The following is a 57,671-nucleotide window of genomic DNA, read 5'->3' on the forward strand; positions in this document are numbered from 1 at the left end:
CACCCACAAGAATTGCGAGTAGCGATCGCGGTATGCGCACTGTGCGAATAATCAGATGTTCGGTTGAACCATCAAAAACAGCGATCGCCTCATAAATTGTTCTGAGTGAAATGTCGGCTGCACCCAAAGCAATACTGACAAACAGACAAATCATTAATACTCCGATGCTGGCAATTAAGCCGAACAGCGGCGATCTGCTTTTCCAGTTTGATACTTCTGTCATACCTTAGTTTTGCTGCAATATTGCTGCTGAGTCACTGCGATCGCGCCTTAGCTGTGAGTTCCTATTGGCAAGCATCATCGAAACTTGCAACTTATTGGTAAATTCTATCAAGAATCTGATTAAGTTTATTCCTTTTGTCGCACAAATCCTTAACATGCTTAGCAAAAAGGCTCTCCCCAACATCATAAATTAGCAGTTAAGGAGAACTTGAATATGATAGTTTGTTCAAATAGCTGTAGCAATTAAGTGAAATTTAGAACAGAACAAAAACCCAGAGACATTACCTTATGTAGCTTCCATTGAGTACTAAATCAACCAAAAACCTTTTTTTTGCCAGTATTGTTTTTCTAAAATCCGATCTAAGCATTGCTGCGAGATCGCGCATTTCTCAACCAATAATTTGCCCAAAGGTTTCTTGTTGTACTGCTGCTCCTGCAAAAATCGCTCTAGGTCATTGAGAGAAATCAATTTTTCTTGAATGAGTAATTGACCAAGCTTAATCTGTTGCTCTGCTAAAACTCGCTCAAGCGTTTCTTGCGACACTAATTTTTTTTCTAATAATATTTGTCCAAGTTGTTTTTGGCTACGCTGTTGTTCAACTAAGAGAGATTTTAGTTTCTCTTGAGAAATTAAGCCTTTACGGACTAGCATCTCGCCGAGAGCAGCTTTTTCTACTTTTCGCTCAAAAGTTTTAGTAAACATTACTAATTCCCAAACTAACTATGCTAATTAAGCTTCTTAAATAGTTGCGGTTCAGTAGTTAATATAAATACGCTCAATAAGCCAAGCTAGCCTTAAGTTTATCCTTGCTAATCAGTGAAAAACTGACATCAAGATACTTACATTTTTATGATTCCCTTTTTTGAGTAGTTCGTGGTATAGAAATTGTAAATTAAAAATTAAGACTTTGTAAGAAAAGTCTTACTAATAGAAACTAAGAATTTTTTATAAAATGCTACTGTCTAGCTCTAATACTAAGAAAGATAAACTTTATGGTAGTATTCTTGATACTGGTCAGACAGTAAAGGTTTCCACCAATCGCGGTGGGTAAGATACCATTCGACTGTAAGACGCAATCCTTCAACAACAGTTACTGCAGGTGTCCAACCAAGTTGAGTTTTAATTTTAGTTGCATCAATTGCATAACGGCGATCGTGTCCTGGTCGATCTTTGACAAAAGTGATGAGTTCGCGCGCCGGACGGACTGGCAAATCAACGGCTAGTTCATCCATAAGGTCGCATAACATTTGCACTAAGTCAATATTTTTAACTTCATTATTGCCACCAATGTTATAAGTTTCTCCTGGTAAACCTTGATGAATAACAATGCTTAAAGCCGTACAGTGATCGCCTACATACAGCCAATCACGGATATTTTGCCCATCGCCATAGACAGGTAGTTGTTTACCAAGCAAACAATTGATGCACATTAAAGGAATAAGCTTCTCAGGAAACTGATAGGGACCGTAGTTATTCGAGCAATTAGTGATGATTGTTGGTAGCTGATAAGTATGATAGTAGGCACGTACTAAGTGATCGCTACCAGCTTTAGAAGCCGAATAAGGGCTATTAGGTGCATAAGGAGTTTTTTCGGTAAATGCAGGATCGTTAGGATGCAAACTCCCATAAACCTCATCAGTAGAAACGTGAAGAAAGCGGTAATGATCTGGTTGTTTCTGAGTTCGCCAGTGTTGTAAAAATGCTTCGAGCAGCGTGAAAGTCCCAACGACGTTAGTTTGGACAAACGCAGCAGGTCCTAAAATAGAACGGTCTACATGCGATTCAGCAGCAAAATGTGCAATGGTATCAATCGCTTCAGTTTGTAAAAGTTGGTCTACAAGCGCGCGATCGCAAATATCTCCTCGGACAAAGCGAAAATTTTCATTTCCCTCCCAACTTGCTAAATTACTGCGATTGCCTGCATAAGTTAAGGCATCTAGAACAACTACGCGATCGCGAGGATAAGTATGACACCAGTGATGCACAAAATTGGCGCCAATAAAGCCTGCACCCCCAGTCACCAATAACCGCCTTGGTTGGGGAGAGTTTAATTGCTGATTCGCCGCCCTACTCACAAAATCTTCCCTTACTCGATCGAAGATCCCAAATAGTATCACTCCTTGTGCAACACTTGTAAAGCAGATTCGCTTCGATTGCCGTCGAGGCTACCGAACAAATTTGACTGTTCGCAGCGAACAAGATTTATTTCGCCAACTGTCTTTTGCGTCTCGTAGAAATGAGCCAACGTCGATCCCGATCTACTCTAGCCAGGATCGAGTCAGCAACGATTACGCGTCGGACTGTTGTGGTGGTTCTGGCGTGTTTGGTGCTTCTGAAGGTTGAGCGCAGTTAGCTGTGTCGTACTGATATTGCAGATGAAACTGTTGATTCACCGCACTTTCACTTTTAGGAAACTCGTATGCTTGAACATATTCTTTTGCAGCTTGCTCGACACCCGCAGCCCCTTGGCGCGAGAGAAAATCAGGTCCAGAAACGATTCTCCCTTCGGGATTAACCACGACTCCCAAAACGGCGACGCCTTCTAGTCTGCGATCGCAAGACTTAATCGTTTTGTAAATAGGTGCTTTTGTCACTACATTCGAGTAGTTTTGCTGAATAGTATTTTGACGGTTTTCCCATGCTTGTAATTGTGCATCTCGATCGCTCGTGGCAGATGAGTTAGAACTCGAACCACTAGCCGTAGTTTGCTGGCTGCGTAGTGCGGCAACAAGTTGTTGTCGTCGTGTTTGTTCTTGCTCTGCCGTAGTGTCTGGTTGAGCAGGAGTGCTTGAATCACTAGCCGTAGTTTGCTGGCTGCGCAGTGCGGCAACAAGTTGTTGTCGTGTTGGTTCTGCTGTGTGTGGCTCTACAGGTTGTGGGTTAACCGCCGTTTGAGGTGCAACATTCACCGCAGGATTGGTAGCAGCAGCGCGTTCCTCGCGAATTTTTTGCTGTAGTGCTAATAGCTCTTGCTTACCGCGTTCTGGTAGTTGTTGAGGTCGAGGACCTGACTCTACAGGTTGCGTCGGGTTAGCTGCGGCAACTTGTTGTTGAGGTTGACTTTGCGGTTGTGGTTGTTGTGGTTCATTCTGGGGCTGTTGCGGTTGAACCAAATTGGGAGATGTTGGCAGCGTTTGTGCTACTTGAGGTGTTGGAACTTCGTTAGGTGAAAATGGCTCGGCTGGATTCAAGCGCATTTCTGGTAACCCTGTATTCCTTGGCTGTTGCCATTGCGGTACAGGCGGTAATAATTCGCTTGAATTGAATGTTCGATTTTGACTTTGATTCGGTGCTGCCGCTACGGGGGGTTGGAGATTACCGAGTGGTGGTGGCGGTGGCAGCGTATTGAGAACCGGTGGTGGTGGTGGGGTATTGGTTGTAGAACCTGTAGCAAACGCCTGCTGAGTGCTTTGACTGGGATTGACTTTTGGTACGCCGCTGGTGGTTCGGTTACTGCGTTCTGGCGATACAGGCAGAATAAACGTTTGATTGGGTTGTAGTGCTTGTAAAGAGTTATTACCTGCTGGCGGTAGACCAATTGACGGTGGCAGCGTAATTGGGTCGGGTAATGGTGGCAGCGCCCCTACAGGAAATGATGGTGGTGGGGGTAACGGCGGTAAGGGGCTTGGTTGTGTGGCAAACGATGGTAATGCCGCAGGTACTGAGGATGCTCCTGGCAGGCGGCTTTGTTCTTCAGGAGTTAGCTCCACGATGCCTACGGTTCGCTGCTGAACATTTGCTGCTAATTGCGAATCGTAGGGCAAAAATGGCAAAACGATCAACAGCAATCCGTGAATGCCTAAGGATGCTACGGCAGCCATGCCATTGGTAGAGCGAAAGCTTTCTGGTAGAGTTCTCATTAGGGAGGCGTAGGACATGATAGCTAAAGGTACACTCGTCTCCGTATTACAAGCTAAGGACTGCGAGTAACGCGATACTCATTGGGGGTGTAACATACGGCTTCTATCGAAAGAAGTATGTCTATGGATCTTGATATTAACCTTTCTACTCTTAACACTAGAACAGCAAAGTTACCAGTTTTTGATTGCAGAGGTAAGTATTCATTGTTAATTTACGTACTAAAAAACAGCGAAAGTGCTTGTAAAACAAAAGTCTAATACATCTAAACACGGTGTATCTTTCTACATAAATCTTAATATGTTATATGTTAGTGTGCTTGCAACCCCTCTCTCAATAATTAATTGTTCTCTGATTGCTCCCCGACTTTAGATTGACTCTTGGTTTACGACGTTGCGCGATCGCCAAAGTTGCACGATGAGCAGTGAAAAATACGCTAACTGCAATGTCGGATGCGATCGCAAGTCGGTATAAATTTTTTGCTGTGGTAGTGTTGCGTATTCAACGATCCAGCTATTTTCTAAGAGATGGCGCTGCTGCAATACCGCCCACACTTGCTCGTAGACAGAACTGACTTTCATCAAGACAACAACATCTGCCCAATCCAATACTGTTTCCAATTCTTCCACTGTATAAAGTGCTGGTAACACAGCTAGTCGCTCTTGTCGCAAAGTCAATGGCAATCCCAACGCTGCGGTAGCCGCCATCGGCGAACAGACTCCTGGAATAACTTTAATAATTGCTGTCGGTTGGAGTGTTTGTAGCGTTTGTGATAAGTATGTAAATGTGCTGTAAAAACTAACATCCCCTTCACACGCAAAAGCCACGTCATCGCCCTGACTAAGATATTGCCAAACTTGTTCTGCTGCGGTTTTCCATGCAGCAGTTAGTACCGTCATGTCTTGTACGTACGGAAAAGTAAGTGCTAATTGCACTTGTTGCGGACTCAACCACTGTGAAATAATTTGCTGCGCTAGCCCTTGTTTACCCTGAACTCCAGCGGGAAATGCCACAACTGGGGCTTGTTGCAAACAACGCCAACCCTTTATGGTAATTAATTCAGGATCGCCTGGACCTACACTAATGCCGTAAAGAGTACCGATTGTCATTGAGAGTTCGGGGATCAGGGTTCAGGGAGATGGATATGAGTATACTGAAATTTGTGTGCTAGTCCCTAATCTTGATGCTGCCGATTGTCATTTTGCCTGGATATCTGGAAGGTGCGATCGCTTATCGCGAACTCGAACAATCTTTGCAGCAACAGGGATTTCCTACTGTGACTGTACCGCTGCGGCGTCGCGATTGGTTAGTAACTTTGGGCGGTAGACCAGTAACACCAATCTTGCAGCAACTCGATTGCACTGTGAAACAAGTCTTACAGCAATATAATGTTTCCCGCATCAATTTGATCGGACACTCGGCTGGCGGATGGATTTCGCGCATCTACTTGGGAGATAAGCCTTATATTAGTCGCGGTCAAGTTGAATTAACAACGCCTTGGCAAGCGCATCAATACGTTGCGACATTAATAACTTTAGGCACGCCGCATACAAGTTTAGAACGCTGGACGCGCTGGAGTCTCGATTTTGTAAATCATAACTATCCTGGTGCTTTTTACCCGCACGTTCGTTATGTGTGTGTTGCTGGAAAAACCATCTTTGGGCAAAGACGTCACGGTAGTTGGTTAGCTTACAGTAGTTATCAATTAACTTGCGGTCAAGGCAATTGTTGGGGTGATGGAATTACGCCAATTGTAGCTGCACATCTTGATGGTGCAGAAAACCTAATCATTGAAGGCGTCAATCACTCGCCGCGATCGCCTGGTTTGTGGTACGGGTCGCCCTCGATTTTGCCTTTTTGGAGCCCGTACTTAGCATAAGTGCGATTAATCAAAATCTCCTTTACAAAAGAACATCTTTAATAAAAGTCGCGTTAAGATCTTAATAAAAGTATACATTTTGTAAATACAAAGAAATATTAGTTATGAAATCGTATGAATTCATCCTGCGGCGACTCGCGACAATTTTATCGATAGCAATTATTACATTAAGCGTCATGGCCGCAGTGACAGGAATTTTGCTGTCTTTTTACTACGAACCGGTTGCAGGGCAAGCTTATCAATCCTTAGAGTGGATTAACACTGAAATTCCAAATGGCTTGTTAATTCACAGTATTCACAACATCGCAGGTCATGCTTTAATCGTCACCGCACTTGTTCAAATTGTTGTCATGTTCTTAGGGAGACAGTTTCGTTCGAGTTGGCTGACGGCTTGGATTAGTGGTATTTTACTAACTTTAACTGCCATTGGCTTAAGTTGGACAGCAATCATTCTCGACTGGAGTCAAGTTGGTTACTGGCGTTTTCGCATCGAGTTAAGCACGATTGAAGCCATTCCTTTAATTGGCGGAACGTTACGTAATATTCTGACAGGTGGCGGAGCCGTTAACACAACAACAGTTGCGCACCTTTACACCATACATAGCTATCTTCTCTCTGTAGGTGCGATCGCGCTTGCTATTGTTCACTTAGGAGGTTTACTACAGCAAGAAAAAGAAATGAAAGGTAATGCTATTGAAGGCGCAACAAAAGCTGAGCAATTACAACAAAGGAACTTCTCGCAAACACTTTCATAAGCCTGCCAAAAGTAGATCGGAGGATAACCTCTGATCTATCAAACTCTTCTGAATTGAGACATTGTGTAAAAATAATTGGTATAGCTATTAGTAAGTCGCTCAATCACGCTTCAATGTTGCGACAATCTGCTTGATGCTGCGTCAGCTCACCCACCATCGACGCACCCGATAGCTGTTACAGTTCTTTAGAAACTGCTTCTTAGTAGTGTAGTATTTGCGAACGCTAAAGGAAACGCTGGTAATATATTGGATTAATACTACTGAACATTTTTTTATAAAGCAAAGTTTTATCAGTAGTGTAACTAGAGGTAATCTTCCTCTCATCGAACCGCAAGCGATATATCGTCTAGTGAATGGGCAAATCGTCCTGAATCGGGAATGTGAAAGGTAGTTTTTCTTAACTTTTAAAGTGGTGGAATTGGGACTTCTTCAACTTTAGAAAGCTTTTCCACGTTCAAACGCGTTGCATTGCGATCGCCCGACAAACGTTTTAAGAGATTTGGTCTGGGATCGTGCAAGATGTAGATGATGCGATCGCCTGGTTGCCACTCTTCTGTTGCTGATGCAATCGTAAAACGATCTTCGCGTTCGAGAAACAGTGGAACAATCTCTTTTGTGCGCATCAAAGCTTGTAAATGAGCTTGTTGAAAAGAAAACTCGCGATCGCTTAAAGTTGTTGTTCCTAACTTAACTCTGCCATCTTTGAGGTATTCATTCCAAGTTTTTAGCGGCAAGTCCGCAATAAAAGCTTGCTGTACCTTTGCTTTACCCGTAGTATTATTTGCTTCAGGATTGCGAGGAAAAACTGCCAAAACTCGCGGAGGGTTAAACTCTTCCGCAGCCCGCTGTGCTAAAACAAAGTTAACCTCACCATTATTCGTCATTGCCAAAAAAGTTCCCACTGAGGTAAGTTCGGCTTCTTCTAACACGCCTTTATCTAAAGCACTACGCACTATCACGCGAATATTTTCCGTTTCGGCTTGTTGCGCTGCCACAGGGTCGGTATCAATCATTACTACAGGTTCGCCACGTTCTTGAAGCAAACGAGCAATGAGGACACTCAAAGGATTACAACCGACAATCACTGCTCCTGTTGCCTCTTTAGAAGTAATTTGTAGCCAACTCGCAATCCAACCTGCAGTTAGTCCTTGACAAACGACAGTCAAGATAATTGTTAAGAAAACGAGTGCTTTAATCGAATCTCCACCATTGATGCCGCGTTCCGTTAAGAATATAGAAAATAAAGAAGCAACCGACGCAGAAACGATACCCCGCGGTGCGATCCAGCATAAAAACAGTTTTTGTCGCCAATTTAGGTCACTATTCCACGTACATACACCCACATTCAGTGGACGAATGACAAACATTAATACTAGAACTGTGAATAAGCTGCCCCACCCTAAAGCTAAAATACTCGCTAATGATAAATCTGCTGAGAGTAAGATAAATAGCACTGACACGCCTAGAATCGTCAGTTGTCCTTTAAATCGTCGTAATAATCTTTCTTCTGGTACAGATGAAGCCCGTAGGACAATACCTGCAACAACAGTTGCCATTAATCCTGATTCACTGCGAACGAGTTGGGCTAAAGTAAATAACCCCCACACTCCTGCTAAAACAACTAGATTTTTCAGTTCGTCGGATAAAAAATTGGCACGTTTGAACATTAAGCCGAATAACAAGCCACCGATCGCCCCAATTCCACCACCAATACCTAGACGTAAGATCAAGCCACTGATCGCGCGAATGGGGTCGGTTTCGCCATTGAGAATCGTGTCCAGAATTACAACCGCAAGAATTGCTCCGACAGGATCGATTAAAACCCCCTCTCCTTCTAACAGCGTAGCGACTTGACGTTCAACTTTGACAAGCTTAAGTAATGGACTAATAACAGTAGGTCCAGTAACAACAACTAAGGAAGCATAAAGAAAAGCTATTGTCCAGGGAAATTCACTCAACCAATGCGCCGCCATTCCCGCACCGATCAGCGTAATCGCGGTACCAATTGTCACTAAATTCCGCAAACTGCCAGAAACTTTGCCTAATTCGCGCAGTTCTAGGTTAAACCCACCCTCAAACAAAATAACTGCGGTTGAAAGCGCGACAATGACTTCTAATCCAGGACCGAGGGAGTGGGGATGAAGCAGCCCAATGCCATCAGCACCCAACAAAATACCAAATAGCAGTAAAAACACGATACTTGGTACTTTGAGGTATTCTGCCACTACTTGAGCGCCGATGCCTGCAGCGACAGCAATAACCATTTGCAAGGTAAGTTCAAACGATGCTTCCATAGGGGACTTGCAAAGTCTCTGTCATAACCTTTCGTTAAGGATAGTCGATATTCTTGCTACTCGGTGTAACACTACACGATCCCTCTGTTGTGAAACCTTGATTTATGGCAGTTAATTGTATTTTAGAATACACATTTTCTCATACTGTTCAGCGAAATAACTTTTTTAGTTATTAATTTAACTGGATGAATTGCTATTGAAAGCGATTGTTGTACGCATTAAAAGAGCGATCGCTGACTTCAGTATGCTAGTAATATCACTTAAATTTTGCCTAAAAATGAGTATTTTATTTTACTTATAAGTATTTGTAAATTTAATCGCAATTATCAAATAAAGCTTAATTTCAGAGAAAGCTTACGCTGTAGTCATATTGACAGGAAACGGTTCTTCTAGATGAATGCTGCATTTACCTCCTAAATCCCCAACGAGTGGGGAACTTCAAGTTTAGTTTTCTCATTTAGAGGCGAATATTCACACAGGAAATCTTATGACGACAGTGACACAACTAAAGATGAACGCGATAGAATAGCTGGTTCTCGTTATACTTTCTGTTTTGTGGGGTAATTCCTTCTTTTCATTAAAATTATTCTTCAGGAGTTGTAGTTTAGCAGCGATCGCATCCCCGCACTGACAAAAGCGGGTACTCAAATAAATTCAAGCTTCAATAGACTATTTCAGAAGTTGCTTGCGCAATTAATTAGACATCCTACCTGATCGTGCTGTAGCGCGTGCTTTGCCAACCCTGTTACTCTCATTACCGAAGGAGCATGTCTCGTAAATAAGCGTTATCGGAAATGGAAAAACAGCTTTGAACAATGACATTGCTGAATTGAACGTAGCTCAAGCAACTAAACAAATGCGATCGCGTGCTGACAACAAAATATTAAATATCCAACCGCTCAATAGTCTGGCGAAGAACTTTAGCCGAATGCTGTAACTGATCTAATTCAGTTGGATTTAACGCTAGATTCACAACCCGCGTTACACCCTGGCGATTGACTACCGCAGGTAAACTTAAACACACATCGTTAATGCCATGAATACCGTTAATCAAACTGCTGACAGTTAAAACTCGGTTTTGATTGCGTAAGATTGACTGGACAATTTGGGCGACTGCTAAACCGATCGCGTAAGAAGTTGCGCCTTTACGCTGGATAATTTCGTAGGCAGCATTTTTGACTTTTGTAAAAATTTCTTGTAACTGCGGCTCGATGGGTTTACCTGGTTCGCACTTTTCATCGAGAAGATGCATTCCAGATATATTCACCTTGCTCCAAACCGGAACTTCACTATCACCATGTTCGCCAATGATATAAGCGTGTAAACTACGCGGGTCGAGTTGCAACTTTTCTGCTAGCAGATAGCGAAAACGTGCGGTATCCAAAACTGTTCCTGACCCAATCACGCTAGAACTAGGTAGCCCAGAAATTTTGAGACAGACATAAGTCATAATGTCTACTGGATTGGTAACAATCAGCAAAATTGCTGTGGAACAGAATTTAACAACTTCTGGAATTAAGCTTTGAAAAATTTCTACATTTCTATTAACTAAATCTAAACGCGTTTCTCCTGGTTTTTGCTTAGCTCCTGCGGTGATAATTACAATATCTGCATTCTCACCATCAGCTAAGGTTCCTGCTCTAATGAGTGTTGGTTCAACAAAGGGTAGTCCGTGATTTAAATCCATGACTTCCCCTTCTAGCTTGTGCTGATTGATATCAACAATTACCATTTCATCGAGAAGATTCTGGATAATTAGGGAATAAGCACAAGCCATCCCTACTTGACCTGCACCAATAATAACTCCTTTACGAGGTCGGCGAATAATTAGCGAATGATTTTCTGGTGATGTAGATGTAAATAAGTTGTCAAAAAACATACAATTAACCGCTGCATCAACTACATCTCTTTGCTCTATATGAGGGCAAATATAAGTTCTTATAATAACGTTACTCTAGCTTTCATACTTCCTCTTTCTCAGGGTACAGGATTTTAATCAAACTGTAGTGTAAACATCATAAATTATGGGTGTAAGTATATCGCTATGGAGCAGGAAAATAATGAACAATACAAAGAACAACACAAAAGCAACGTACGAAGATTGGTTTAATGTAGGAAAATCTGATGCTTACGCGGGAAAACCTAAAACGCCACCAGAGGATGCTGAATCTGCAAGTATGTATGACCTAGGTTATAGCGAGGGCGAAATTACTTGTCCGCCAACTGAAACTCCAGAAAATGAAGAGTAGTTAAGCGCTAAACGCCAAAGTTGTGTATCAAAACCGCATAGCATCAGTCCGCATGGTATCAAATCAGTCATAGACATTCAGCACGCAATAAAACTCACCAGTAATCGAGTTGACATAACTTATAACTCTCGTAACTAGACTTGAGTGCAGCAATTGCAGTAGACTTAAATTTAGTTTATAGCTTGAAGTGGCGCGAACCTAAATAACCTCAGCCAGAAGCAAGTCAAGTTAAGAGCAACCTTGTTGAGCGTGACATTCTCGTCAATACTAAGAATTTGGTTGCATCAATAAGTCAAGTAAACTCAGTAAAATAGAATACTTTAATCTACTGAAATAAATAGGGCAAACACTGGTTGAAAACTTAATTCGAGCCATACTGCACGCTATCGATCTACGACTAGCAGTATCATTCAATACTATTGCCAGAGACAGGAGGCTTAAATGGAAAGCTTCGATTTTGTGATTCTGGGAGCAGGATTAGGTGGACTTTCAGCAGCAGCGTGTTTGACTCGGCAAGGACATCGAGTAGCAGTACTAGAAAAACACTACTTACCAGGTGGATGCTGCCATACCTTTGATTATGGTGAATATAGCTTTTGTGCTGACGTGCACTATATTTCACAATGCGGTTCGGGACAAGCGATCGCACAGTTTCTCAATTACATTGAACGCGATATCGAATTTAACTCGCTCGACCCTGACTGTATTGACCGAGTAATTACACCCGAAGTTGATTTTAAAATTCCTTTAGGCTGGGAAAACTTGCGATCGCGCCTTGTGGCGACTTTTCCTGAAGAAGCGGATGCGATCGACCGTTATTGCGATGCCATTAAACAATTACATCAAGAAATGCACAGTTTAGTGCGCGAGGTTAGTTGGTTCGACCAAAAATGGTCTGATTGGTTAAAACTACCCAAATACTGGAACTTATTTACAAAGCGTAATTGGACGCTGCAAGACCTTTACAATCGCGTCGGGCTATCGCCAAAGCTGCAAGCTATCTTAGCAGGTCAAAGTGGCGATTATGCGCTGCCACCAAATGAAATTGCCTTGCTAACGCATACTGCACTTGTTTGGGATTATTCCGAAGGTGCTTATTATCCGAAGCATCACTTTAAGCATTTTGTAGAAACGATTGTCGAAGCTATCAAAGCAGGCGGCGGTGTTGTGCAATTATCTACCCCAGTCGAACACATCGAAGTTAAACAGCGTCAAGTACAAAGCGTTACTGCTGGAGGAAAAACGTATCAAGCCGTTGCTTACATCAGTGACCTCGATCCAAAATTAACAGTACAGTTGATGCATAACGCTCATGCGTTAAGTCAGCGCGAATTACAGCGGCTTACAGGTTACGAATATTCAGCTAGTGCCTTCAACGTTTACTTAGGGTTAGATTCCAGGTTTGATCCGCAAAGATATGGCATTGGTAACTGGAATATTTGGTATTACCCCAACAGCAACCTTAATCAAGCTTATCAACAACAACTTTTAGGCAACTTGCATCATCCTTGGATTTTCCTCTCTTGCCCTACAATGAAATCGCACGAACCAGGAATGGCTCCTCACGGTCATCATGTTTTAGAAATTGCGACTGTTTGTCCTTATGAGCCATTTAAGCAATTGCATGACACTGATCCAAAAGCTTACAAAGCTAAAAAGCGCGAAGTTTATCAAGAGATTATGGCAAGTGTGCGCGATTTGATTCCGGATGTTGATGCTTACGCTCGGATGAAGGTTCCTGGTACTCCGACAACGAGTGAATATTACTTGGGACAACCGCAAGGGAATATCTACGGTGCAAAGCTTACACCAAGGCAGGTAGGCTTAAATCGTCTGGGATATCACACTGAATTGCCAAATCTTTTCTTAGTGGGAGCTAGCGCAGGGTATCCCAGTGTACCTGGTGTCATTGGCAATGGCATGGATGTGGTTGAACTGCTGACAGGGCAATCTATTTGGGATCGTCAAAATGCGATCGCATCTGAGGAGTTAGTACACCACTAATTTTAAGTGCCATAGGTAGCTGAAACTCTTTATCTATAAACTTTTTTTAATCGTAAATCCCCAAGTGGATGGGGTTAATTTCCCCTACGATTCAGTACATATGTACTATAATAGATAAAGTAGATTCATCGAGCCTCCGCATCAGCAATCAATGGCTCTACGGCGATACTAACCAAAGATGGACTCAAGCCCTATGACGAAACACTATCTTCTTAGCCTTAATCCAACAGCCAAGCATGACTGGGATCGTTGCGCTTTACGCGATCCGATTACCGCTAAGCGCCCAGAGCTAGCAAAATTGATTGCCGAAGCTATTGGCGCAGAACCAGGCACTTATCTCGTATCTGTCAATATCGAAGTGAAAGTTTTGGAGCAGGCTCCTATGTATCAAACCGAGCAGCTACCAATTAACCCAACAGAGCGTTCGTCCACCCACGCTCAATTGCAGGAAATAGCCGCATAAACGTACCCCTAACCCCTGACCTCTGATCCCTTGTATGATGACAATGCAACTGAGTCATTACCCTGCGGCGATCGCCCAAGCTGCACAACGGGTAAACGAAATTGACTCGCAAATTATGGCGGTGCAACAACTGATTAACCGCGAAGAAGGCAATGCTGACACGCGTTCAGCTTTCGATCCAGAATTGAAAAATGACACGCAACGGCGATCGCGTCGCTTTGAGTTACTACTCGTCAATCAGGAATACCAAACCGCACTGAATACATTAATTCAATTAAATGCAGAAAAAGCCAACGCGCTGGCGCACTTAGAATACCTCCGCAACCAGTTTAGCGTTGCCAAACTAGAATGTCGGCGAGCGATCGCGCAACAACTCACCGATTTTGAATCGAGAGAATTAGTTGGTTTGTAACTTTAAGTACAATCTGCTTGTAAGATCGCTAACAGCCTAGTCATAATAATTCGTCAAGCAGTGAAGTAATCTTCGCTGCTTTTTTGGCAGTTCCTGAAAATGAGGAATTGTCGAGCGCGCTTTCCTTCAATCACAATAAAGTAAGTTAATTGCAATTGTTTCATGACTCAAGTTACATCAGAAGACATTGCTAAATTTCGGGAGAAACTCCAAAATCCCGACGCCTCAGCTGCACTAGCAGAAATTGAAGATTGCGAGGGTAATCTCGAAGATGCCGCAATGGTACTAGCAATTCGAGTTGGGCAACAACCAGATATCGCCAACGCAGAGTGGTTAGATAGCTTAGCGAAGAAATGTCGAGCGATTATTTGTCGCGAAGAAAATAGAAATGCCTTACTTACCGAAGACTATGCTGCTGTAATGAGAGCCTTAGCTACAACAAGAATTTGCCCGCCACTTTTAGTTACTCCGGTATTGATGTACGTACTACAACAGGGTGTAGACAACTTTTGCGAACCACTCGACACCGTCTCATAGAAGCTAATAAAAGTTAATACTGCGAATACTATCTGCACTGAAACTACTGAACACCTTAATTTTTATGTATCGACAGGTGTTCTTTTTGTGATGAATATGGTATGGATAGTTGTTTCCTAAAGTATTATCAAACTCTTGAGCACTCGAGAATTGCAAATATTGCTATGCTTAAAAGTGCTCAATTTGAATTACATAGATAAAAATAAAAATCTCGCTTACATAATGAATTTTGTATTCAGCTGATTATATTTGGAGAAACATCCCATGCCTTATATCGCTTTTATAAAAAAAATGGTTTTTGATAGTACGCATTGTAAGGCAAAAACAGGCTTAATAAAAGAAACACCAAATGGGACTGATTGGTATATTTATAAGTCTAAAGCAGACTCTTTGCAAGTTGAAGTGATATTTGATATAGGTGCTAACATAGGGCAAACAGCTATTAAATTTGCTCAAAGTTTTCCGCAAGCAAAAATCTTCTCTTTTGAGCCAGTCACAGCAACATTTAAACAGTTAAAAGAAAATACTAAAAATCTTTCTGGTATTAGTTGCTTTCAAATTGGTTTGGGTTCTGAATCAGGGAAGTATGACATCTTTTTAAAATCGAACTCTCAATGCAATTCTTTTGTATTTGATGCCAATAATTGTATAAGTAATGCCTCTGAAGAAGTTATCATTAAAACAGTTGCGGAGTTTTGTCAAGAAAATAATATCCAGAAGATTGATATCTTAAAAACTGATACGGAAGGATTTGATTTACAGGTTATTCAAGGAGCCGAAGCTTTACTCAAAAAAAATCAAGTTCTATTTATCTTATCTGAAGTTGGTTTTAATCCTTCAGATGCTTTACATACTAACTTCTTTAAACTCAAATCATATTTAGACACATTTAATTTTGAGTTCCTTGGTTTTTACGATTTTGGTTACTCAAGAAAAGGGAGCTTAAAATATTGCAATGCCTTATTTCACAATAGGTGTTTCATTCAAAATACATAGAAGTATCAGTTTTTTTTATCAAAGTGCGATCGATAACTGCTGTTGAGCTATCACTGCTTTTTGTAATTTTAAAAGGTGTTTGTCTTGAATGCCGTACTGCATTAAACCATCAATAGTTTGTGAAAGATAATCTGCACAAGTACCAAGTTTTCCGTTAGCCGTTGCTAGGCTGTTGACAACAACTTCAGAAGAAATATCGCCTGCGTACATAATATGGTTGTGGTTGATTGTGAAAGCGATCGCATCCCAGCGTTCTTTGCCATCAACAACTTTTACCCACCGCGGAGTATACGAACCAACAACCATTTCTCGCCGCCAGAGAATGAGTAATTCTGTAAGAACATCCTCTGCTGGAATGCGATAGGCAATACCGCGACAGCTACCTCCGCGATCGAGTCCTAACATTAAGCCTGGGTTTTCCGGCGTTCCTCGCCCCAGCGGTGTCCACAAACAAAAGCGGCGATGCCATCCATAAATTGTCCCCACACGGCGATCGCTAAACTTCACCGTTGGATTCCAAATCAACGAACCATAGGCAAAAATCCAGACATCCGAGTGCGATCGCCCCTTGAGAATATCTTGTATTGATTGCTCTAGTTCAGTTTCATTCAAAACACGTAAATCTAACCCCGACTGTAAAACTAGCTCCTGTAATTTTCGCGACTCCAAGTAAGCACGAGTCAGCGCAATCATTCCTTGACCGTCACTCATGACACATCCATCAATCAATTATTTCAGCGCGTTCATTGCTGTACTTACAGCACTACTAGCCTTTTTCACAAAAAAACCTCAGCTATTGTCGTTGGTATATGCTTTGAACGCAGTATCAACGATAGCAAAACAGCTTTTTATAATCTAAGCACAAGTGATGAATTTTGAACTCAAAACTCTTTAAACTTCATCGACTCAAAGTACGCAAAAACCTTTGCATACTTGCAAAAATTCCAGATTTTTTTGCTTGTATAGTATCTCCAGGCTGCTGGAGACTTTTTCCTGACAAAATTAAGTCAAGTTCATCACCCATCGGTTTCTTCGGTTGTTCAGCAATTAATTGATATTCGCCTTCTTTATTTTCTAGCCAAACTTGCCAAGGCGAGGGATAACAACGAAATACGGCTGCACCATCAAGTGGGCGTAAATGGTAACAAGATTCAATCGTATTGAGAAAACGCGCCCGTAACTGTCGCCCCGCGTAGCCGATACCAACAATCGAAACATCTTCTAGCCGAGGATTGAGGAGAATAAAAGGTCTTTCTCCCACAGCTTGATGCAACTTCTCTACCTGCGTGACTTCAACTGCAGAAGGTGCAACTAACAAAAATGCTTCATCTTCAGGCAAAACTTGCTGATCGACAGGGACTCTCCCGGTGCCAATATCTAGAATTTTAAATGGTACTGATCCCCAATCACGACGCGCTAGCGCAGCAGCACCAGCATCAGGAAAGAAAACTTTAAGTTGACTGCCAAAAGAGTCTAATGCTGGAAGAAATTGCTCAGCAACTGGCATTGGGTTGAGTTCTGGGATAAGAATCTCAATTTGTAGTAAAGAGTAGCCATCAGCCATCGCTGCTTGGGTTGCGCCTTGGGCTTGGGCGATCGCCTGTTCCAGTGTTTTCGGAATTTCTGCCATGATCTCGTGTTTCCTTGCTGCTACGATCTAGCTTACATCGAGTCGAACAGGCATTTTAATTGTGCGATCGCCTCAAAATAGACACCCTGCAAGAATTGGTGCATCTAAGCAAATTCTATTTAGCAGGCAGTTCGGACTGACGCAAAAAGTCTACTAATTCAGTAATTCCATTGTCATAACCGACGCGACCTTTGTTCCAAAGGGAATGGCATTGAGATCGACTTGAAAGTTACTGTTGTGGTTTGAGAACGGAACTGTTTTGCCTTCTGCTCTGGCTTTAGCAAAGAGCGCAGGTTCAGCGACACCGACGAAGACAAAGCCTACCTGAATATTTTTATTGTCGCCTTTAAGCAAATGAACATCTTCTGAGCCTGTCGTCCCTGGAAAATCAGCAATCAGTTTGTTGGCTCCAACTAAATTTGCTAATTGAGGATTGATGCGATCAATCACTGCTTTGTCATTCACTAGTGGAGTTGTACCACCTTTTGCAGTCAAGGTTGGCAATTGGTCCTCTGGCATTCCATAGGCACGCGCAATCGACTCATTAACAGACTTAATTCCCTGCACCATGATTTTCCGTACTTCTGGGTTGAACCAACGCAGACTGAGTCTAAGCAACGCTTCTCCTGGAATCACGTTATTCGCCTCTCCTGCCTGAACTGATCCCACCGTAATCACAGCGGCTTCTTGAGGATTGATCGCCCGTGCCACGATTGACTGATACTGTGTAATTGCGTGAGCAGCCATGAGAATCGGATCTTTGGCAAGATGAGGTGAGGAACCGTGTCCTCCCACACCTTTAAACACAATATCGATCGGATCGCTTCCTGCTGTTCGGATTCCTGGCACGCTGGCGATGATTCCTGTGGGACCAGGGGCACTGTGCATTCCTAGCAAGAAGTCAGGGACAGGAACACCATGACGAGTGTAGAGACCATCTTCGACCATTGCCCTTGCGCCGGCAACTCCTTCTTCCGCAGGCTGCCCGACTAAAATAAGCGTCCCTTTCCAGTTAGATTTTAGGTTTACCATTGCCTTTGCCAGTCCCAACATCCAAACTGTATGGGCATCATGACCACAAGCGTGCATGACAGGTACTTCGCTACCATCTGGCATCTCCGCCCGCTTAGTACTGGCATAAGGAAGTCCTGTCGTTTCTTGTACAGGCAGCGCATCTAGATCTGCTCGATACATGACTTTAGGACCATCTCCATTTCGCAGAATTCCTACGACTCCAGTTTTGGCAATTCCTGTTTTGACCTCGTAGCCCAATGCTTTTAATTCCCTCGCCACGATCGCTGCTGTGCGAGTTTCCATGAACGCTAATTCTGGGTTCTGGTGGATGTCTTTGAACAGATTAATTAGGCGATCGCGATCTTTGTCTATTGTTGCCTGCAAGCGATCGAAATAAGCTGGTTTTACGGCTGGTGTACCTGTAAAAGGCTTTTGTGCTTGAGCAGGATGCAAAGAAAGCAGCAGGGTTAACCCAAGAACCAAGCTACTTGCAATTATCCCAATTGCCAATTTCATCGATTTTAACCATTGGTTAGGGAAGAAGTTACGGAAGCGGAGCATAGCGGTTACAGATTCCTTAAACAATCTCAGTACGATCGAGCAAACAGGGAGTATTACCAAGGGCAATGGTTGGTGATGGGTTGCTTAGTTTAACAGCAGCAGTAGACATTGGCTTTATCAACAACAGGGATTGAGCCAAGAAATGAACGCCATGTTGAGACAAGGTATGCAGCGTGGCAGTCACACAACATGGACAAATAAATGATTCTGGAGAAGGCAGCATAATGTGCCTCAAAAATTATAAGATTTCACAGAAATAATATAGTTCAAATGGAAATATTCACAATTTAATATATTTTTTCTTAATAAAAATGCATCTATTTCTGATCTACTATTCGTTGTTATAAGATCGCGTTGCAATTTCATTGGCTTTACAATATGGTCTTTTAATAGTGTTAATAGCTTTTATGCAAAATCTTAACCGTAAAGAGTTTAAGAGACTATTGATTAAATTTTTATCTTCAGAGTTAAGTACTTTAAATAAACTTAGATTCTGCAACTAAGTTGAGCATATTTTGAATATGTTTTGTTATGTAGAGTTAAACGCATTGATATAAAAACTTAACAAGAGAAAAATCGAGCTTATGTTTAAAAGAAGAATAAAAAATAGTAGAAGTAGCCAATGCAGTCAAATAGATCTATTCTTTAGAGGCTATTTTCGAAAGCTGTGTTTGTTGTCTACCAGCAGTGCTTTATCGATCGCGCTTTCAGTGTCACCTACCTATGCAGAAAGCCAATTATCTATTTCTGACTCGACTGCTGCGCTCAACACCGTATCCGATCTAGAACAACATAGTCATTCTGCAAAAGCTCTAGAATTAGAAGCTGCCAGCTTTTTGCCTGAACCGGCAATTGAGTCTCGCATAGCAACAGAAGCAGCCTTCCCAATTTATGCAATTACCCAAGCAGATACTTCTACACCAGAGCTTTCTCAATTCACAGTAAGCGATCGCTGGCAATTTTCCGTCGAACCTTATATTTTTGTTCCCTTGCGAGTTCAAGCTGATGCCACGGTTGCTGGACGGACTGCCTCGATTGATTTGGGATTGGGAAACATTTTAGATTTTGATCGTGCGTTTAATGCTGGAATTCGGTTACAAGCTCAAAAAAATCGATTGGGGCTTATTCTTGACGGTTTCTATATTTCTGCACAGAATAGCGGAAATTTAGGAGTGACGTTTCCTCCAAACAGTTTGCCAGGTATCGGCGCAGATATTCCTATCCCAGTTCGGACAAGTGCCGACGCCAGCTTATCAATCCGCCAAGGGTTAATTGATTTGGCAGCATCCTACCGCATTGTCGATACAACGCTAGGTGATTCAGCAGCAGCGCCAAAATCCTTTCCTCGTCTAGTTTTTGCTCCGAGCCTGGGACTCCGAATTAATATTTTGAGTCAAAAGCTTGAGGTAGATGACGTTCGCATCAACAATATTCCTGTCGGCAATCTTCCACTGCCAATTTTGCTTCCAGTGAACCAAGACTTTCGCCTAAATAGAACGACGGTTGAGCCACTGATTGGCGCACAAATTGGATTAGACCTATCTGAACGTTGGACAGTCGATCTTCGAGGCGATGTGTCTGGGTTTAATCTCAATGCCGATACAAACTTGACCTGGAATCTGCTAGTCGGCGCCCAGTATCAGTTATCTCCAAGCACATCAGTGCAACTTAGCTATCGCTTTAACGGTTTTGATTTTGAGGATGGATTGGGTCTCACGCGAGCCAAATTGAATTTGCGTCAGAATGGGCTGTTACTCGGTGCAACATTCCACTTCTAATGTATTCAACAATATCCTAGCTCATAGATTGACTTTATTAATAATAGATTTTATATATAAATTCTAGCAAATTGATGACTATTTTGAGTCAAATTAATGCAAAGTTGAAGTGTTTGACAGTCTTGCTACACTATGAATTTAATATATCAATTTTCTCAAAATTTTGAATTTAAATAAAAAACATGACATTAAATATTAGCAAGCTTTTTTTAATGGCAATAATAACTCTGTATGGTTGATATTTGAGATTGATTGATATAATATTTTACTAAGCCTCACTAGCTTCAGGAGAGCTACTAAAGTATTGTTAAGAATTAATTCTATCGTAAAAAGGTTGATTTAAAGGTGACTCGTGTTGTTAGTAACCTGATGTTTATATGTATATATTAAATTAACGCAATAAAATGCAATAGTATACTTAATTCCAGATCTTAAACCGAGAAGTACTAAAGGAAATTCAAATATTTTGAAAATAAAAAACTAAGTATGTAAACATTGATTGATTTAAACAGAATATATAAAAAATTATAAATCATTAAATTTTGAGCTAAATTTCAACAAGAATTGAATGTTGATAAATATAGCTTTTAAATTTTATTTCTCTCTATTTACTCGACTTATATGAATTTATTGAATCGATTTCGAGGATGTTTATTAGGATTAGCTGTGGGTGATGCTGTAGGCACAACGGTTGAATTTCAACCTCGCGGCTCATTTTCACCTATGACTGATATGGTAGGTGGCGGTCCGTTTGAGCTTCTTCCAGGTCAATGGACTGATGATACGTCGATGGCGTTGTGTCTAGCTACTAGCTTAGTTGAGGTGGGTAGATTTGATGCTGTCGATCAGATGAATCGTTACTGTGAGTGGCATGAGCGCGGTTATCTCAGCAGTACAGGAGAATGTTTTGATATCGGCAACACCGTAAGTCAAGCATTATACCAGTACAAAAAATCAGGCAACCCATTCAGCGGTTCTACGCATCCGAGGTCTGCGGGTAACGGTTGTTTGATGCGGCTAGCACCAGTACCGATGTTTTACTTTCCAAATCGCGATCGCATTCTTCACTTTTGCGGTGAGAGTTCCCGAACAACGCATGGTGCAGCAGAATGTATTGACGCTAGCCGTCTGTTAGGACATATTTTGTGGCGTACCTTCTCAGGAGCTAGCAAAACAGAGATTTTGTTTGAGAATAGGCTAAAAGTCGCGTCTCAATCAATTCAGACTATTATTAATGGGGAATACCGAACTAAGACTATCGATGCTGTACGCGGTACTGGATACGTAGTTGAAAGTTTAGAAGCCGCACTATGGTGCTTTTGGCAAACTGATACTTTTGAACAAGCAATTCTTACCGCAGCTAACCTAGGTGACGACGCGGACACAACTGCCGCAATTTGCGGTCAAGTCGCTGGAGCGTATTATGGAGAATCGGGCATCCCTACTCACTGGCTAAACCAACTAACAATGCGAAAAGAAATTGCTAAACTTGCCGAGCAACTATGTACTGTACAAATTAATGAAGATTGTTTTAGCTAAAGCGAGGACGTGCCGAGATGCGTACGCAATAGTGCAAAATGCTGCGGGAATTTCATAGAGAATGTATATTTTTGAACAGCTACTGATTTTACCACCCACAATAAATTCTGGTTTTGTTGTTGGATTGCGCTTAAACTGCCATTATTAATTATCTCGAGCGACGATCCGCTTTTGATACTCCTTTGGTGACAAGATCTAAAGTACTTAAGCTTGCAGCCTTGCGATGGCTCAACTGAAGCGTCAGCAGCATAATGGTTATATTGTACTAATTTCCTAAATGCTAGCTACAAATCAATCTCCGCGTCTTTGCGTCAGCCATCTGTAGCAATCTTAAAGTGAATTGGTATGAGCCTGATGTGCTCACTTGATGACTCTACTGCTTCTAGAATTGCTTAATCGCATCGGCAAATAAAATAATGGCAGCTTGTAGTTCACCTGAGATTGCTGGGTCAGCCACAATTCCAGCTACATCCAAGTTTTTACCCAGTAGAGAAACGGTGATGGAAGCTTCAGGAACAATTCGTCCTGCCATCGTGGTTACAATCTCGGTCAGTGCGGCTTGGGCGTGAATAGCTCGCGGTGATGCGTTAAACAATGCAATCGGCTTCCTGACAAACTCTTCGCTGCTCACTAACCAATCGAGCGCATTCTTCAACACACTTGGTACACCATGCGCGTACTCTGGAGTTGAAATAACCAAACCATCTGACCATTCTTGCGCCCGCAAATCTGTCACTGATGGCGGCTTTGTTGACTCAAGGTCAGCATTGAAATGCGGCAAATCACCGAGTCTACAGTACAGTTTCATCTCAACGTTTTTAGATAATACTGCGATCGCCGCCTGAAGTAGAGCAGTATTAGATCAAGCCTGACGCAGGCTGCCTAAGAGCGCAAGGATATGTATAGTTTGAGATTGGCTTTTGATGTCTGCAAAAGTCACTGTTGTTTCTAATCTGTTCCTATCTGTAAGCACCTTAACCCTAATAAATTCACGATGATTTCTCAACTTCATCTTGTTAAACTAAAACGCAACAAACTCGCTGAATTCCATCTGCAATCAAGCAACGAACACGCGTTCAGACCACACCCTAACGACTAGAACGAAGTCAAGCTGACGGTGAAGTTAAGCGGTAGCAGATTATCTCTAACGCTAGACGCAATGACTCTCAACTATCCGCTCTATCGGTTGTTATGCGGTCTCAACTAAAGGTTTATGTAAACTATGTTTGGTAGGAGATGAACTCCAAAAGAGAGCCATCCGGATCTTGAAAATAGGCGCTCATCCCCAGTCCCTTCTTGCCACATCGCTGGACTGGTTCAAGTTCAACTTCTACTCCATGTCTTTTTAGGTGCTTCTGCGCCTCGCTAATCGTACCAGGATAAATAAAATGAAGATCGCTTCCTCCAGGCTGCACGGGAAGCTGTGCAACTGGCGTTCCTTGCACACCAGGGCCATGTAAGTTGAGTTGAGTCTCTCCAAAGCGGTATGACCATCCAGAACCAACAGGGACAAGTTCAGCACCCAGTACGGCATGATAAAAAGTATTTGAACGTTCCCAGTCAGACACATGAATTACACAATGATCGAGCTTAATGTTTGGCATGGCTACTCTTTGTCTTCTTCAAGATTTTCTTCAAACCCCAACCAGAATCGCACTGTATCTTCAACTTTTACCATTTGCTCAGGCGTCAGACGTCCTAATTTGCGTAGCAGCTTTGCATGAGGAATTGTAATGATGTTTTGTACGTCAAAGACTCCTTCTCGAAGGAACTGAGCTTTGATTTGCACCTCAAACCGCGAACCACGTGGACTTGTTGTATGTGGAATTAGAGTTGCTAATGCACGGTCTTGATTAAGAGCAGGAATACTAATTACCAAACATGGTCTGACTTTTGCTACATAACCTAGGTCAACTAGCCAAACTTCGCGACGCTCAGGACTACTCATCTATGTTTTCCTGCTCATCCAACTCTAGAAAAAGCCCTTCAGCATTCTGGACTAAATCTTCATCAGATAAGGGCGGAAAATCGAAATCAACCGTCCGCTTTAGAATCTCCGATACAAGCTCTAACCGTTCTGAGTTTGTCAAGCGATCAAAGGCATCTAAAAGTTCTTGTACTGAAGCAGTCATAGCTGTTTACCTATATAATGTTAATAACATATATAATGTTATTAACATAAATATAGACTTGGCAGGACTCTCAGCTATTGTTTGACAACGACAATAAATTTTAGATATATATTTGAAACTCGCCTAAACTTCCATCACTATCCCGCAGCGACGATCCGCTTTTGATACTCTTGTTCAGTGACAAGATCTAAAGTACTCTCGATACGATCTAAAAACACAATGCCATCGAGGTGATCCAGTTCGTGTTGAAAAATGCGGGCAACAAAATCTGTTAACTCTTGCTTTTGTTGCTTACCGTGGCGATCGCTATACTCCACCTCAATAATTTGATATCGCGGTACTAACCCCCGAATACCTGGAATACTCAAACAACCTTCCCAGTCTTTGACGACTTCCGTCGAGTGCGCTAAGATTTTGGGATTGATCATCGCAGTTGGTTCCATTGTTGGAGCATGAGGATACCGAGGATTCGGGCGAGAAGCAACAATGAATAAGCGACACGCTTCGGCGACTTGTGGCGCAGCTATTCCTACACCGTTTGCTTGCCCAACAGTTGCGATTAAATCATCCACTAGATTTTGGATATGTTGCTCTTGAATATTCTCAACATATTGAGCTTGGGTGCGGAGTATAGGATGACCGAGTTGTACTATTTCTAAAACTTCTCCCATATGTAATGATGCCTCGTCCCAGGTTAATTACCAACAATGTAGAGTAACTAGTACGACAAAATAATTACCAGTTACCCATTGCCAATTCCTTAGTGTAGTTATATTAGAGAGGATATAAATTAACCTTCACTTTGTACAGGAAGATTTTCCAGCCGCACTGCTACTTGCTGAGATTGCCCATTGCGTTGAACGCCAATTTGCATTTGACTACCAACCTGACTACCCGCAACTAAGCGTTGTACTTCCTCGGTTGTTGTGACAGGTTGATTGTTAATTGTTTGGATGACGTCACCAGCGCGCAATCCAGCCCGTGCAGCAGGAGAATTAGGAACAACACGAATAATCAAAATTCCTTGTTCTGCGGTTACGTTAATCTCGCCACCCGATTCAATTTCAAGTTGCTGCCTTACTTCTGGTGACAGTGTTACCATTTGTACGCCTAAATAAGCATGTTGTACTTCGCCAGTCGCAATCAGTTGTTGAGAAATATTTCGTACGGTATTGATGGGAATCGCAAATCCTAACCCTTGCGCGCCGCTGATAATTGCTGTATTCATACCAATAACTTCACCACGCGCATTGAGCAAAGGACCGCCTGAGTTACCTGGATTAATTGCTGCATCGGTTTGAATCAAATCGACACGTTTATCCGAAACACCGATGTCACTCGTAGAGCGTTCAGTAGAACTAATAATCCCTGCTGTTACTGTATTGTCTAGCCCCAACGGATTACCAATCGCAATTACCCATTCGCCTGGTTGTAGTAGTTCTGAATTACCAATAGGAACAATAGGTAAGTTGCTGGCTTGAACTTGAATCACCGCCACATCTGTTACTAAATCTTGTCCTACGACTTCACCTTCAAACGTACGACCATCTTTGAGCGTGACACTAACGCGATCGGCACCATCAACAACGTGCGCATTTGTCAAAATTTGACCTGATTCACTAATAATAAATCCTGACCCTGTACCGCGTACAACTCGCTGTCTCGGTTGCGCTGGATTCGGTTGAATTCCAAAGAATCTGCGTAAAATTGGGTCATCAAATTCTGCGGGTAGCTGTCGCGAGACTGTTCTTGCGGCATTAATTCGCACCACCGCAGGACCTACCTTTTGGACGGCTGCGACAACAAAATTTGGATCTGTTGGGGCGATCGCAGTTGTTATGTTTGCCGCAGGTTGCTGTGGAGTTGGTTGTGCGTTCGATTGTTCGGTCTGCGTGATATTTCCAGGTCGCGCACACCCACTTAGACTTGCTAATCCGATTCCCGCGAGTAATGTTAAAAAATAACCGATGTTTTGCTGCTGCCGTCGTCCTAATATATTACGTTTTCTATAGGACGTCTTACGATAATCGGAGCTTGTGTGAATATTTGTAGCTTCTGGTTCGGTATCGCGGCGGATTGTGCTCATTTGTTTTTGTGGTTTTCTCAAATATCAGCTTTTAGGAGTACCTTGCGGTGGAATTGTTAATATCTCAATATATTTAGTGTAGAAAACTAAGAAACAGCTAGCGCAGCTTGAGCAAAACATTTTACCTGTGTATCGTAAGTTTATAGTTAGTTTTAGCTAGTGCAAAGCGCTACGATATTCTTGAATAGCTATATGGCTAATCATACAAGCTACCGAAGATAGTTGCCAAGCTCGGTAGAGTAGATGCTAAATTGGTTGCCTATATGCGTTTTTTTTGCGAGCGGTAGAGGTGGTAAACAGTGGAACTTTCGCTGGAAAGTCTGTGGAGTCAGGTACTAGAGCGGCTACAGGAAAAGTTAACTCGCCCCACCTTCGAGACTTGGATCAAAACGGCTAGCGCGCAGCAACTCGAAAATAATTGCTTGGTTATTTGTACTCCCAACCCATTTGCGCGTAATTGGTTACAAAAGTATTACATCAAAACAATTGTCGATGTCGTTGCGGAAATTCTCGGTCATCCTGTCGAGGTTCAGATCACTGTAACTAAGGAAAATGGCGTAACTTCTGTAAGTGAACCCGAAGTCGCTTGGCCAGCACCGATTGAACCAAGTGTACCGCTGCTCAACAATCGACCTAAACCAATCGAATTAAATCCTAAATATGTCTTTTCTCGCTTTGTCGTCGGTGCCAATAGTCGCATGGCACACGCTGCAGCTTTAGCTGTGGCTGAATCACCAGGGCGCGAATTCAATCCATTATTTTTGTGCGGTGGTGTTGGATTAGGAAAAACGCATTTGATGCAGGCGATCGGGCATTATCGGCTAGAAATTTCTCCTAATTCCCGGATTTTTTACGTCTCTACCGAGCAATTTACAAACGATCTCATCGCCTCAATTCGCAAAGATAGCATGCAAAGCTTTCGCGAACATTATCGCGCCGCAGATGTCTTGTTAGTCGATGATATTCAGTTTATTGAAGGAAAAGAGTACACGCAAGAAGAATTTTTTCATACATTCAACACATTGCACGAAGCTGGTAAACAAGTTGTCTTGGCTTCCGATCGCCCGCCAAACCAAATTCCGCGTTTACAAGAAAGACTGTGTTCGCGCTTCTCGATGGGCTTAATAGCGGATATTCAACCACCAGACTTAGAAACCCGAATGGCAATTTTGCAAAAGAAAGCTGAGTACGAAAATATGCGCTTACCAAGAGAGGTGATTGAGTACATTGCTTTTAACTATAAGTCCAATATTCGGGAACTAGAGGGAGCTTTAATTCGGGCAGTTGCCTATATCTCGATTTCTGGATTATCGATGAATGTCGAAAACATTGCTCCAGTACTTAATCCACCCGTAGAAAAAGTAGAAGCTTTTCCCGATGCTGTACTTATGGTTGTGGCAGATGAGTTTGATGTTTCTGTCGAAGACCTTAAAGGTAACTCGCGCCGCCGCGAAATTAGCTGGGCGCGTCAGATTGGTATGTATTTGATGCGACAACACACTGATTTGAGTTTACCAAGAATTGGTGAAGAATTCGGCGGTAAAGATCATACAACCGTGCTCTATAGCTGTGACAAAATCGCGCAGCTACGCGAAAGTGATACAAATTTGGCTCAAACACTGAGACAGTTGAGCGATCGCATTAACCTCGCCAGTCGTCATTCTTCTTAAGTTATTAATATAAATAACTCTAATTTTTCATTCCTGGATCCCGATCCCCGATCGCTGACTCGTTCTTAAACAGGTATAATTTCTCAGTAACTCCGACACTGCTAACAGCGTGATTGCTATTTATCCTGGAAGCTTTGACCCAATTACTTTGGGACACCTTGATATTATTGAGCGTGGCTGTCGCCTCTTTGAGCGCGTCATTGTCGCTGTGTTACGTAACCCGAATAAAACACCATTGTTTTCAGTACAACAACGGTTGGAGCAGATCCGGATCTCAACATCCCATTTGGCGAATGTAGAAATAGATAGCTTCGACGGCTTGACAGTAAAGTACGCCCAAATGCGACAAGCACAAGTTCTTTTGCGGGGTTTACGCGCAATTTCTGACTTTGAAGCGGAACTACAAATGGCGCACACGAATAAAACACTTGCTGCGCATATCGAGACAGTCTTTTTGGCAACTTCTAATGAGCATAGTTTCTTAAGTAGTAGTGTGGTTAAAGAGATTGCCAAATTCGGCGGTTCCGTCGATCATCTTGTTCCTCAGCACGTTGCCCTAGATATCTACCGATGTCACACCAAGAGCCCCTAAAAATCGATCCTGAACAGATTCCTCAGGAAACCAGAAATACAGATATCCAGGAGGCGTTGAACCGACTGGAAGAAATTATTCTTGCCAGTCCTCGCATTCCGCTAACGCGCAAAACTTTAATTGACGAGGAAGTCCTGCTCGATCAACTCGATCGCATTCGCTTTAGTCTACCGACGGCATTTCAAGAAGCACAAGCAATTATCGAGCAAAAGAAAGAAATTTTGTTACAAGGAGAACAACACGCCCAAGAAATTATTCAAGCTGCAGAAGCTAAAGCAGCACAACTACTCAGTGAAACAACGATAGTGCGCCAAGCCGAAGCTGCTGCACAAGAAATTCGCCAGCAGGTTGAGCAAGATTGCATCGCTATTCAGCAACAAGTGCAAGCGGAAATCGATCAAATGCGCCATCAGGCTCAAGAGGAATTGTTACAAATTCGCGCCTCGGCGATCGCCGAAGCTGAAGACATTCAAAATGGCGCAGACGAGTATGCTGATAGCGTTCTTCGAAGTATTGAGCAGCAACTTAACGATATGTTGCGTATTATTCGCAATGGCAGACAACAACTACAATCCCCAGGAAAAGCAATAGGAATACGCGATGAGGGACGAGCAATTAAAGAGTAATTTTAAGTATTATTACTTATTTGGTCGTAGGTAACTGGTCATTGGCGATCGGCAAGAATACCGCTCAACTTCCTATTACCAATTACCGCCCATAACAATAGGAGTCTTTAATCCTGTTCATTTAAGTAAGAAGCTTTGTTTTCGATACATTTGTTTCATTTAAAATTCTGATAACTAATTTGCATGACTATTAAGGTTTTATTTTGCTACAGTCTTAACATAACGAAATAAAACTTTGCCCTGAGGTTGTAATTGTTTGCGTAACTCGCGTTTCGTGTATACTTTTATTGCTATTTGGGTAAAGTATCTATAAAGATAGTCAAGAAACGTACACAGGTACGAGAGGCGGTTATGGCTGTCGAATACGCCCAAACTCATGCATCATCGCAGGCTTTAAAACAGATCTTCCAGAGAGTTAATGCCCAAAGCTGCCCGCGACATTATAATTTTCATCTGCACACGGTTCACTCGGATGGTAAGCTGCAACCGGAAGAATTGATTCAGCAGGCGATCGCCATTGGTCTGCAAGGTCTAGCAATCACCGATCATCATACGGTTAGTGGTTATCAAGCCGCGCAACGCTACCTCAATGAACTAGAGTTGAGCAAACCTTATCTAAAATTTACTGTACCGCGCGTTTGGACGGGTGTAGAAATTAATGCCGATCTATTAGGTGTGGACGTTCACATCTTAGGATATGCGTTTGACCATCAACATTTCAGCATCGCGCCTTATTTGCAACGAAAAATTACAACTGGAAAAATGTATCAAGCAGATCGGGTGATTGCGGCAATTCATCAAGCAGGTGGGTTAGCGGTTCTAGCGCATCCCGCACGTTATAAGCGATCGCCGCAAGACTTAATTCCTGCAGCAGCTTCGTTAGGAATTGATGGCGTCGAAACATTCTACGCCTACGACAATCCTCAGCCGTGGCGTCCTAGCGTGACAGAAACACAACGAGTGCAACAACTGGCAAAGCATCATAATTTATTAAGTACCTGCGGTACTGATACTCACGGTTTGAGCTTATTAAAGCGTCTCTAAAAAGCAGTGGGCAAAACACAAATACCCTGTTCTAATTTAAAACAGGGTAGATTAATGAATTATTAAAAAATATTAAATGTGGGATTTAAAATACTGACATAATTGTAATTATGCCAGCACTTGTCAATACAAAAACGAAACCTAGAGCAATTGATTCGCCTAAGTGCTTGGTGACTTTCATACTTCTTGTTTATTAAGTGAGCCTAGCCTTTAATTTATCATTAACCTTGCATTTATCAACAAATAGTAAGTAAAACTTAAAGCACTGCAAAACTTCTTAATGTAAGATTCAGAATTGCGTGCTTATCCGTTGTACCATTTCACTAAACAAAAACTACAAACCATTTCTCCTGAAGCTGCCTATTTATAGAAAATTTCAAGCGAAACGGTATTACCCCAAATTCACAGTCATCGAGGGAAAAATGAAAACAGCATGAAAGTTCAGAGGCGCTATCTTGTAAAGTTTGCGCTAATCTTAAATGCTGCTCGAATGAGCTTTTAACCCTAACCTTGAACCGCCGATTTCTTCTGCTATACCAGTTATTTTGTTAATCCATGTTCTAGCGCGAAGCGAACGAGTTCAGTGCGACTATTTGTACCCGTTTTGCTAAATAAGCGACTAACGTACTTTTCGACATTCCGCACGCTAGTTTGTAAGCGACGAGCAATTTCTTTATTCATTAGCCCTTCTGTGACAAGATTGAGAACGCTCTGTTCTCTCGGAGTTAAGTCAATTTTAATCGGAGCCGGAGTTGTTGCAATTCCTTGACGCTGGGTTAGCAGGGCTTTAATTTGAGCGATTTGATTGGCTAAATCGGCAATATCGGGTGTCTCGCCCGATTCGCTAGACTGTGTTGCGGTACGACGGGCAATTAAGTTTTCTACTATGGCAACTAATTCATCAGGATCAAATGGCTTGGGTAGATAAGCATCAACTCCTGCTTGATAACCTTGGATGCGGTCTGTCGTCATACCTTTTGCCGTCAGGAACACGACGGGTAAAGTTTGAAAACGAGGATCGTCGCGCATTTGTTTGAGGAACTGGTAGCCATCTACCTGTGGCATCATGATGTCAGAAATGACTAAATCGGGGGTAGTTTGCTGTAGCAATTCCCATCCTTCTTGGGCATTACTCGCCACCTGCACCGTAAAACCACTTTCTTGCAAATAATCTTTCACAGCTTCTCGCAAACCTGGTTCATCGTCTACCAGTAAAAGTTGTGCGGACATCTACTACGTTTCCCTTGACGCTATCTTCTTCAATGTAGCGAAAAAGAGGGCTAAAGGTACTCTTGGCATGCTTTAAGAGCAAATAAAACTTGGAAATTGCAATCGCGATCGCAATCGAAGTATGTTATTTCCTAGCCACGAACCTCTAACCCTGAGTTTCCTAGCGGATGCTGATTGGTTTAAGTGGTTGATTGGGTGCTGTTTGAGCCAAGGAATTGGTTCCTAGAACCGCGATCGCGCGGGCGTATTGGGGATCGTTTTGAGTACCCACTAAGTTTGGGTTACTGGCTAGCTGACGTACTTGTGCTTCTGTCAAATCAATTTTGACATCCGGTGTAATTCCCTTGTGGCTAATATCCGTACCCTTAGGAGTGTAGTAATGTGCAATTGTAATTGCCAAGCCAGAACCATCAGAAAGTGAATGCACGGATTGCACTAATGCTTTACCAAACGTTTGACTACCAACGACAACCGCTCGATTATTGTCTTTGAGTGCGCCTGCTAAGATTTCACTTGCGCTAGCTGAATTTCCATCCACGAGAACCGCGACAGGCTGCTTTACCAAAGCAGTACGATTTGCGGCAATTTTTTCACTTCTACCGCGTCGATCGACGGTACGAACAATATCACCCGTATCCAACCACATCCGCGCGATCTCAATACTCGCTTGCAATAGTCCACCAGGATTACCCCGCAAGTCTAAGACATAGCTATCAACTTTTTGGCGATTGAGATCGTAAATTGCCCGCTGCATTTGTTCTGGAGCGTGCGCATTAAACTCTCTTAAGCTAATGTAACCAACTCGATGTTTGCCTTCTTGCTTGACAGAGTAGCGCACTGTGGGTACTTCGATCTTAGCCCGCGTAATTCTTATGTCTAAATTTTGTTGTCCAGAACGTCCAATTCTTAAATTAACAGGCGTACCCGCTTTACCGCGAATCATATTAGAAGCTTCCTGAACATCTAACCCTTGAGTGGGTTTACCATCAATCGCCAAGATCTCGTCACCCGATTGAATTCCCGCTTTGAGTGCCGGAGAATTTTCGATAGCTTCTACTACAGTCAGACGCTTAGTTTGTTCGTTGACTTCCATGCGAATTCCGACGCCGGAAAGTTCTCCAGCAGTTTGATCCGTAAGTGCTGCAAATTGTTGCGGATCGAGAAAGCGCGTGTAGGGGTCGCCCAGTTTCTCTAGTTCCTGCCGAATTGCGTTATAAGCTTGTTCCTTGGAGGTATAGTTTTTGCTTAAGAGGTTTTGTCGGCTAAGTTGCCAATTGACTTTGTTGAAGGTGCTATCGACGTACTCGCGGTTTACTAGCTGCCAAACTTCGTCTACTAAAGCTTTTGGACTATCTTGAAGTGCGGCGCGGACAGAGCGTACTGGAAGTAAAGGCGCCGTTAACGTTGTGGCGATCGCGCCGCTAAATAAAGCAAAATGGAGCAACGAGAAGCGTTTGGTATATTGCTGCATTGGGATTGGCGAAGTAATTTTTACAGTTAGATTTATTTTGACTCAGCGCTTGCATCTGTACACTGCGTGAGAGTTGCTATCGACTATACACCCAGTAAGTTTGTGATGACAGTAAAAACAGATAAAGTTTCATTGTAGTTTTAAACAATATTAGTTTCCACCCTACTTAGATTCCTCCTATATCTATCTACTATTTTGTGCCAGTTTTCGCAGTGTCCTCGAGAGGAGTGAGAAATTAGTGGTAAGTAGTGGTAATTTCTCTTATTAACTTGAGTCGCGTACAATCGCTTGGATAGTAGCTAACGAAACAGTAGAAAAATATTGTTTTTGAAATTGTTCTTCTTGTACAGCCATTAAGAACTTTTCAATAGCTTGCAAACATTTATCTTCAAATACTGTGGCTTGTGGTTGCCAATTGACGATAAAACCTCGATCGACAGAACTAATACTAAAACCAATACTACTAAGCGCTTGAAATCCTGATTTGAGTGTTTGGTCGCCGATTCCTAGTTTTTGACATAGTTGAAACCGCGTTACAGTTTGACCAGTGCGACTAATATATTTTGCAATTCCTAGTAACGAAAGCCAAATTTGATTGGGTGAAATAAATTGTGGTTTTTTCCAGGCTAACACTAGCTGTTTTTTTTCGCCAAGCGATCGCTTAAACCAATTACGTAAATCGTCCCAACTATTTGGGCAAGTTTCCAGCAGCAAACTTGGTTGTTGAACAGTTAACTGAGTTACGTTATCTTGATTTCGCCAGTCTAGGATCTGGCTTAGGTGACTTTGAACGGTACAGTTAACCGTAGTTTCAGTAGCGCGAACGGCAATTAACCGTACCTCATATTGTGGCTTTTTGCCTTTATCTGAGTAGGAATTGTAGTCAAGTTCTACAATGACATCGCACCGCCCTGGAGGAATTTCTTCGCAGTAATGTCCCCACCAAATACCAGGAAATCCTTTTGTAGTCGAATCATCACGAAGGATGAATTCTGTTTTGATGTATTTTACTTCTTTACCTTGTGCATCTCGAATATTACGATGCCGAGCATTTTCAAACCAGCAATTTTGAATCAACAGTTTGGGTACAGGATTGCCCATACCGCACGGTTCGAGTAATTTTAATTCCCAAAAGAGATCTTTGCCTAAGTCTTGGACAGTACACGTCAAGTCTGCTTGAATTGTTGGTGTTGTTAGGCTACTACTTAAAGATTGTCGCAATCTTTGGTTAATCGCCTCAGAAAATAAAGGAATATTTTCGACGGCTAAACTCAATCCGGCGGCGAAAGGGTGTCCGCCAAAACGATGTAATAAATGTGCTTGGTCTTTGACTAACTGATATAAATCGATTTGATTAACCGAACGTGCTGAACCACGTGCTAAGAGGCTAGAGGTGTTTGTGCCTTCAGTAATTCCTTCGGTACTTAATAAAATTGTTGGGCGTCCAGTTTCTTGCGCTACCTGTCCAGCAACTAAACCTAAAACACCGGCAGACCACTGCGGATCTTCTAACACGATAACACTCGTCGTCGATAAGTCTAGCCGCTGTAATTTGGCTGTCACTTGTTTGGCAACGTCTTTCTGTAAAGATTTACGTCGAGAATTTGCAAGTTCTGTATCTTGTGCTAGCTGTTCGATACGGTGTAAATCGCGGCTTGTGAGTAATTCGACACAAAAACTCGCATCACCGCGAATGCGACTCACTGCATTGATGCGCGGACCTAAACCAAAAGAGATATCTGTCGGGCGATCGCCACTTTTCTGACACAGCTCTAATAATTTACCAACGCCTGGACGTCGCCGTTGTCCTTCTGGCTGCTTAAAGTCGCGTTGCATTTTAGCAATTCCTAGCTGTGCCAAATAACGACAATCTCCTGAAAGTTGTACTAGGTCTGCGATTAAGCCAATTGCAACTAGATCGAGTAAGTCTTCTAACGGTTGTTGAGGAATATTGGGTAGTTTTTGGTACAAAGCTTCTACAAGTTTATACGCAACAGCAACGCCTGAAAGATGAAACAACTGATGTTTGTCTGGTAAATAGCGAGGATTGATAATTGCTACAACTGGTGGGCGTTCTGGTGGTAGTGTATGATGGTCTGTAACAATAACATCGATGCCGAGTTGTTGGGCGTATTCAATTTCTGTAATATTCGTGCTACCTGTATCGCAAGTAACAATTAACTGCGCTCCTCGTTGAGCAAGAATATCAATTCCTTGGCAGTTAAGACCGTGGGACTCGGTGATGCGATTGGGTATGTAATAAAATAAATCAGTATTTTGGTGAAAAAACTGTCCTAAGCCATCCCAAAGCACTGCCGTGGAGGTAATGCCATCGGCGTCAAAGTCTCCCCAAATCGCGACTTTTTCGCGGCGATCGCGTGCTTGCTGCAATCGCGTTACCGCTTGATGCATTTCTTTGCCAAATTCAAACGGACTTGCGGCTTTATATGCTTGAGGACTGACAAATGTTTCTAAACTTTTTTGGTCTTGAATTCCACGTTGCCACATTAGCTGTGCAGCGAATTTACCCGACGAATTAGGACAATAATTACTGACAGCTTGGATGAACCATTCAGGCGGTGATTCAACAGGTGGTAGCAGCCATTGTGGTTGTTCTGGCATAGGAGAGAGGTTAGGGGTCAAAGGTCAGGGAATTTTAGGGCACAGGGGTTGGAGAAACCAGGTGAGAAATACTACATATGAACTTCTCTTTCACTACTTTCACTAACTACTAGCCACTAGCTACTCACCCCTAATCACTATTTTCGTCTACTAGAGAATTGAGAGCAACCTCACCAGCAATACCTTCGGGTTTGCGCGATAAGACAGCCGGACGCGATCGCCGATAACCTGCTCTTTCTGCTTTTTGCCGTTCGTAAGCAATCAGCCTACCATAGTATTCATTTTTACTTAAATTCATCGATAAGAAGATGTGCTGACGGCTGTTACCAAAGCCCTTACGTTGAAAAAATTTTACCGCAGGTGTATTTGCCGGGTCGGTATCAACGAGCATAAACCGCGCCCCATCTTCAATCATGCGTTCGATGAGTTTGTCTACCAAAGTGTCACCAACTCCACGACGTTGAAAATTAGGGTCAACTCCTAACCAAATAATATAACCGTATGTCCAAGAACCTTTTGTAATAACGGTACCTAAGATAAATCCTGCTAGTTTGCCGTCAATTTCCGCAACGAGACAGTATTCAGGATCGGTGTTATAAAGTCCGATAACTTCCCACTCGTCCCACGTACGATATAAGTAAGGATACAAATCGCTAGTAAATAGCTTTTCTCCCAAGTGATAGACAGGAGCAAGGTCATCAATTTCGAGTTCGCGGACATAAACTGAGGATGTATGCTCCGGGTCTTTTGTGTCATGCGTCATAACTAACTTCCTATGCCGTCCTTTACAAAGGGACTTCTTGAATATTGACAAGATTTGGTAGCAAGTGCTGCAAAGAAGTAACTTCGTCGTAGCGATCGCGGTGACAGCGCGTTGCATACTGACAAAGATCGCAAAACTTGCTACCTAGTGGCACTTGAGGAAATGGTTCGCCGCGTTCGTAACGTTGTAACCATTGCGTGAGTTGACTTAAGAGAGCGTTGAGTTGTTGTGCCGTTTTTTCGTGCTGAGCATTGTTATAAATGAATTTCAGACTTTGTGGTCGATCTTCAGATTGAATAAACCAGTAAGTCATTGATAGCTGTTCGGGTACGTAGTCGCTTGTTTCAGCTAGCACGTACAAATAAAGACGTGTTTGCCAATTTTGTTGTAAAGCGCGGCGATTTTGTGGTTTAGGGTAAGTCTTCCAATCGAGAATTTGGGCTTGGCGATCGTCGGCAATCAATAAATCGTAAATTACCGTGAGTATATACCCTTGAACTTGCAATGTACGGCAGTGTTCGCTTTCGCGGAAAACTTGGCTAGTAATATCTGGTGTTAAAATTTCTGGTGCAACACTTGCAAAAGCATTTATCCAACGCTGTAGTTGGGCATCTTCTTGTAGCAAAGATTGAATTGGTAAACCAAGTTCGCGCTGCTGCATCAGCAAGTGAAAGCGACTTCCCCAATTTAGGCGCTCTTGTTGCTCTAAACTGGTAGGAGATGTGAGTTGCTCTAAATAAGTGTGTTGAAATTGACGCGGGCAACGTTCGAGTAAGTTGAGTTGCCCTTGAGATAAACGCATAGAGCTATAAATAAGTAGCTTTATTTTATTTTAGGCTCCCTTACTTAATATATAAAACTTTGATGCTGCTTTACACAATCACATGAAGTATCGCACCTTAGCTCATCAATGGAATGAAGTTGAGTTAATAAGATTGGTAAGATATTGTGGTTTCTTTATATAAGATTGCTGCATTATTAAGTATTGCTTGTACCCACGCCAGCGATAGCAGAGTTAATGTTAGTAGGTCAGTCTAATAATGGAATGATTTGATCGTTCATTGATACAGACTCAATTAATCGATTGGGTAAGAATGTTTCGTTTGTTGAAATAATAAAACAATCAGTTCCTAATGAGTGGGGTGCTTCAGTTATACTTTCTCGTAACACGGTAAATTGCGATTTTGGTAAGGTAGATATACATCGCATATCTGGCGTAACACAATTAGGACAATTGGTCTACGATAGCAAATATAACGATCCAAACCCAATGGCTCTTCTCCCAGGCACTGTTGGTGGCTCTGTATTTGAATTTATCTGTTACGAGTATTAGTAATTGGCGATCGCTAGCTAAACTTTACTCAACACGTAGACACTACCTTCGTTACCGCGTCCGATGCGTAAATCACTATCAAGATAAGTAATATCTAACCATCCTTGTTGTTCGCGGCTATCTAACCGAAAATCAACGGCGGCAAATCTTTTACCAGCTTCAATCTGCGAAATAAACTCTCCTGGAGACTTGTAACTTACTAGGCGTTGTAATCCAATAATCGAGCGCTCGAATTTGACTTGTACGCGGCGATCGCTCAGTGGTGCAAACCGCGCACTAACCGCTACCATACCTTCTAAAAAAGGAATGCCATAAACTTCTGCTATGTTGTATACGCTATTTGTTGCTACGCGAATACATTGATAAATTTGACCAAGCTTAAACAATGGCAGTTGGTCAATATTTAATAATCCTTTACTTGTGGTGTAGAGAAGTCGCCAGTCACCATTAAGAAGTTCCCCAGCTTCTATCGGACGAGGAGTAGGGTTGCGATCTTCTAATCGCGCGATCGCAATTAATATCGCTTGTTTGTCTTGTTCTGTTGCGAGTAATCCTCGATTCTTTCCAGCGATCGCTTCTAATAGTGTTGACTTATCTACCATCGCACCCTTGCCTTTTTTAGCCGATTGCTAATTTCTACAACATCAACTTTTGTAGTATTGAGGTTGATGACTGATTGCAGAGGTCAGAGTTAAATTTACCGCGTTTATACGGCGAACGCTCTTCCACCAAAGTTTAACAAAGCCTATACTGTTCACTTGGAACAATAATGCTCAGCCTCTGCGATTTTGCCCTAACTATATTGACCATTGTGAGTTATGCCAACTATTCTCTGTTGATTGCGTCGCTGGTGGTTAATAAGTTTTTTGACAATTATCAGAATTACGCGAGCTGTACTAGTTATAGGTGCGATCGCCACTATACTTAACAAAGGTGTCCAGCGATTTGTTAGTATTGATAAACTTGAAAAGTATAGTTAGCTTGATTTCAAAAAACTTGCATTATGCGTAACTCTGCTCTGCGTGAAGAACCTCGCGATCAACCGGCTGGCGTCATTCCTTTGAAGAACGAATCCTCGTTACTCGATTGGTTGGAGTCATCAGGTCGCTTGATAGCGCGTGATAACCAAGAGCCAGATTATTTAGACGATGAAGAAGAAATTGCAGGTTTGATGGATCCGGACGATATGTCCTACGATCTTGATGATGACGATGATATCGTCGAGGTTGAAGATTAACATTGTGCCGCTACAACCTGCGCTGGTACACAAATCTCCAACTAAGTTTGCAGCTTCTTGCCCTCAATCTTCCACGTGTGGGAGACTTAAAGTCGAACTTCTTAAAGTTGGGCAGCTAGTCTGCCCAAAAGAGTTTCCCAATAATACAAACTCGTGTGCGTTGGGCGGCAAAAGCTTGCCGCAATACTGAGTGATTTTTGCTAATACGAATCGAATTACTCGAAAAACCTTCACAGCAATTTTGTTTGACGGCAAATCAAACACCCTTTAAACTCTATGCTGGTTACTCCAGTTTTGTGGTGAAGCGCTCGCCATTGAGACAAGGTGTAAAAGCTCAAACATTTGGTGTTGTGAGGGATTTTCGTGGAAGCTAAATCATCTTCGGAATCTTCGTTTTATTTATCTGGTACTAATCTACTTGTATTATTGAGTGTGGCACTCAGTGTTGCTGCATTCGTTTTAGATTGGAGTGCAAATCGATCGTGGCAAGTAACTTCGCTGAGCCTACCTCTGATTATCTGTGGAGTTGTTACTGCGGGAATAGGATATGGTGTCGTACCGTTGCTAGTTAGGTTAAAGACTGGGCAAGTCATTCGCGAAGATGGTCCCCAAGCTCATTTAAAAAAAGCAGGCACGCCAACGATGGGAGGCGTGTTTTTTATACCTGTTGGGATTATCTGCGCGGCAATTTTGTCGAGTTTTGCAGCAAACGTTGTTGCAGTTTGTTTGTTAGCGTTAGGCTATGCAGCGATCGGTTGGCTTGATGATTGGCAAATTCTCCGACGTAAATCGAATAAGGGAATTTCGCCGCGCATGAAGTTGGCTTTACAAATTGGATTAGCAGTGGTGTTCTGTTTGTGGCTGTGGTGGAGTCAAGCAAGCAGTATTACCACAGTAAACTTACCTTTTGATTATACTTTGCCGTTAGGTTTGCTATTTTGGTTGTTAGCAGTTTTCGTACTAGTAGCAGAGAGTAATGCGACTAACCTGACAGATGGTGTTGATGGCTTAGCTGGAGGAACAGTTGCGATCGCATTCTTAGGATTAGGAGCCTTAGTTGCACCTACATCACCCGAATTAATGATTTTCTGTGCTTGTATGAGTGGTAGCTGTTTAGGCTTCTTAGTGCACAACCGCAATCCCGCCCGCGTATTTATGGGAGATACAGGTTCGCTTGCCTTAGGAGGTGCTTTAGCTGCTGTTGGACTACTGAGTAACTTGCTTTGGGCGTTATTCGTTCTCAGTGGTATCTTTTTTGTCGAAACGCTCTCTGTGATGGCACAAGTTGGTTACTACAAAGCAACCAAAGATGACAAAGGTGTAGGCAAGCGTTTATTCAAAATGGCACCTTTACACCATCATTTAGAACTTTCCGGTTGGTCAGAGTTACAAGTTGTTGCTGTTTTTTATGCGGTCAACATTATTTTAGTTGGATTATGTTTGTGGCTCAGTCGTTAGCGAACTGTTATTTCCCATCGCTAACTATTAACCTTGATTTCCTCGAATTTGGCTAACGAGGTGAACGAGTTCGGGTAAAATTAACTGCTGCATTCCTAGTTTGACCGCGTTAGAAGAACCAGGGAGCGAGAAAATCAGTTTGTTTTGATATACGCCAGCGATCGCGCGCGAGGCGATCGCCCGCGAGCCAATTTCTTGGTAACTTAAATAGCGAAACAACTCTCCAAAACCAGGAAGCGTTTTTTCTAAGAGGTTGGAGATCGCATCGTAAGTCGTATCTCTAGGGGCGATTCCAGTACCGCCATTGCAAATCACTGCATCTAAATCAGCGTTACTTGCTAAACTTTGCAATTGATTTTGAATTTGCCTTGGTTCATCTGGAATAATTATGTACGCCCCCACAGTATGAGCCGCATCCAAAAGTAGCTGTTTGATAAGTTGACCGCTTTTGTCGGTTGCAAACGCGCGCGTGTCACTTATCGTAATTACAGCACAATTGACTGTGATGCTCGTTGGGTCGGGATGTGGCTGATGTGCCATTCAAGTTGAAACGAATAAATTTAGATCGAATCCGGTTAATTACTGATAATTCAAGTGGCTAGTAATTAGTAGTTAGTGGTTCGTGAAAGATTGACTAGCAACTAATAACTAGCAACTAGTAACTCAATAGCTTAGTTTTTTAACCGGAGAGAATATTACGACTTGTTAAATTCTAAACCGTGAGTTTCTGCGTAACGTTGCATAAAACGCAAAAAGCGATCCCATTCATCAGGCGATTTCATCAAATAGAAGACTTCTAGGGCTTCTGGCTTACCGTTGACGAATTTACCTTTGACTTCGCGAGTTGTGATTGTCCCTTCTTCGTCAATCATGTACATACCAGTAATTTCTTCTGTTGCTTCGCTGCTAAGCGCTTGGGGATTTTGGAAGTAAAAAGTTGCTGTCCCGTTACTGCCATCGCGCGATCGCGTTAACCGCACATCAGGAACTACTTCTTCATCGACGCCTCTAAAAAACTGGATTTGAGCCATAACAATTTGCGACTAAACTTCATTTGCTTTCATCTGTAACTTCATATTTTCTCATTTTTTTGAGAATTGGTAATTAGCGCTCGGTGAGTTTAGGCAATTTACTCCGCGCCAGTGCTGACTTTAGGGGAAATTTTCCGATTCAGTACGTTCTTTGTCAAGTAAAAGAGTTACTGGACCATCATTTTCGATCGAAACTTGCATCATTGCACCAAATATCCCAGTTTCTACCCTCAAACCACTTTGCCGTAGCTTGCTCACAAACGAATCATACAAATCTACAGCAACTTTAGGCGGTGCAGAACGGTCAAAAGAGGGACGACGACCTTTGCGACAGTCACCATAAAGCGTAAACTGACTTACGACTAATAATTCACCGCCGATTTCCTGCACGGATTTGGAAAAGCGATCGCTACTAGATTCGTCGTCAGGAAAAATGCGCAACTCTAAGCATTTGCGCGCCATCCATTCGAGTTCGGCTTCTGTATCAGTATCAGCAATACCGACAAGTAAATTCAGCCCTCGCCCAATTTTCCCAACAATTTCACCATCAACGCTTACTTGCGAAGATTTGACTCGTTGAATAATAACACGCATATTTATTAAGGAATGGCGATAAAAATGGTGGCGCGAGTAACTAGATTATCAGTAGAAGTAGTGCAACAGTTGGCAGGCGGTCTTGGTCGGGGTTAATAAAAGGCGATCGCCTAATTCTAGCTACTTGGTGCTACAGCCATTTAAAAAAGTAAGAGTTAAGAATTCTTTCTAAAGAAAGATCTTAACTCTCTTGTGTTTACTTACTGAAACCTTTACCACGCGATACCGAAGGAAGAGTGACGCAGTTTTCTAATTGAGCGCGCAGAGTTTCGCGGTCGAGATTCTGTCCAATCAGTACTAACTGATTTTTGCGATCGCCATTCCATTCTTCATCATCAATGCTAAAACGCTTGCCACACAAGTGGAAAATATGGCGTTTGGGGCTTTCGTCAAACCACAAAATACCTTTGGCACGGAACACAGTTTCAGGTAACTGATTATCTAAGAAGTACTGAAACTTGCGAATCGATAGCGGTTTATCACTTTGAAACGATATCGACGTGAAACCATCGTTTTCTAAGTGATGCGAGTGATGGTGATGCTCGTGGTGGTCGCAATCATGGTCGTGATGGTGATGTTCGTGGTCGTGGTCGTGGTGGTGATGCTCGTGTTTATTTTCAGCATCAAAATACTTATCCGACTCGAATAAACCAACACTGAGAATTAATGGTAGCGGAACTTGCGATCGCGTCGTTCGCAAAATTCTAGCACCTTCTTTAACTTCGCGAATTTTACCTTCTAAGCGCTCTAACTCAGCTTCGTCTACTAAATCAGTTTTGTTCAGGAGAATTACATCTCCATAAGCAATCTGACTTTGCGCAGCTTGCGAAGTGAATAAATCTAAACTGTAATTTGCCGCGTCTACCAGAGTAATAATGGAATCCAAGCGAGTTAAATCGCGTAACTCAGTTCCTAAAAAAGTTAATGCTACGGGTAAGGGATCGGCAAGACCAGTGGTTTCCACTACTAGATAATCAAGCTTGTCTTGACGTTCAAGAACTTTATAAACTGCTTCTACAAGATCGTTATTGATGGTACAGCAGATGCAACCATTGCTGAGTTCCACCATATCATCGCCAGTTTGGATAATTAGCTCGTTATCGATGCCAATTTCACCAAACTCATTGACTAAAACCGCAGTTTTCAATCCTTGCTGATTTGCCAGGATATGATTGAGTAGAGTTGTTTTACCGCTACCTAAAAAACCCGTAATAATAGTAACCGGCAAGCCGCGCTTTGGAGCGTCCATTGCTTGATAATCGGAAGTTGCTGTAGATTGCATAGCTGTGAGGAAAGAAAATGTCAAAAAATAGGAATATAGAGTTACAGGGCGATCAAAGCTACTTTCTTAAGATTGCTAGCTGACACATTCCACTATCTCCTATTATTGCCGAAAAGCTCATTTCACCATTTTGTCATGACCCTAACGCTGTACAACACGCTTACCCGTCAAAAAGAAATCTTTACGCCGCTGCAAGCAGGCAAGGTAAAAATGTATTACTGTGGTGTCACAGTTTATGATTACTGCCACTTGGGTCATGCGCGGGCATGTATTGTATGGGATGTCGTTCGTCGATACCTGCAATGGCGTGGTTATGAAGTCAAGTATATCCAAAATTTCACAGACATTGACGACAAAATCCTCAATCGGGCGCGCGAAGAAGGATCGACGATGCAAGCCGTTGCCGAACGTTACATCCAAGCGTATTTTGAGGATATGGATCGGTTGAACGTCAAACGAGCCGATGCTTACCCCCGTGCAACGCATACGCTCGATGGCATTAAGCGCTTGGTATACGAGTTAGAACAAAAAGGCTACGCCTACCCAGTTAATGGCGACGTGTACTATGCAGTGCGTCAATTTAATGCCTACGGTAAGCTTTCGGGGCGCAAATTAGAAGATTTGCAAGCGGGCGCAAGCGATCGCGTCGACGTCGAAGATCCGGAGTATCAAAAGAAAAAAGATCCCTTCGATTTTGCATTGTGGAAAGCTGCAAAACCTGGAGAACCCGCCTGGGAGTCGCCTTGGGGCGCAGGACGTCCTGGTTGGCATATCGAATGTTCGGCAATGGTACGGGACAATTTGGGCGAGACAATTGATATTCACGCTGGCGGTGCTGATTTAATTTTTCCGCATCATGAAAATGAAATCGCTCAAAGTGAAGCCGTTACAGGTAAACCGCTAGCCAATTACTGGATGCACAATGGCATGGTGACGGTCAATGGCGAAAAGATGTCCAAGTCTTTGGGTAACTTTATCACAATTCGGGAATTGTTGAACCGCCCAACAGACCCGATGGCAGTGCGACTGTTTGTATTAACTGCGCAGTATCGCAAACCAATCGATTTTACCGATGAAGCGATCGCCGCCGCGACGAATGGTTGGCATACCCTCAAAGAAGGACTGCTGTTTGGCTATCATTATGGCAAGCAACTAGGATGGAAAGAGCAAGAAAGTTCTTTAATCCCAGAAGTTGTGCAGCGCTTCCAGGACGAAGTCGATGATGATTTCAATTTTCCTGGAGGGTTGGCGGTTCTGTTTGAGTTAGCTAAAGAATTGCGCCGTGAGGGAAATCTTTTGGTACATCAAGGCAAAACGGAAACTCCGCCAGAACAACTAAAACAACAATGGCAGACGCTGGTGACTTTGGCGCAAGTTTTAGGGTTTGAAGCCGAACCAGAAACAGAAACAACTGTTGATGGGATCAGCGATCGGGAAATTGAAAATTTGATACAGATGCGACTTGCAGCCAAGAAAGCGAAGAATTTTGCTGAGGCGGATCGGATTCGTAATCAACTGCAAAATCAGGGTATCACGTTAATTGACCAGCCCGGTGGTGTAACGCGATGGCATCGCAACTAAATCGCAATCGTGCATTTGTAACAAACCTGCTACTAGTTGTCGCCACAGGTTTTCTGATACTGCTGTTGTGGCAATTGCGGAGTTTACTTGTAACGGTGATGATTGCAGTCGTCATTGCAACGGCGATCGCACCTGTTACCGAAAAAGCAGAAAAACTCCGCATACCGCGCTGGTTAGCAGTCATTAGCGTTTATCTGACGTTACTTGCGATCGTCATTGGTGCAGGATTAATTATTGGTCCTACTGTTGCTGAACAACTGCAAACTTTAGTAAGTTTAATTCCAGTTTACCTCGATAATCTCCGTACTTTAGCAGAAAACGTTGCTTTGAGGCTAGGCACTGAACAACCTGAATTTATTGACCGCTTTTTTGATACGCAAGCCTTGACAAGCTGGATTATTGGTTCAGGTCAACAACTTATCGTACGCTCTTATGGCTTTACGCGCAGCATTATTGATGGCGTACTAAGCTTAATCTTAGCGCTGTTGATTTCTGGCTACATGGTTGCTGGGCGCGAAAATTTAATCAAAGGAATTGTTAATTTGTTTCCCCACCCCTGGGATAAACGGCTTGACGCGCAAGTGATCCCAATCAGTCAGAGAATGGGGGGCTACATTCAAGGTCGAGTTTTAGTATCTGGAATTTTAGGAATTGCCATAACTCTGGGTTTAGGAATTTTAGGATTATCAGAGTTTGCCTTAGCTTTAGGCGTCATCGCAGGCTTTACTAATTTAATTCCTTTTATTGGACCTATATTAGGTGCAGTTCCTGCTTTAATTGTGGCACTGTCACAAGGTGGTTTAACATTTGTTTGGGTACTTCTATTATTTGTCATCATCCAAAATTTGGAAACGTATGTACTCGATCCTTTGTTAGTCGGTTCTTCAGTACAAGTTCACCCACTGTATCAACTTTTGGCAGTCTTAGGAGGAACTCAAGTTTTAGGTATTATCGGCGCTGTCATTGTTCCACCTTGGATAGCAGGGGCTTCAGTACTATTAGAAAACCTTTATTTGCAACCAAAGCGCTTAGCTGAAGGGAAAGAAGCGAGTGATAATGTGGTGAAGACGCAGCAATCAAGTATTTAATTTACAGCGTATTTCGGGTTTATGAGGTACAGTAACAAAAGTTTGTCAGCCAGTTCAAATGTATAGGATTAATCATAGCAAGTGCAGTTGCGATCGGAATATTAACCCTGAAGGCAGTAGTGGGAAAAAAGGAGCCAAGAAAAGCTTTTATTTCAATAAGACGGGAGTCAGGGAAATAGGGTAACTGATGAAGAATGTTTGCGTCCCGTGATTGAACTAAAGATTCTATTTCTCTCGTTATAACAACTACTACAGCAGCCAAGTAGAATTGCAATAGTAAACAAAGTCATCACAGCTAATACTTCTCTTTTGTACTAATTGTCCCAATAACTGTTACTTTGTTGTCTCAGTTCTGCATGACCTTGAGTCACATTCATCGCAATGAACTTTTGGACAAAACTTTGCAATTATTAACACGCAATCGCGTCACGACTTCATCTTTGCTAAAATTCAAAGTAATATCCACTATGGCGATTAAGGGCTTTTAGTCAAAATACGAATAAAAATTTTACGTCAGTGATCATGATGCGATCGCCAATAATCAAACTCATTCAAAAAATCCTAGTGCGTCTACTCGGTATCATATTGATTTTGTGCCTTGCTTGGTTATGGGTACTTTTAGCCGCCAAGCCTGCCTTGGCTCAAGACAATACAATCAACTACAGTAATACACATCTAGAAAATCGTGACTTCTCTAACGCCAACTTGGTAGGTGGAGTCTTTGTCGCAGCCGAAATGCGCGAAGCAAACTTTCAAGGCGCAGATCTCACAAACGCCATTCTTACCAAAGGTGTTTTACTCCGCGCCAACTTAGAAGGTGCTAACCTTACAGGTGCATTAGTTGACCGCGTTACTTTAGATGAAGCCAATTTAAAAAATGCTATCTTGCAAGAAGCAATCTTAACGCGATCGCGGCTTTTTGATGCGGATATTACAGGGGCTGACTTTACTGATGCATTGATCGATCGCTATCAAGTTTCTTTGTTGTGCGATCGCGCTGATGGTGTCAATCCTGTCACGGGTGTATCTACGCGCGAAAGCTTAGGTTGTCGCTAACTTTAGAAAGTTTGAACCTAATCCTTGAATAATATGGTGGTTGCATTGCAACTGTACCACCCGCATCAGATTAACAAAAATATATTGAAATTAAAGTGCATGCATTGTTTTACGATTAATGCCATTACAGCAATGCAGCGACTAGACGCAATAGTAGGCTCGATTGTCTCTATTGTTAAAAATACTGGTAGCAAAGTTGCATAAACCGTTGCTGTTCTACCCAAATACGTAGTAGTCAATAAGATTAATCTGGTGTAGAGATAACCAAATACCTATTCTACAGGTGTTGCCAACTCTAAAATCAACACCACGAGAAACAAACCAACAATCCACCACAGCGATCTTGCGCGTAGCATTTTGTAAGAAGAGTTAATTGGGTGCTGTAGCGATCGCAACAACATTCGATTTTTAGCAGATTTTACTTTGGATTTTAAAACAACTCATTATAGATGACAGCAGCCCAAATACTCTTTGACTATAAATATAAACTTATATACCGCTTAGCTAAAATATACCGCTTGATATAGTAGTTTATGCATCATGTATATATCTAGCAGCTAGTTTAGCCTAGCCATTTTTATTAACGACTTTATATATTCAATTAGTTGCCGATTTATGACCGCAATCGAGATAATTTTTGTTAAAAATAAAGACTATTAATTGCTTCTGAAACTGTATTAACACAAGTTAAAAGTAAACTTATTAAGCAACATATGCTACAAGGATTCTTTCAAATTGCGTTGACACTTGTCATATTAGTCGCCATTACACCAATCTTTGGTAAGTATATGGCGCGCGTGTTTCTTGAAAAGAACATACTGCTCAATCGAGTTCTTAATCCTATAGAAAGAGCTATTTTCATTATTACTGGAACGCGCTCTAAAGATAACATGACTGGTAGGCAGTACATTCAAGCTGTCATTATCAGTAATTTCGTCATGGGTATTTTTGTCTTTTTAATACTCATGCTACAAGGTATTCTTCCTTTAAATCCTACAGAGTTAAATTCACCTACTTGGGACTTAGCGTTGCATACAACTATTTCTTTTATCACCAATACAAATCAGCAGCATTATTCTGGAGAAACGACATATAGTTATGCTAGTCAAATGTTAGCGCTAGGCTTTTTAATGTTCACTTCTGCTGCTACTGGGCTAGCTGTAGGAATTGCATTTATTCGAGGTTTAACTGGTAGACCATTAGGTAACTTTTACGTTGATTTAACTCTAGCAATTACACGAATTTTATTACCCATATCAATCATTGGAGCCTTAATATTATTAATTGCTGGCGTACCAGAAACTTTAGCTTCCCCAGTAACAGTAACAACACTCGAAGGTGCAACACAGACGATCGCACGAGGTCCCGTTGCCCATTTTGAAATAATTAAGCAGTTAGGAGAAAACGGCGGTGGCTTTTTTGGAACTAACTCAGCACACCCCTTCGAGAATCCAAATACTTTTACGAATTTATTAGCAACGCTTGCCATGCTATCTATTCCTATGGCATTAATTTTTACCTATGGTGTATTTGCTAATAACATGAAACAAGCTTGGTTATTGTTTTGGATGGTATTTATTATATTTGTCATTTTGATAGGTATAACGGCGATTGGTGAGTATCAAGGTAATCCACTTGTTAACAATACAATTTTTGGTGGAGAACAACCAAATTTAGAAGGCAAAGAAGTTCGCTTTGGTTGGGCGCAAACAGCATTATGGGCAGTTAGTACAACAGCAACAATGTGTGGTGCAGTGAATGGAATGCACGATTCTTTAATGCCTAATGGTGGCTTTGCAACTCTATTTAATATGTTTTTGCAAATTATTTGGGGTGGACAAGGAACGGGGACAGCTTATCTCTTTATTTATCTTATTCTAACGGTGTTTATCACAGGTTTAATGGTAGGCAGAACGCCAGAATTTTTAGGTCGTAAAATTGAGAAAAGAGAGATTGTTCTAGCAAGTGCCGTACTACTCGTTCACCCAATCTTTGTTCTAATTCCAAGTGCGATCGCGCTATCTTTTCCTGACACATTAGCGGGAATTAGTAACCCAGGCTTTCACGGTTTATCGCAAGTTGTTTATGAATACACCTCTGCGAGTGCGAACAATGGTTCTGGTTTTGAAGGATTAGGAGACAATACACTTTGGTGGAACCTAAGTACAAGCATTAGCCTTTTAGGAGGACGCTACATTCCCATCATTGCTTTACTACTTTTAGCTGATAGCATGGCACGCAAACAACCCGTACCCGAAACGGCTGGAACTCTCCGCACTGATACTGTGTTATTCACCAGCGTTACAGCAGGAGTCATTTTAATATTAGGAGTTTTAACATTCTTCCCTGTTCTAGCATTAGGACCGATCGCCGAAGGCTTTCAACTGCTGAAAAATTAGTAATTAGCAATTACCCATTACCAATTACCAAATCCCCCTCCTAAATGGATTCTACAACTTCTTCACCCATAAACCCGCGCCCGCGTCCTAGTGGTCCTCGTGAAGGGCGCAAGCACACACCAAAAGTTAGCAGAAAAGGACTTTACCAACGAGCTATCCGCGATGCGTTTGCCAAGCTGACTTTGCGACAAATGGTAAAAAATCCGGTGATGTTTTTGGTGTGGGTAGGTACGATAATTACCGCATTACTCACAATTGATCCTGCACTGTTTGGTACTGTACCAGGTGAAAATTTGCGGGTGTTCAATGGCTTGATTACAGTTATTCTATTTTTTACAGTTTTGTTTGCCAATTTTGCCGAAGCTGTCGCCGAAGGGCGCGGAAAAGCGCAAGCTGATGCTTTACGTACAACCAAATCAGATACCTTGGCGCGGAAAATTTTAAACGATGGTTCAACGCAGGAAGTTTCTTCTACTACTTTACGGCGGGGCGATCGCGTCAAAGTGATTGCTGGGGGTTTCATTCCCGCCGATGGCGAAGTGATCGCGGGAGTTGCTTCGGTTGACGAATCCGCCATTACTGGAGAATCAGCACCTGTCTTAAAAGAACCTGGTTCCGATGTCGCAAGTTCAGTCACAGGCGGTACGCAAGTGATATCTGATGAACTCACGATTCAAATTACCGCCGATCCTGGTAAAGGTTTTATCGATCGCATGATTTCGCTGGTAGAAGGTGCTGAACGCAGCAAAACCCCGAATGAAATTGCCCTCACCGTCTTACTTGCAGTGCTGACATTGGTGTTTTTGTTAGTTGTGGCAACGCTACCACCACTTGCTAATTATGTCCAAAGTCCGGTCAGTGTGGCAATTTTGATTGCTTTATTAGTCGCACTCATTCCCACAACGATCGGTGGATTATTAAGCGCAATTGGTATTGCAGGTATGGATCGCGTCGCTCAATTTAACGTCATTGCGACCTCTGGCAGGGCAGTAGAGGCGTGTGGCGATGTGAATACGCTTGTTTTGGACAAAACGGGGACTATCACGCTAGGAAACCGTCTAGCTGAGGAATTTATTCCGGTCAATGGTCATTCTGTAGACGATGTTGCTAAGGTTGCTTTTGCAGCAAGTGTCTTCGACCAAACACCCGAAGGTAAGTCTATCATCCGGTTGGCAAATAAACTCGGAGCATCACTGGAGTTTGACTGGAGTAAGGCTGAAGCAGTTGACTTTTCTGCTAAAACGCGCATGAGTGGAACAAACTTACCGCATGGGGTGGAGGTGCGTAAAGGTGCGGTAGAAGCAATTAAAGGCTTTGTGCGATCGCGTAACGGTCAAATTCCTTCAGATCTTGATGCTGCTTACGAACGTGTTTCTCGTTTGGGCGGTACACCCCTAGCTGTGGCGCTTAATGGCGATATTTATGGCGTTATCTATCTCAAAGATATTATCAAACCTGGTATTAAAGAACGTTTTGACCAGCTACGACGCATGGGCGTGCGAACGATTATGCTAACGGGTGATAATCACATTACCGCAGCAGTGATTGCCCAAGAAGCAGGTGTCGATGATTTTATTGCTGAAGCGACTCCCGAAGATAAAATCGCTGTTATTCAACGCGAACAAGCCGCAGGTAAATTAGTCGCGATGACGGGGGATGGAACAAATGATGCTCCCGCACTCGCACAAGCCAATGTGGGTGTAGCAATGAATTCGGGAACTCAAGCAGCAAAAGAAGCCGCGAATATGGTTGACTTGGATTCCGACCCGACGAAGTTGATTGATATTGTGGCGATCGGCAAACAATTATTGATTACGCGCGGCGCGTTGACGACTTTTTCGATCGCAAATGACATTGCCAAGTATTTTGCTATTATTCCGGTTATTTTTACGGCTGCGGGTATTGGTAGGTTGAATATTATGAATTTGGCAAGTACCCAATCGGCGGTTTTGTCTGCACTGATTTACAACGCTTTGATTATTCCGGCGTTAATTCCTTTGGCGTTGACCGGAGTGAAGTTTAGACCATTGAGCGCGAATCAACTTTTGCAGCGGAATATTTTACTTTATGGCTTGGGTGGGGTTGTGGCTCCCTTTATTGCGATTAAGGTGATTGATGTGGTTATTGCAGCGGTAGGTTTGGGGTAGAAGTAAACGAACCGAACTTCGGCGCAGAGAACGCAAAGAGAAGAGATTGTGAGAGGTTTTTGTAAGTGAGTTGGGGTTAGTGTATGAAGATTTTGGTGATGGATGTATGGAATGGTGTTTCTTTTGTTTGGGTGCGATGGCGCAGACAAAAGTTACCTTTACAGCTTTTGATTGCATTGTGTTTGAATTTAGCGATCGCACCAGCGGTTTATGCGGCGGTTGATGGCGTGCAACGTCGTCAAGCTTGGGCAATTGGTTTACTTGGGTTGGTTACTTTGAGTTTAATAATTTATTTGTTTGATGTCATTTTTCGACCGGAGCGCTATTAGTTATGTCTATAGTGCGCGATATTACAAGATCGATTCGCATCACTTTTGTGCTGTGGCTGCTAACCGCAGTGATTTATCCCACAATTATGATAGTTGTTGGTCAAGTTTTCTTTCCGTTTCAAGCTAACGGAAGTATCGTCCAAAACTTGGAGGGACAAAATGTCGGTTCAGCATTAATTGGGCAAGTCTTTACATCACCGCAATATTTCCAAAGTCGCCCTAGTGCGGTAAACTACAGCAGCTTTTCACAACAAGAACGCGATCCAGAAAATATCGGACAAAAAACAGGAGTATCGGGCGCGAGTAACTTGGCTCCGAGCAATCCCGATCTACTCGCACGCATTAATGACACTGTTGCACAGTTAGAAGAACGCGCGATTGCACCTACGGCGGATCTCGTTTATGCTTCGGGTTCTGGCTTAGATCCGCATATTACTGTAGAAGCCGCATTTAATCAGCTAGAACGAGTTGCTCAGGCGCGTAATTTATCTCCTGAGGAAATTGCTCCTTTGATTGCTAAACACACGCAAGGTAGATTTCTATGGGTTTTTGGCGAACCAGGAGTCAATGTGTTGAATTTAAATCGCGAGCTAGACGTTTTACAAGCTCCGCTAGAGTAGCATACCTTTGGTTAAGTTGATTGCATTCAAGTCTTTAACTAAGATCTATGCAAGTGTTTACCGCTATTGTTGAAGAAAGATTCAAATACTAACCTTTACGTAGGTTAAATACCTGGATTTCCTGGAGCACACTCTCAAGGAGAAATCTTGGACGAGTTACACAAGAATTTGCATGAGGTAATTGAAATGCTCTTAGAAGACAAATAACCATCTCCTTTATCAATGCAATCGCGATGTCCACAAATCTCTTGCTTAACTTTAGTGTACCTGTGCGCACTTTGTTGAAGTAGCCCTGACTTCAGTCGTAGGGCTTTGTTACATTGAGCGAATTTACGTTGATACAAGGCAAAGCTTGCAGTGAACAAGACTGAAGAACCTGTACTGTCTGACAACACTAAGATTCGCCCACCCCGTAAAGGTAAGCACAAAATCTTTATTGGGATGGCTCCAGGAGTTGGTAAAACTTATCGAATGCTCGAAGAAGCCCACGCACTCAAACAAGAAGGTATTGATGTTGTGATTGGGTTACTCGAAACTCACGGACGTCAGGAAACTGCACAAAAAGCTGAGGGATTAGAACTTGTCCCGCGTAAAGAAATTGTGCGGGGCGGGTTGACGTTAACGGAAATGGATACGGAGGCAATTTTAGCGCGATCGCCACAACTCGTACTCATCGACGAATTAGCACATACGAATGTTCCTGGATCTGAACGCGAAAAGCGCTATCAAGATGTGGAAGTTATTCTAGCTGCGGGTATTGACGTTTACTCAACGGTAAATATTCAGCACATCGAAAGTCTCAATGACTTGGTAGCGAGAATTACAGGTGTCGTCGTTAGAGAACGCGTTCCCGATCGCTTAATTGAGGAAGCTGATGAAGTTGTCGTTATTGACGTCACTCCAGAAACTTTGGAAGAACGCTTACTTGAAGGGAAAATTTACGCTCCCGAAAAAATTCAGCAAGCACTTGCTAATTTTTTTCAACGCCGCAACTTAGTTGCTTTACGCGAACTCGCACTGCGCGAAGTTGCTGATAATGTTGAAGAAGACGCGATCGCACTCAATGCTAATTTCCTCAATGAGCAACTCGCAGGACAAACTTGTAATATCCACGAGCGTGTTTTAGTCTGCGTCTCTACCTATCCCAATTCAATACAGTTACTACGTCGCGGGGCGCGGCTAGCAGGTTATATGAATGCTCCTTTGTACGCTGTTTTTGTGGCGAATCCGGATCGCTTCTTAACTAAAACAGAAAGTTTACACCTCGAAACTTGCGAACGTCTGTGTCAAGAATTTGGCGGGACGTTTATTCGCGTCACAAACCACAATATCCCACAAGCGATCGCCGATGTTGCTAAACAATACCGCATTACCCAAATCGTCATCGGCGCAAGTCAGCGATCGCGTTGGAAAATTCTTTTGCGTGGTTCTCTAACGCAACAATTAGTACGGTTGCTCAAAAACATTGATATTCATATTATTAGCTCGGAGAAAAACGCTGAGTTTAATGGTGTGGCTCCAGTAGGATAAAGATACAGAAAGGCGGGCATAATTAAATATCATGCGTAACATTGTCGGGTAATCGGTAATCGGTAATTGGTAATAGATATTCTTTTCAATGACCAATGACCAGTTACCAGCCCTTAAATTATCTTTATTTTTACTCACTTACTTAGTTGATAAATTAATGCTTGTAATTGGCTTAATCAGCGGTACTTCAGTTGATGGCATTGATGCTGCTTTAGTTGATATTTCTGGTACAGGTACCGAGCTCAAAGTCGAGTTCTTAGCAGGAGAAACTTATCCGTATCCTGCTGATTTAAGAAAAAAAATCCTCGCCGTCTGTGCGGGAGAAGCCATATCAATGGCACAATTAGCAGAATTAGACGACGCGATCGCCCAAACTTTTGCTCAAGCAGCACAACAGTTGCAAATCAATCATCCTTCCGTAGAACTCATTGGTTCGCACGGTCAAACCGTTTATCATCGACCACCGAAGAGAAGAGGTGAAGGCTTTTTTGCGCTAGGCTATAGTCTGCAACTAGGACGCGGTGCTGTCATTGCCGAATTAACTCGAATTCCCACAGTGAGTAACTTTCGCGCAGGTGATATTGCTGCTAAAGGTCATGGTGCGCCTTTAGTTCCCCGTGTCGATGCGTATCTTCTAAGTCATCCCCACGAGGCGCGTTGCGTGCAAAATATTGGCGGAATTGGTAACGTTGCTTATTTACCGCCGCGGTCGCATCCCGACTGGTTGGAAAAAGTGCGCGGTTGGGATACAGGACCTGGAAATTCGCTGTTAGATTTGGCAGTACAGCATTTTACAGATGGTACTCAGACTTACGATGCTAACGGTGATTGGGCAGCTAGTGGCACTCCTTGTCATACATTAGTAGAAAAATGGCTCAGTCAAGACTACTTTCAAATTCCACCACCAAAATCGACAGGAAGGGAACTATTCGGCTGGGACTATTTACAAGATTGTCTAGCTGACACAACAGCACTGAATTTAAGCGCCGCTGATACTTTAGCAACTCTCACCGAATTAACCGCTGTCTCAATCGTCCACAGTTATCAAACATTTCTACCACAGTTACCTGGTTGCGTATTACTATGCGGTGGCGGTAGTCAAAATCTCTATCTCAAACGCCGATTACAAGAATTGTTAGCACCAATTCCGGTACAAACGACAGACGAAGTTGGGCTAAGTGCCAATTTTAAAGAAGCGATCGCCTTTGCTGTTCTTGCATACTGGAGAATGCTCAACCTCCCTGGTAACTTACCGCAAGCAACTGGTGCAACGCAACCAGTACTCCTCGGTGAAGTGCATTTACCAATATAAAAAGAGTCAAGGGTGCAGAGAACACTCACCACTATTCACTTGCTCCTGGTCACTATCGCCTAGTCAAGTACCAAACCCTGCTAACTTCTCAGTATAATCCCGCTTGGAAATTCATCGCGACCAAGGTTAAAGTTTGTCTTGTAATTGGTCTGTGTAGTGCTTTTCAGTTATTGTTGGTTGGCTAAATTATCAATCCAACCCGTACTTAGATGTTCTTGATTACACAGCCAATACTGGCTGGTACCATGAAACCCTATCACTGGTCGATTTAACTTCGTATGACAGATCCCAACATTGGTCGCTTAATTGCTCAGCGGTATCAACTTCAAGAACTCATTGGAACAGGAGCGATGGGTCAAGTTTATCTCGCCAATGACCTATTGTTGGGTGGTGTACCTGTTGCCATTAAATTTCTAGCGCTTTCGATTCAAAACAACAAAATTAGAGTGCAAGAACGGTTTGAACGCGAAGCTAAAACTTGCGCGCTTCTTGGTCAAAAAAGTATTCACATTGTGCGTGTCATGGACTACGGCGTAGACGAAAATCGAACTCCGTATTACGTTATGGAATACTTGCAAGGAGAAAGCCTTAGTGACATCGTTCGACTACAACCACTGACTTTGACAAGATTTCTGAGTTTTGCACGTCAACTCTGCTTAGGACTGCAAGCAGCGCATGATGGTATTCCGGTTGATGGAGAACTTTGCCCAATTATTCACCGCGATATCAAACCTAGCAATGTTTTAGTCACGCCCAACCCTAGTTTTGGGGAGTTAGTCAAGATCCTCGATTTTGGGATTGCAAAACTACTTCAATCAGATAGTTCTCAAACCAACTACTACTTGGGAACATGGGCGTATTCCTCCCCTGAACAAATTGAGGGGAAAGAACTCGATAATCGCTCAGACATCTATAGTTTGGGCGTGATGATGTTCGAGATGTTGACAGGTAAGATGCCTATACAAGCAAATACTAACTCTTTTGGCGGCTGGTACAAGGCACATCATTTTCATCCACCACGTTCCTTTAGCGAAACTATTCCGCAATTGGAGTTACCACAGGAGTTAGAAAATTTAGTGATGCGCTGTTTGGCTAAAAACCCCAGCGATCGCCCCCAAAATATTAGTGAGATGCTGCAAACGATTACATCTCTAGAACAACACGCTCCAGTAAACCTTAGACCCCAGGAGCGAGATACTGATAATATAGCTTCTTTACACGCCAATGCTACTAGTACGCTTGAGAAGTATTCAATTACTGCTGCGGGTATTGATGAATCACCTTCTTGGCCAAAAAATAAACCAATCGCGGATATTGTTTTTCCGCATCCGATTCGCGTGCAAAATCAACTAACACCTACTTTATGGGTAATGCTACCAAAACACGAGATCGAAAAACGGCTACAAGGTACGCGTTACAATCAATTTTTATTTCTCAATGCTCCACATCCAATGATTTTATGGGTTACTGTTTTACATAACCGCGAACATACTCCGAAATGGCTACCTTACTACATAGACTTAAAATCTTCTCAAGGTATAGAATTAGCAAAACTCTTACTCGAATTTGGATACTATAAAATCCTACTGTTTACCCGCGAATGTCCGCAACGTGCTTTTGCTTGTCTGCAAGCTGAGATTGCACCTGCACAACGCCAACTCTTACAACAGTGGATCGCTATGAGTCACACTATAGTTTCTACAGCCTCTCCGCAGCTAAGTCGCGGTCTTCTGAAAAAAGAGCTAGAGAAAATTAAGCCACAAGTAATGATGAAGTTAGCAGCAGTTTACAATAGTTGATTAGTTGCTTGTGCATTATTATCAAGCGCTCATGAGTTGCGAGTTGATCGACCAATTTCAAAAATCATTACACAAAAACTTTTTGGAACGCTGAACGCTTTTTCGTATAGTAAACATTTTGATGCCAGTTGTATCTCCAGGAAAACTTCTACCCGTAACTACTTTCCTTGGTGATGCGTTTTTGAGACTAAAGTTTACTTAAAGCCAGTTTGAAGTGAAAACTAAAGGATTGTATCTATAAATATAGCTTTTTATCGCGTATAACGAGTTTTTTCTAGCTTTGTGTATTCTCTTTAGAATATATATTTTTTTGCAAGGCTTTCTCTTGTCTTGGCTTAAGTTAACTTTGTCAAGCTCAGATAGTGGTTTTAGAAGTTTTCACATTGTTATTTGTTCGGAGTTGACGCCCCAACACCCCCAGTTCTTTTCCCTGCTGGAACCGAGCAA

Annotated in this window: 52 protein-coding genes and 2 pseudogenes (1 of these 54 cut by a window edge); 27 read left to right on the plus strand and 27 right to left on the minus strand. The window is 42.5% G+C overall.

The annotated features are described in order from the left end of the window. The 5 genes from B1A85_RS14945 to B1A85_RS14965 form a co-directional block, all read right to left on the minus strand. Nucleotides 1–223 carry the 5' portion of an iron ABC transporter permease gene (locus tag B1A85_RS14945; RefSeq protein ID WP_104547707.1) on the minus strand. It extends 788 nt beyond the left edge of the window, so 223 of the gene's 1,011 nt are visible here — the first part of the coding sequence; its start codon is at nt 221–223; its stop codon lies beyond the left edge, outside the window. Nucleotides 224–529: 306 nt separating this feature from the next. Further along, a complete protein-coding gene (locus B1A85_RS14950; RefSeq protein ID WP_104547708.1) occupies nt 530–925 on the minus strand; it encodes a hypothetical protein in 396 nt (131 codons plus the stop codon). Between the two features lie 272 nt (nt 926–1,197). Further along, nucleotides 1,198–2,298: a dTDP-glucose 4,6-dehydratase gene (gene rfbB / locus B1A85_RS14955; protein WP_104547709.1), complete on the minus strand. Its 1,101-nt coding sequence runs from the start codon at nt 2,296–2,298 to the stop codon at nt 1,198–1,200. Nucleotides 2,299–2,511: 213 nt separating this feature from the next. Continuing rightward, a complete protein-coding gene (locus tag B1A85_RS14960) occupies nt 2,512–4,083 on the minus strand; it encodes a hypothetical protein (RefSeq protein WP_146087186.1) in 1,572 nt (523 codons plus the stop codon). A 366-nt stretch (nt 4,084–4,449) separates the two neighbouring features. Next, a complete protein-coding gene (locus B1A85_RS14965) occupies nt 4,450–5,190 on the minus strand; it encodes a precorrin-2 C(20)-methyltransferase (protein WP_104547711.1) in 741 nt (246 codons plus the stop codon). Between the two features lie 71 nt (nt 5,191–5,261). Here B1A85_RS14965 and B1A85_RS14970 point away from each other — a divergent pair, with 71 nt between their 5' ends. Both B1A85_RS14970 and B1A85_RS14975 read left to right on the plus strand, forming a co-directional pair. Next, nucleotides 5,262–5,960, plus strand: coding sequence for a triacylglycerol lipase (locus tag B1A85_RS14970; RefSeq protein ID WP_104547712.1), 699 nt, complete (start codon nt 5,262–5,264; stop codon nt 5,958–5,960). A gap of 104 nt (nt 5,961–6,064) precedes the next feature. Further along, entirely contained in the window at nt 6,065–6,715 is a 651-nt protein-coding gene (locus B1A85_RS14975; RefSeq protein ID WP_104547713.1) for a cytochrome b N-terminal domain-containing protein, read from the plus strand. Nucleotides 6,716–7,119: 404 nt separating this feature from the next. Here the strand turns inward: B1A85_RS14975 and B1A85_RS14980 are convergent, their stop codons facing one another. Together B1A85_RS14980 and B1A85_RS14985 are read right to left on the minus strand one after the other, a co-directional pair. Further along, nucleotides 7,120–9,009 carry a sodium:proton antiporter gene (locus B1A85_RS14980; protein ID WP_104547714.1) on the minus strand — a complete coding sequence of 630 codons (1,890 nt, stop codon included), beginning with the start codon at nt 9,007–9,009 and terminating at the stop codon, nt 7,120–7,122. Between the two features lie 883 nt (nt 9,010–9,892). After that, a complete protein-coding gene (locus tag B1A85_RS14985; protein WP_104547715.1) occupies nt 9,893–10,888 on the minus strand; it encodes an L-lactate dehydrogenase in 996 nt (331 codons plus the stop codon). Between the two features lie 181 nt (nt 10,889–11,069). Between B1A85_RS14985 and B1A85_RS14990 the strand changes: the two genes are divergently transcribed. The 6 genes from B1A85_RS14990 to B1A85_RS15015 all read left to right on the plus strand — a co-directional run bounded on the left by B1A85_RS14990 (nt 11,070) and on the right by B1A85_RS15015 (nt 15,670). Then, nucleotides 11,070–11,258 (plus strand): hypothetical protein, encoded by a 189-nt coding sequence (locus tag B1A85_RS14990; RefSeq protein ID WP_104547716.1) that lies wholly within the window; start codon nt 11,070–11,072, stop codon nt 11,256–11,258. A 441-nt stretch (nt 11,259–11,699) separates the two neighbouring features. Beyond that, entirely contained in the window at nt 11,700–13,262 is a 1,563-nt protein-coding gene (locus tag B1A85_RS14995; RefSeq protein ID WP_104547717.1) for an NAD(P)/FAD-dependent oxidoreductase, read from the plus strand. A 193-nt stretch (nt 13,263–13,455) separates the two neighbouring features. Further along, entirely contained in the window at nt 13,456–13,725 is a 270-nt protein-coding gene (locus tag B1A85_RS15000; protein WP_104547718.1) for a hypothetical protein, read from the plus strand. Nucleotides 13,726–13,759: 34 nt separating this feature from the next. After that, on the plus strand, nt 13,760–14,137 hold the full coding sequence (locus B1A85_RS15005) for a hypothetical protein (protein WP_371681673.1): 378 nt from the start codon (nt 13,760–13,762) through the stop codon (nt 14,135–14,137). Nucleotides 14,138–14,299: 162 nt separating this feature from the next. Further along, the gene (locus B1A85_RS15010; RefSeq protein WP_104547719.1) at nt 14,300–14,674 is read left to right on the plus strand and encodes a hypothetical protein; all 375 of its coding nucleotides are present in this window, start codon (nt 14,300–14,302) and stop codon (nt 14,672–14,674) included. Nucleotides 14,675–14,938: 264 nt separating this feature from the next. After that, nucleotides 14,939–15,670, plus strand: a complete 732-nt coding sequence (locus B1A85_RS15015) for an FkbM family methyltransferase (RefSeq protein ID WP_104547720.1) — start codon at nt 14,939–14,941, stop codon at nt 15,668–15,670. A gap of 18 nt (nt 15,671–15,688) precedes the next feature. Here the strand turns inward: B1A85_RS15015 and B1A85_RS15020 are convergent, their stop codons facing one another. From B1A85_RS15020 to B1A85_RS15030, 3 genes are all read right to left on the minus strand, one after another. Further along, complete coding sequence (locus B1A85_RS15020) at nt 15,689–16,381, minus strand: gamma-glutamylcyclotransferase (RefSeq protein ID WP_246841434.1); 693 nt, start codon at nt 16,379–16,381, stop codon at nt 15,689–15,691. 187 nt (nt 16,382–16,568) lie between these two features. Then, nucleotides 16,569–17,300: a DUF1995 family protein gene (locus B1A85_RS15025; protein WP_104547721.1), complete on the minus strand. Its 732-nt coding sequence runs from the start codon at nt 17,298–17,300 to the stop codon at nt 16,569–16,571. A gap of 153 nt (nt 17,301–17,453) precedes the next feature. Then, complete coding sequence (locus B1A85_RS15030) at nt 17,454–18,830, minus strand: amidohydrolase (RefSeq protein WP_210404478.1); 1,377 nt, start codon at nt 18,828–18,830, stop codon at nt 17,454–17,456. Between the two features lie 719 nt (nt 18,831–19,549). Between B1A85_RS15030 and B1A85_RS15035 the strand changes: the two genes are divergently transcribed. Together B1A85_RS15035 and B1A85_RS15040 are read left to right on the plus strand one after the other, a co-directional pair. Beyond that, entirely contained in the window at nt 19,550–20,653 is a 1,104-nt protein-coding gene (locus B1A85_RS15035; protein ID WP_168192411.1) for an outer membrane protein, read from the plus strand. Between the two features lie 621 nt (nt 20,654–21,274). Next, on the plus strand, nt 21,275–22,192 hold the full coding sequence (locus B1A85_RS15040; RefSeq protein WP_104547724.1) for an ADP-ribosylglycohydrolase family protein: 918 nt from the start codon (nt 21,275–21,277) through the stop codon (nt 22,190–22,192). A gap of 382 nt (nt 22,193–22,574) precedes the next feature. Here B1A85_RS15040 and B1A85_RS15045 read toward each other — a convergent pair. The 6 genes and pseudogenes from B1A85_RS15045 to B1A85_RS15070 all read right to left on the minus strand — a co-directional run. Next, nucleotides 22,575–23,039: pseudogene (locus tag B1A85_RS15045) on the minus strand (NADPH-dependent FMN reductase); the annotation flags it as partial. Nucleotides 23,040–23,412: 373 nt separating this feature from the next. Continuing rightward, nucleotides 23,413–23,796 (minus strand): VOC family protein, encoded by a 384-nt coding sequence (locus tag B1A85_RS15050; RefSeq protein WP_104547725.1) that lies wholly within the window; start codon nt 23,794–23,796, stop codon nt 23,413–23,415. A gap of 2 nt (nt 23,797–23,798) precedes the next feature. Beyond that, on the minus strand, nt 23,799–24,140 hold the full coding sequence (locus tag B1A85_RS15055) for a type II toxin-antitoxin system PemK/MazF family toxin (RefSeq protein WP_104547726.1): 342 nt from the start codon (nt 24,138–24,140) through the stop codon (nt 23,799–23,801). Next, nucleotides 24,133–24,324 carry a hypothetical protein gene (locus tag B1A85_RS15060; protein ID WP_104547727.1) on the minus strand — a complete coding sequence of 64 codons (192 nt, stop codon included), beginning with the start codon at nt 24,322–24,324 and terminating at the stop codon, nt 24,133–24,135. The genes B1A85_RS15055 and B1A85_RS15060 overlap by 8 nt, the downstream gene beginning before the upstream one ends. Before the next feature lie 137 nt (nt 24,325–24,461). Next, nucleotides 24,462–24,995 (minus strand): peptide deformylase, encoded by a 534-nt coding sequence (def, locus tag B1A85_RS15065; RefSeq protein ID WP_104547728.1) that lies wholly within the window; start codon nt 24,993–24,995, stop codon nt 24,462–24,464. Between the two features lie 119 nt (nt 24,996–25,114). Next, nucleotides 25,115–26,410, minus strand: a complete 1,296-nt coding sequence (locus B1A85_RS15070) for an HhoA/HhoB/HtrA family serine endopeptidase (protein ID WP_104547729.1) — start codon at nt 26,408–26,410, stop codon at nt 25,115–25,117. Between the two features lie 299 nt (nt 26,411–26,709). Here B1A85_RS15070 and dnaA point away from each other — a divergent pair, with 299 nt between their 5' ends. The 4 genes from dnaA (at nt 26,710) to B1A85_RS15090 (ending at nt 30,342) form a co-directional block, all read left to right on the plus strand. Next, entirely contained in the window at nt 26,710–28,080 is a 1,371-nt protein-coding gene (gene dnaA / locus B1A85_RS15075) for a chromosomal replication initiator protein DnaA (RefSeq protein WP_104547730.1), read from the plus strand. A gap of 109 nt (nt 28,081–28,189) precedes the next feature. Further along, nucleotides 28,190–28,672 carry a pantetheine-phosphate adenylyltransferase gene (gene coaD, locus B1A85_RS15080; RefSeq protein WP_104547731.1) on the plus strand — a complete coding sequence of 161 codons (483 nt, stop codon included), beginning with the start codon at nt 28,190–28,192 and terminating at the stop codon, nt 28,670–28,672. Further along, the gene (locus B1A85_RS15085) at nt 28,651–29,298 is read left to right on the plus strand and encodes a hypothetical protein (RefSeq protein ID WP_104547732.1); all 648 of its coding nucleotides are present in this window, start codon (nt 28,651–28,653) and stop codon (nt 29,296–29,298) included. Before coaD ends, B1A85_RS15085 begins: the two co-directional genes overlap by 22 nt. A gap of 351 nt (nt 29,299–29,649) precedes the next feature. Beyond that, on the plus strand, nt 29,650–30,342 hold the full coding sequence (locus B1A85_RS15090; protein WP_104547733.1) for a PHP domain-containing protein: 693 nt from the start codon (nt 29,650–29,652) through the stop codon (nt 30,340–30,342). Nucleotides 30,343–30,882: 540 nt separating this feature from the next. Here the strand turns inward: B1A85_RS15090 and B1A85_RS15095 are convergent. From B1A85_RS15095 to B1A85_RS15120, 6 genes are all read right to left on the minus strand, one after another. Continuing rightward, nucleotides 30,883–31,572, minus strand: a complete 690-nt coding sequence (locus B1A85_RS15095) for a response regulator transcription factor (protein ID WP_104547734.1) — start codon at nt 31,570–31,572, stop codon at nt 30,883–30,885. Nucleotides 31,573–31,732: 160 nt separating this feature from the next. Next, nucleotides 31,733–33,043, minus strand: a complete 1,311-nt coding sequence (gene ctpB / locus B1A85_RS15100; protein WP_104547735.1) for a carboxyl-terminal processing protease CtpB — start codon at nt 33,041–33,043, stop codon at nt 31,733–31,735. A gap of 264 nt (nt 33,044–33,307) precedes the next feature. Next, on the minus strand, nt 33,308–35,665 hold the full coding sequence (gene recJ / locus B1A85_RS15105; protein ID WP_104547736.1) for a single-stranded-DNA-specific exonuclease RecJ: 2,358 nt from the start codon (nt 35,663–35,665) through the stop codon (nt 33,308–33,310). 130 nt (nt 35,666–35,795) lie between these two features. Continuing rightward, nucleotides 35,796–36,428, minus strand: a complete 633-nt coding sequence (locus B1A85_RS15110) for a GNAT family N-acetyltransferase (RefSeq protein WP_104547737.1) — start codon at nt 36,426–36,428, stop codon at nt 35,796–35,798. 22 nt (nt 36,429–36,450) lie between these two features. Beyond that, nucleotides 36,451–37,230 carry a PD-(D/E)XK nuclease family protein gene (locus B1A85_RS15115; RefSeq protein ID WP_104547738.1) on the minus strand — a complete coding sequence of 260 codons (780 nt, stop codon included), beginning with the start codon at nt 37,228–37,230 and terminating at the stop codon, nt 36,451–36,453. 548 nt (nt 37,231–37,778) lie between these two features. Further along, complete coding sequence (locus B1A85_RS15120; RefSeq protein ID WP_104547739.1) at nt 37,779–38,363, minus strand: PAP/fibrillin family protein; 585 nt, start codon at nt 38,361–38,363, stop codon at nt 37,779–37,781. 401 nt (nt 38,364–38,764) lie between these two features. Between B1A85_RS15120 and B1A85_RS15125 the strand changes: the two genes are divergently transcribed. Together B1A85_RS15125 and mraY are read left to right on the plus strand one after the other, a co-directional pair. Further along, on the plus strand, nt 38,765–38,998 hold the full coding sequence (locus B1A85_RS15125) for a DUF3134 domain-containing protein (RefSeq protein ID WP_104547740.1): 234 nt from the start codon (nt 38,765–38,767) through the stop codon (nt 38,996–38,998). Nucleotides 38,999–39,361: 363 nt separating this feature from the next. Continuing rightward, complete coding sequence (gene mraY, locus B1A85_RS15130; RefSeq protein ID WP_104547741.1) at nt 39,362–40,456, plus strand: phospho-N-acetylmuramoyl-pentapeptide-transferase; 1,095 nt, start codon at nt 39,362–39,364, stop codon at nt 40,454–40,456. Between the two features lie 27 nt (nt 40,457–40,483). Here the strand turns inward: mraY and B1A85_RS15135 are convergent, their stop codons facing one another. The 4 genes from B1A85_RS15135 to B1A85_RS15150 all read right to left on the minus strand — a co-directional run bounded on the left by B1A85_RS15135 (nt 40,484) and on the right by B1A85_RS15150 (nt 43,363). Beyond that, entirely contained in the window at nt 40,484–40,996 is a 513-nt protein-coding gene (locus tag B1A85_RS15135; RefSeq protein ID WP_104547742.1) for a molybdenum cofactor biosynthesis protein B, read from the minus strand. Nucleotides 40,997–41,151: 155 nt separating this feature from the next. Beyond that, the gene (psb28, locus tag B1A85_RS15140) at nt 41,152–41,487 is read right to left on the minus strand and encodes a photosystem II reaction center protein Psb28 (RefSeq protein WP_104547743.1); all 336 of its coding nucleotides are present in this window, start codon (nt 41,485–41,487) and stop codon (nt 41,152–41,154) included. 120 nt (nt 41,488–41,607) lie between these two features. Next, nucleotides 41,608–42,081, minus strand: coding sequence for a D-aminoacyl-tRNA deacylase (gene dtd / locus B1A85_RS15145; RefSeq protein ID WP_104547744.1), 474 nt, complete (start codon nt 42,079–42,081; stop codon nt 41,608–41,610). 196 nt (nt 42,082–42,277) lie between these two features. Then, nucleotides 42,278–43,363, minus strand: coding sequence for a GTP-binding protein (locus B1A85_RS15150; protein WP_104547745.1), 1,086 nt, complete (start codon nt 43,361–43,363; stop codon nt 42,278–42,280). 135 nt (nt 43,364–43,498) lie between these two features. On the opposite strand from B1A85_RS15150, the gene cysS reads away from it, so the two are divergent. From cysS to B1A85_RS15165, 3 genes are all read left to right on the plus strand, one after another. Next, nucleotides 43,499–44,944 (plus strand): cysteine--tRNA ligase, encoded by a 1,446-nt coding sequence (gene cysS, locus B1A85_RS15155; RefSeq protein WP_104547746.1) that lies wholly within the window; start codon nt 43,499–43,501, stop codon nt 44,942–44,944. Continuing rightward, nucleotides 44,929–46,032, plus strand: a complete 1,104-nt coding sequence (locus B1A85_RS15160; protein WP_104547747.1) for an AI-2E family transporter — start codon at nt 44,929–44,931, stop codon at nt 46,030–46,032. The genes cysS and B1A85_RS15160 overlap by 16 nt, the downstream gene beginning before the upstream one ends. 549 nt (nt 46,033–46,581) lie before the next feature. Then, entirely contained in the window at nt 46,582–47,088 is a 507-nt protein-coding gene (locus B1A85_RS15165) for a pentapeptide repeat-containing protein (RefSeq protein ID WP_104547795.1), read from the plus strand. Nucleotides 47,089–47,360: 272 nt separating this feature from the next. Here B1A85_RS15165 and B1A85_RS25635 read toward each other — a convergent pair whose 3' ends face one another. After that, nucleotides 47,361–47,489 (minus strand): hypothetical protein, encoded by a 129-nt coding sequence (locus B1A85_RS25635; protein ID WP_256387463.1) that lies wholly within the window; start codon nt 47,487–47,489, stop codon nt 47,361–47,363. 312 nt (nt 47,490–47,801) lie between these two features. Here B1A85_RS25635 and kdpA point away from each other — a divergent pair, with 312 nt between their 5' ends. From kdpA to B1A85_RS15205, 8 genes and pseudogenes are all read left to right on the plus strand, one after another. Beyond that, the gene (gene kdpA, locus B1A85_RS15175; protein WP_104547748.1) at nt 47,802–49,487 is read left to right on the plus strand and encodes a potassium-transporting ATPase subunit KdpA; all 1,686 of its coding nucleotides are present in this window, start codon (nt 47,802–47,804) and stop codon (nt 49,485–49,487) included. A 44-nt stretch (nt 49,488–49,531) separates the two neighbouring features. Then, on the plus strand, nt 49,532–51,634 hold the full coding sequence (gene kdpB / locus B1A85_RS15180; protein ID WP_104547749.1) for a potassium-transporting ATPase subunit KdpB: 2,103 nt from the start codon (nt 49,532–49,534) through the stop codon (nt 51,632–51,634). A gap of 83 nt (nt 51,635–51,717) precedes the next feature. Next, the gene (locus B1A85_RS15185) at nt 51,718–51,963 is read left to right on the plus strand and encodes a potassium-transporting ATPase subunit F (protein ID WP_168192412.1); all 246 of its coding nucleotides are present in this window, start codon (nt 51,718–51,720) and stop codon (nt 51,961–51,963) included. A gap of 2 nt (nt 51,964–51,965) precedes the next feature. After that, on the plus strand, nt 51,966–52,583 hold the full coding sequence (gene kdpC, locus B1A85_RS15190; RefSeq protein ID WP_210404481.1) for a K(+)-transporting ATPase subunit C: 618 nt from the start codon (nt 51,966–51,968) through the stop codon (nt 52,581–52,583). Nucleotides 52,584–52,630: 47 nt separating this feature from the next. Further along, nucleotides 52,631–52,790: pseudogene (locus B1A85_RS26195) on the plus strand (type II toxin-antitoxin system HicB family antitoxin). A gap of 150 nt (nt 52,791–52,940) precedes the next feature. Next, nucleotides 52,941–54,113 (plus strand): universal stress protein, encoded by a 1,173-nt coding sequence (locus B1A85_RS15195; protein WP_210404482.1) that lies wholly within the window; start codon nt 52,941–52,943, stop codon nt 54,111–54,113. Nucleotides 54,114–54,270: 157 nt separating this feature from the next. Then, nucleotides 54,271–55,425: an anhydro-N-acetylmuramic acid kinase gene (locus B1A85_RS15200; protein ID WP_104547799.1), complete on the plus strand. Its 1,155-nt coding sequence runs from the start codon at nt 54,271–54,273 to the stop codon at nt 55,423–55,425. A gap of 278 nt (nt 55,426–55,703) precedes the next feature. Then, nucleotides 55,704–57,224, plus strand: coding sequence for a serine/threonine-protein kinase (locus tag B1A85_RS15205; protein WP_104547750.1), 1,521 nt, complete (start codon nt 55,704–55,706; stop codon nt 57,222–57,224). The last annotated feature ends 447 nt before the right edge of the window (nt 57,225–57,671 follow it).

It is taken from the genome of Chroococcidiopsis sp. TS-821, from assembly GCF_002939305.1.
GTDB lineage: Bacteria > Cyanobacteriota > Cyanobacteriia > Cyanobacteriales > Chroococcidiopsidaceae > Chroogloeocystis.

Coding starts and splice junctions, on each gene's coding strand:
- B1A85_RS14950 (WP_104547708.1), bottom strand. CDS start 925: ATGTTTACTAAAACTTTTGAGCGAAAAGTAGAAAAAGCTGCTCTCGGC.
- B1A85_RS14960 (WP_146087186.1), bottom strand. CDS start 4,083: ATGAGAACTCTACCAGAAAGCTTTCGCTCTACCAATGGCATGGCTGCC.
- B1A85_RS14965 (WP_104547711.1), bottom strand. CDS start 5,190: ATGACAATCGGTACTCTTTACGGCATTAGTGTAGGTCCAGGCGATCCT.
- B1A85_RS14975 (WP_104547713.1), top strand. CDS start 6,065: ATGAAATCGTATGAATTCATCCTGCGGCGACTCGCGACAATTTTATCG.
- B1A85_RS14980 (WP_104547714.1), bottom strand. CDS start 9,009: ATGGAAGCATCGTTTGAACTTACCTTGCAAATGGTTATTGCTGTCGCT.
- B1A85_RS14985 (WP_104547715.1), bottom strand. CDS start 10,888: ATGTTTTTTGACAACTTATTTACATCTACATCACCAGAAAATCATTCG.
- B1A85_RS14990 (WP_104547716.1), top strand. CDS start 11,070: ATGAACAATACAAAGAACAACACAAAAGCAACGTACGAAGATTGGTTT.
- B1A85_RS14995 (WP_104547717.1), top strand. CDS start 11,700: ATGGAAAGCTTCGATTTTGTGATTCTGGGAGCAGGATTAGGTGGACTT.
- B1A85_RS15000 (WP_104547718.1), top strand. CDS start 13,456: ATGACGAAACACTATCTTCTTAGCCTTAATCCAACAGCCAAGCATGAC.
- B1A85_RS15005 (WP_371681673.1), top strand. CDS start 13,760: ATGATGACAATGCAACTGAGTCATTACCCTGCGGCGATCGCCCAAGCT.
- B1A85_RS15010 (WP_104547719.1), top strand. CDS start 14,300: ATGACTCAAGTTACATCAGAAGACATTGCTAAATTTCGGGAGAAACTC.
- B1A85_RS15015 (WP_104547720.1), top strand. CDS start 14,939: ATGCCTTATATCGCTTTTATAAAAAAAATGGTTTTTGATAGTACGCAT.
- B1A85_RS15020 (WP_246841434.1), bottom strand. CDS start 16,381: ATGAGTGACGGTCAAGGAATGATTGCGCTGACTCGTGCTTACTTGGAG.
- B1A85_RS15025 (WP_104547721.1), bottom strand. CDS start 17,300: ATGGCAGAAATTCCGAAAACACTGGAACAGGCGATCGCCCAAGCCCAA.
- B1A85_RS15030 (WP_210404478.1), bottom strand. CDS start 18,830: ATGAAATTGGCAATTGGGATAATTGCAAGTAGCTTGGTTCTTGGGTTA.
- B1A85_RS15040 (WP_104547724.1), top strand. CDS start 21,275: ATGAATTTATTGAATCGATTTCGAGGATGTTTATTAGGATTAGCTGTG.
- B1A85_RS15050 (WP_104547725.1), bottom strand. CDS start 23,796: ATGCCAAACATTAAGCTCGATCATTGTGTAATTCATGTGTCTGACTGG.
- B1A85_RS15055 (WP_104547726.1), bottom strand. CDS start 24,140: ATGAGTAGTCCTGAGCGTCGCGAAGTTTGGCTAGTTGACCTAGGTTAT.
- B1A85_RS15060 (WP_104547727.1), bottom strand. CDS start 24,324: ATGACTGCTTCAGTACAAGAACTTTTAGATGCCTTTGATCGCTTGACA.
- def (WP_104547728.1), bottom strand. CDS start 24,995: ATGGGAGAAGTTTTAGAAATAGTACAACTCGGTCATCCTATACTCCGC.
- B1A85_RS15070 (WP_104547729.1), bottom strand. CDS start 26,410: ATGAGCACAATCCGCCGCGATACCGAACCAGAAGCTACAAATATTCAC.
- B1A85_RS15085 (WP_104547732.1), top strand. CDS start 28,651: ATGTCACACCAAGAGCCCCTAAAAATCGATCCTGAACAGATTCCTCAG.
- B1A85_RS15090 (WP_104547733.1), top strand. CDS start 29,650: ATGGCTGTCGAATACGCCCAAACTCATGCATCATCGCAGGCTTTAAAA.
- B1A85_RS15095 (WP_104547734.1), bottom strand. CDS start 31,572: ATGTCCGCACAACTTTTACTGGTAGACGATGAACCAGGTTTGCGAGAA.
- ctpB (WP_104547735.1), bottom strand. CDS start 33,043: ATGCAGCAATATACCAAACGCTTCTCGTTGCTCCATTTTGCTTTATTT.
- recJ (WP_104547736.1), bottom strand. CDS start 35,665: ATGCCAGAACAACCACAATGGCTGCTACCACCTGTTGAATCACCGCCT.
- B1A85_RS15110 (WP_104547737.1), bottom strand. CDS start 36,428: ATGACGCATGACACAAAAGACCCGGAGCATACATCCTCAGTTTATGTC.
- B1A85_RS15115 (WP_104547738.1), bottom strand. CDS start 37,230: ATGCGTTTATCTCAAGGGCAACTCAACTTACTCGAACGTTGCCCGCGT.
- B1A85_RS15120 (WP_104547739.1), bottom strand. CDS start 38,363: ATGGTAGATAAGTCAACACTATTAGAAGCGATCGCTGGAAAGAATCGA.
- B1A85_RS15125 (WP_104547740.1), top strand. CDS start 38,765: ATGCGTAACTCTGCTCTGCGTGAAGAACCTCGCGATCAACCGGCTGGC.
- B1A85_RS15135 (WP_104547742.1), bottom strand. CDS start 40,996: ATGGCACATCAGCCACATCCCGACCCAACGAGCATCACAGTCAATTGT.
- psb28 (WP_104547743.1), bottom strand. CDS start 41,487: ATGGCTCAAATCCAGTTTTTTAGAGGCGTCGATGAAGAAGTAGTTCCT.
- dtd (WP_104547744.1), bottom strand. CDS start 42,081: ATGCGTGTTATTATTCAACGAGTCAAATCTTCGCAAGTAAGCGTTGAT.
- B1A85_RS15150 (WP_104547745.1), bottom strand. CDS start 43,363: ATGCAATCTACAGCAACTTCCGATTATCAAGCAATGGACGCTCCAAAG.
- cysS (WP_104547746.1), top strand. CDS start 43,499: ATGACCCTAACGCTGTACAACACGCTTACCCGTCAAAAAGAAATCTTT.
- B1A85_RS15160 (WP_104547747.1), top strand. CDS start 44,929: ATGGCATCGCAACTAAATCGCAATCGTGCATTTGTAACAAACCTGCTA.
- B1A85_RS25635 (WP_256387463.1), bottom strand. CDS start 47,489: ATGTTGTTGCGATCGCTACAGCACCCAATTAACTCTTCTTACAAAATG.
- kdpA (WP_104547748.1), top strand. CDS start 47,802: ATGCTACAAGGATTCTTTCAAATTGCGTTGACACTTGTCATATTAGTC.
- kdpB (WP_104547749.1), top strand. CDS start 49,532: ATGGATTCTACAACTTCTTCACCCATAAACCCGCGCCCGCGTCCTAGT.
- B1A85_RS15185 (WP_168192412.1), top strand. CDS start 51,718: ATGAAGATTTTGGTGATGGATGTATGGAATGGTGTTTCTTTTGTTTGG.
- kdpC (WP_210404481.1), top strand. CDS start 51,966: ATGTCTATAGTGCGCGATATTACAAGATCGATTCGCATCACTTTTGTG.
- B1A85_RS15200 (WP_104547799.1), top strand. CDS start 54,271: ATGCTTGTAATTGGCTTAATCAGCGGTACTTCAGTTGATGGCATTGAT.
- B1A85_RS15205 (WP_104547750.1), top strand. CDS start 55,704: ATGACAGATCCCAACATTGGTCGCTTAATTGCTCAGCGGTATCAACTT.